At 61.8% G+C, this 55,116-nt stretch carries 57 protein-coding genes and 1 tRNA gene (2 of these 58 running past the window's edge); 36 read left to right on the top strand and 22 right to left on the bottom strand.

All coding sequences use genetic code 11. The annotated features are described in order from the left end of the window. A protein-coding gene (locus ACR3FE_RS12575; protein ID WP_458207481.1) for a proline dehydrogenase family protein crosses the window boundary here: on the bottom strand, window positions 1-435 show its 5' portion. 396 nt of this gene lie to the left of the window's left edge; only the first 435 of its 831 coding nucleotides appear in the window; its start codon is at window positions 433-435; its stop codon lies off the left edge, out of view. A gap of 89 nt (window positions 436-524) precedes the next feature. On the opposite strand from ACR3FE_RS12575, the gene ACR3FE_RS12570 reads away from it, so the two are divergent. From ACR3FE_RS12570 to ACR3FE_RS12520, 11 genes are all read left to right on the top strand, one after another. Continuing rightward, complete coding sequence (locus ACR3FE_RS12570; RefSeq protein WP_458207480.1) at window positions 525-1,085, top strand: CDP-2,3-bis-(O-geranylgeranyl)-sn-glycerol synthase; 561 nt, start codon at window positions 525-527, stop codon at window positions 1,083-1,085. A 75-nt stretch (window positions 1,086-1,160) separates the two neighbouring features. After that, on the top strand, window positions 1,161-1,688 hold the full coding sequence (gene pyrE / locus ACR3FE_RS12565) for an orotate phosphoribosyltransferase (RefSeq protein WP_458207479.1): 528 nt from the start codon (window positions 1,161-1,163) through the stop codon (window positions 1,686-1,688). A gap of 394 nt (window positions 1,689-2,082) precedes the next feature. Beyond that, complete coding sequence (locus tag ACR3FE_RS12560; RefSeq protein ID WP_458207477.1) at window positions 2,083-2,880, top strand: alpha/beta fold hydrolase; 798 nt, start codon at window positions 2,083-2,085, stop codon at window positions 2,878-2,880. A 465-nt stretch (window positions 2,881-3,345) separates the two neighbouring features. After that, window positions 3,346-4,743 carry a class I adenylate-forming enzyme family protein gene (locus ACR3FE_RS12555; RefSeq protein ID WP_458207475.1) on the top strand — a complete coding sequence of 466 codons (1,398 nt, stop codon included), beginning with the start codon at window positions 3,346-3,348 and terminating at the stop codon, window positions 4,741-4,743. A 221-nt stretch (window positions 4,744-4,964) separates the two neighbouring features. Further along, a complete protein-coding gene (locus tag ACR3FE_RS12550) occupies window positions 4,965-5,657 on the top strand; it encodes a type 1 glutamine amidotransferase (RefSeq protein ID WP_458207474.1) in 693 nt (230 codons plus the stop codon). An 81-nt stretch (window positions 5,658-5,738) separates the two neighbouring features. Then, window positions 5,739-6,161, top strand: coding sequence for a DUF7344 domain-containing protein (locus ACR3FE_RS12545; RefSeq protein WP_458207472.1), 423 nt, complete (start codon window positions 5,739-5,741; stop codon window positions 6,159-6,161). A 65-nt stretch (window positions 6,162-6,226) separates the two neighbouring features. Then, the gene (locus tag ACR3FE_RS12540; RefSeq protein ID WP_458207471.1) at window positions 6,227-7,390 is read left to right on the top strand and encodes an acyl-CoA dehydrogenase family protein; all 1,164 of its coding nucleotides are present in this window, start codon (window positions 6,227-6,229) and stop codon (window positions 7,388-7,390) included. A 133-nt stretch (window positions 7,391-7,523) separates the two neighbouring features. Beyond that, a complete protein-coding gene (locus tag ACR3FE_RS12535; protein WP_458207469.1) occupies window positions 7,524-7,826 on the top strand; it encodes a phosphotransferase family protein in 303 nt (100 codons plus the stop codon). Beyond that, window positions 7,823-8,500 carry a phosphotransferase gene (locus tag ACR3FE_RS12530; protein WP_458207468.1) on the top strand — a complete coding sequence of 226 codons (678 nt, stop codon included), beginning with the start codon at window positions 7,823-7,825 and terminating at the stop codon, window positions 8,498-8,500. Before ACR3FE_RS12535 ends, ACR3FE_RS12530 begins: the two co-directional genes overlap by 4 nt. Continuing rightward, entirely contained in the window at window positions 8,501-9,442 is a 942-nt protein-coding gene (locus ACR3FE_RS12525; protein ID WP_458207467.1) for a phosphotransferase family protein, read from the top strand. It abuts the gene before it with no gap. A 106-nt stretch (window positions 9,443-9,548) separates the two neighbouring features. Then, window positions 9,549-9,998, top strand: a complete 450-nt coding sequence (locus ACR3FE_RS12520; RefSeq protein WP_458207466.1) for an MOSC domain-containing protein — start codon at window positions 9,549-9,551, stop codon at window positions 9,996-9,998. A 154-nt stretch (window positions 9,999-10,152) separates the two neighbouring features. On the opposite strand, the gene ACR3FE_RS12515 is transcribed toward ACR3FE_RS12520, so the two are convergent. After that, a complete protein-coding gene (locus tag ACR3FE_RS12515; RefSeq protein WP_458207465.1) occupies window positions 10,153-10,635 on the bottom strand; it encodes a hypothetical protein in 483 nt (160 codons plus the stop codon). Window positions 10,636-10,758: 123 nt separating this feature from the next. Here ACR3FE_RS12515 and leuS point away from each other — a divergent pair, with 123 nt between their 5' ends. Continuing rightward, the gene (leuS, locus tag ACR3FE_RS12510) at window positions 10,759-13,599 is read left to right on the top strand and encodes a leucine--tRNA ligase (RefSeq protein WP_458207464.1); all 2,841 of its coding nucleotides are present in this window, start codon (window positions 10,759-10,761) and stop codon (window positions 13,597-13,599) included. A 424-nt stretch (window positions 13,600-14,023) separates the two neighbouring features. Here the strand turns inward: leuS and ACR3FE_RS12505 are convergent, their stop codons facing one another. Next, window positions 14,024-15,505: a molybdopterin-dependent oxidoreductase gene (locus tag ACR3FE_RS12505; RefSeq protein WP_458207463.1), complete on the bottom strand. Its 1,482-nt coding sequence runs from the start codon at window positions 15,503-15,505 to the stop codon at window positions 14,024-14,026. Window positions 15,506-15,584: 79 nt separating this feature from the next. On the opposite strand from ACR3FE_RS12505, the gene ACR3FE_RS12500 reads away from it, so the two are divergent. Next, on the top strand, window positions 15,585-15,812 hold the full coding sequence (locus ACR3FE_RS12500; RefSeq protein ID WP_458207462.1) for a DUF7535 family protein: 228 nt from the start codon (window positions 15,585-15,587) through the stop codon (window positions 15,810-15,812). Here ACR3FE_RS12500 and ACR3FE_RS12495 read toward each other — a convergent pair. Then, window positions 15,809-16,795, bottom strand: a complete 987-nt coding sequence (locus ACR3FE_RS12495) for an ornithine cyclodeaminase family protein (RefSeq protein ID WP_458207460.1) — start codon at window positions 16,793-16,795, stop codon at window positions 15,809-15,811. The two genes, ACR3FE_RS12500 and ACR3FE_RS12495, sit on opposite strands and share 4 nt — an antisense overlap. A gap of 537 nt (window positions 16,796-17,332) precedes the next feature. After that, window positions 17,333-18,988 (bottom strand): thermosome subunit beta, encoded by a 1,656-nt coding sequence (gene thsB / locus ACR3FE_RS12490; protein ID WP_458207459.1) that lies wholly within the window; start codon window positions 18,986-18,988, stop codon window positions 17,333-17,335. 236 nt (window positions 18,989-19,224) lie between these two features. Between thsB and rtcA the strand changes: the two genes are divergently transcribed. After that, window positions 19,225-20,232, top strand: a complete 1,008-nt coding sequence (rtcA, locus tag ACR3FE_RS12485) for an RNA 3'-terminal phosphate cyclase (RefSeq protein WP_458207457.1) — start codon at window positions 19,225-19,227, stop codon at window positions 20,230-20,232. A gap of 37 nt (window positions 20,233-20,269) precedes the next feature. Here the strand turns inward: rtcA and ACR3FE_RS12480 are convergent, their stop codons facing one another. Beyond that, window positions 20,270-20,836, bottom strand: coding sequence for a DUF7344 domain-containing protein (locus ACR3FE_RS12480; RefSeq protein ID WP_458207456.1), 567 nt, complete (start codon window positions 20,834-20,836; stop codon window positions 20,270-20,272). 119 nt (window positions 20,837-20,955) lie between these two features. Then, on the bottom strand, window positions 20,956-21,573 hold the full coding sequence (locus tag ACR3FE_RS12475; protein WP_458207455.1) for a CAP domain-containing protein: 618 nt from the start codon (window positions 21,571-21,573) through the stop codon (window positions 20,956-20,958). Window positions 21,574-21,689: 116 nt separating this feature from the next. Between ACR3FE_RS12475 and ACR3FE_RS12470 the strand changes: the two genes are divergently transcribed. Next, the gene (locus tag ACR3FE_RS12470; RefSeq protein WP_458207454.1) at window positions 21,690-21,878 is read left to right on the top strand and encodes a hypothetical protein; all 189 of its coding nucleotides are present in this window, start codon (window positions 21,690-21,692) and stop codon (window positions 21,876-21,878) included. Between the two features lie 75 nt (window positions 21,879-21,953). Continuing rightward, on the top strand, window positions 21,954-22,139 hold the full coding sequence (locus tag ACR3FE_RS12465; RefSeq protein ID WP_458207452.1) for an HVO_2922 family protein: 186 nt from the start codon (window positions 21,954-21,956) through the stop codon (window positions 22,137-22,139). 63 nt (window positions 22,140-22,202) lie between these two features. Here the strand turns inward: ACR3FE_RS12465 and ACR3FE_RS12460 are convergent, their stop codons facing one another. After that, window positions 22,203-23,159: an ABC transporter permease gene (locus ACR3FE_RS12460; protein ID WP_458207451.1), complete on the bottom strand. Its 957-nt coding sequence runs from the start codon at window positions 23,157-23,159 to the stop codon at window positions 22,203-22,205. 298 nt (window positions 23,160-23,457) lie between these two features. Here ACR3FE_RS12460 and ACR3FE_RS12455 point away from each other — a divergent pair, with 298 nt between their 5' ends. The 5 genes from ACR3FE_RS12455 to ACR3FE_RS12435 all read left to right on the top strand — a co-directional run bounded on the left by ACR3FE_RS12455 (window position 23,458) and on the right by ACR3FE_RS12435 (window position 27,878). Further along, complete coding sequence (locus ACR3FE_RS12455) at window positions 23,458-24,663, top strand: ABC transporter permease (RefSeq protein ID WP_458207450.1); 1,206 nt, start codon at window positions 23,458-23,460, stop codon at window positions 24,661-24,663. Continuing rightward, window positions 24,660-25,736, top strand: a complete 1,077-nt coding sequence (locus ACR3FE_RS12450; RefSeq protein WP_458207449.1) for an ABC transporter ATP-binding protein — start codon at window positions 24,660-24,662, stop codon at window positions 25,734-25,736. The genes ACR3FE_RS12455 and ACR3FE_RS12450 overlap by 4 nt, the downstream gene beginning before the upstream one ends. Next, window positions 25,733-27,046 carry an ABC transporter ATP-binding protein gene (locus ACR3FE_RS12445; RefSeq protein WP_458207448.1) on the top strand — a complete coding sequence of 438 codons (1,314 nt, stop codon included), beginning with the start codon at window positions 25,733-25,735 and terminating at the stop codon, window positions 27,044-27,046. The genes ACR3FE_RS12450 and ACR3FE_RS12445 overlap by 4 nt, the downstream gene beginning before the upstream one ends. A 268-nt stretch (window positions 27,047-27,314) precedes the next feature. Beyond that, window positions 27,315-27,458, top strand: coding sequence for a hypothetical protein (locus ACR3FE_RS12440; RefSeq protein ID WP_458207447.1), 144 nt, complete (start codon window positions 27,315-27,317; stop codon window positions 27,456-27,458). A 150-nt stretch (window positions 27,459-27,608) separates the two neighbouring features. Then, a complete protein-coding gene (locus ACR3FE_RS12435; RefSeq protein ID WP_458207446.1) occupies window positions 27,609-27,878 on the top strand; it encodes a hypothetical protein in 270 nt (89 codons plus the stop codon). A 300-nt stretch (window positions 27,879-28,178) separates the two neighbouring features. On the opposite strand, the gene ACR3FE_RS12430 is transcribed toward ACR3FE_RS12435, so the two are convergent. From ACR3FE_RS12430 to ilvA, 4 genes are all read right to left on the bottom strand, one after another. Next, window positions 28,179-28,260: transfer RNA gene (locus ACR3FE_RS12430), tRNA-Ser, on the bottom strand. 42 nt (window positions 28,261-28,302) lie between these two features. Beyond that, complete coding sequence (locus tag ACR3FE_RS12425) at window positions 28,303-28,491, bottom strand: DUF7981 family protein (RefSeq protein WP_458207445.1); 189 nt, start codon at window positions 28,489-28,491, stop codon at window positions 28,303-28,305. A 2-nt stretch (window positions 28,492-28,493) separates the two neighbouring features. After that, window positions 28,494-28,874 carry a Rid family detoxifying hydrolase gene (locus tag ACR3FE_RS12420; protein ID WP_458207444.1) on the bottom strand — a complete coding sequence of 127 codons (381 nt, stop codon included), beginning with the start codon at window positions 28,872-28,874 and terminating at the stop codon, window positions 28,494-28,496. Between the two features lie 74 nt (window positions 28,875-28,948). Further along, window positions 28,949-30,160 (bottom strand): threonine ammonia-lyase, encoded by a 1,212-nt coding sequence (gene ilvA / locus ACR3FE_RS12415; RefSeq protein ID WP_458207443.1) that lies wholly within the window; start codon window positions 30,158-30,160, stop codon window positions 28,949-28,951. Window positions 30,161-30,433: 273 nt separating this feature from the next. On the opposite strand from ilvA, the gene ACR3FE_RS12410 reads away from it, so the two are divergent. Then, on the top strand, window positions 30,434-32,776 hold the full coding sequence (locus ACR3FE_RS12410; RefSeq protein WP_458207442.1) for a DEAD/DEAH box helicase: 2,343 nt from the start codon (window positions 30,434-30,436) through the stop codon (window positions 32,774-32,776). Here the strand turns inward: ACR3FE_RS12410 and ACR3FE_RS12405 are convergent. Beyond that, window positions 32,745-33,404, bottom strand: a complete 660-nt coding sequence (locus ACR3FE_RS12405) for an HAD family hydrolase (protein ID WP_458207441.1) — start codon at window positions 33,402-33,404, stop codon at window positions 32,745-32,747. The two genes, ACR3FE_RS12410 and ACR3FE_RS12405, sit on opposite strands and share 32 nt — an antisense overlap. Before the next feature lie 55 nt (window positions 33,405-33,459). Continuing rightward, window positions 33,460-34,689 (bottom strand): RNA-guided endonuclease InsQ/TnpB family protein, encoded by a 1,230-nt coding sequence (locus ACR3FE_RS12400; RefSeq protein ID WP_458207440.1) that lies wholly within the window; start codon window positions 34,687-34,689, stop codon window positions 33,460-33,462. Window positions 34,690-35,022: 333 nt separating this feature from the next. Here ACR3FE_RS12400 and ACR3FE_RS12395 point away from each other — a divergent pair, with 333 nt between their 5' ends. After that, complete coding sequence (locus tag ACR3FE_RS12395) at window positions 35,023-35,763, top strand: PDDEXK family nuclease (protein WP_458207439.1); 741 nt, start codon at window positions 35,023-35,025, stop codon at window positions 35,761-35,763. A gap of 65 nt (window positions 35,764-35,828) precedes the next feature. Here the strand turns inward: ACR3FE_RS12395 and ACR3FE_RS12390 are convergent, their stop codons facing one another. After that, on the bottom strand, window positions 35,829-36,053 hold the full coding sequence (locus ACR3FE_RS12390; protein WP_458207438.1) for a hypothetical protein: 225 nt from the start codon (window positions 36,051-36,053) through the stop codon (window positions 35,829-35,831). A 171-nt stretch (window positions 36,054-36,224) separates the two neighbouring features. On the opposite strand from ACR3FE_RS12390, the gene endA reads away from it, so the two are divergent. The 6 genes from endA to ACR3FE_RS12360 all read left to right on the top strand — a co-directional run bounded on the left by endA (window position 36,225) and on the right by ACR3FE_RS12360 (window position 42,188). Further along, on the top strand, window positions 36,225-37,256 hold the full coding sequence (gene endA, locus ACR3FE_RS12385) for a tRNA-intron lyase (RefSeq protein ID WP_458207437.1): 1,032 nt from the start codon (window positions 36,225-36,227) through the stop codon (window positions 37,254-37,256). Next, complete coding sequence (locus tag ACR3FE_RS12380; protein WP_458207436.1) at window positions 37,253-38,818, top strand: tryptophan--tRNA ligase; 1,566 nt, start codon at window positions 37,253-37,255, stop codon at window positions 38,816-38,818. The genes endA and ACR3FE_RS12380 overlap by 4 nt, the downstream gene beginning before the upstream one ends. 278 nt (window positions 38,819-39,096) lie before the next feature. After that, window positions 39,097-39,810: a phosphoribosyltransferase family protein gene (locus tag ACR3FE_RS12375; RefSeq protein WP_458207435.1), complete on the top strand. Its 714-nt coding sequence runs from the start codon at window positions 39,097-39,099 to the stop codon at window positions 39,808-39,810. A gap of 93 nt (window positions 39,811-39,903) precedes the next feature. Continuing rightward, window positions 39,904-41,337 carry an NCS2 family permease gene (locus ACR3FE_RS12370; RefSeq protein WP_458207434.1) on the top strand — a complete coding sequence of 478 codons (1,434 nt, stop codon included), beginning with the start codon at window positions 39,904-39,906 and terminating at the stop codon, window positions 41,335-41,337. Between the two features lie 80 nt (window positions 41,338-41,417). Then, on the top strand, window positions 41,418-41,666 hold the full coding sequence (locus ACR3FE_RS12365) for a glutathione S-transferase N-terminal domain-containing protein (RefSeq protein ID WP_458207433.1): 249 nt from the start codon (window positions 41,418-41,420) through the stop codon (window positions 41,664-41,666). Window positions 41,667-42,008: 342 nt separating this feature from the next. Continuing rightward, window positions 42,009-42,188 carry a hypothetical protein gene (locus tag ACR3FE_RS12360; RefSeq protein WP_458207432.1) on the top strand — a complete coding sequence of 60 codons (180 nt, stop codon included), beginning with the start codon at window positions 42,009-42,011 and terminating at the stop codon, window positions 42,186-42,188. Between the two features lie 105 nt (window positions 42,189-42,293). Here the strand turns inward: ACR3FE_RS12360 and ACR3FE_RS12355 are convergent, their stop codons facing one another. After that, window positions 42,294-43,241, bottom strand: coding sequence for a transcriptional regulator (locus ACR3FE_RS12355; protein ID WP_458207431.1), 948 nt, complete (start codon window positions 43,239-43,241; stop codon window positions 42,294-42,296). Window positions 43,242-43,387: 146 nt separating this feature from the next. Here ACR3FE_RS12355 and ACR3FE_RS12350 point away from each other — a divergent pair, with 146 nt between their 5' ends. Continuing rightward, window positions 43,388-44,656 carry a TiaS agmantine-binding domain-containing protein gene (locus tag ACR3FE_RS12350; RefSeq protein WP_458207430.1) on the top strand — a complete coding sequence of 423 codons (1,269 nt, stop codon included), beginning with the start codon at window positions 43,388-43,390 and terminating at the stop codon, window positions 44,654-44,656. 18 nt (window positions 44,657-44,674) lie between these two features. Here ACR3FE_RS12350 and ACR3FE_RS12345 read toward each other — a convergent pair whose 3' ends face one another. Both ACR3FE_RS12345 and ACR3FE_RS12340 read right to left on the bottom strand, forming a co-directional pair. After that, a complete protein-coding gene (locus ACR3FE_RS12345) occupies window positions 44,675-45,808 on the bottom strand; it encodes a threonine synthase (RefSeq protein ID WP_458207429.1) in 1,134 nt (377 codons plus the stop codon). Beyond that, entirely contained in the window at window positions 45,808-46,764 is a 957-nt protein-coding gene (locus ACR3FE_RS12340; protein ID WP_458207428.1) for a succinylglutamate desuccinylase/aspartoacylase family protein, read from the bottom strand. Before ACR3FE_RS12340 ends, ACR3FE_RS12345 begins: the two co-directional genes overlap by 1 nt. 91 nt (window positions 46,765-46,855) lie before the next feature. On the opposite strand from ACR3FE_RS12340, the gene ACR3FE_RS12335 reads away from it, so the two are divergent. From ACR3FE_RS12335 to ACR3FE_RS12325, 3 genes are read left to right on the top strand one after another with little or no spacing between them, the layout of a single operon-like run. Next, window positions 46,856-48,136 (top strand): MFS transporter, encoded by a 1,281-nt coding sequence (locus ACR3FE_RS12335; protein WP_458207427.1) that lies wholly within the window; start codon window positions 46,856-46,858, stop codon window positions 48,134-48,136. Window positions 48,137-48,172: 36 nt separating this feature from the next. Next, window positions 48,173-48,562 (top strand): RidA family protein, encoded by a 390-nt coding sequence (locus ACR3FE_RS12330; protein ID WP_458207426.1) that lies wholly within the window; start codon window positions 48,173-48,175, stop codon window positions 48,560-48,562. A gap of 38 nt (window positions 48,563-48,600) precedes the next feature. Beyond that, window positions 48,601-48,876, top strand: a complete 276-nt coding sequence (locus tag ACR3FE_RS12325; RefSeq protein WP_458207425.1) for a DUF7536 family protein — start codon at window positions 48,601-48,603, stop codon at window positions 48,874-48,876. Between the two features lie 47 nt (window positions 48,877-48,923). Here ACR3FE_RS12325 and ACR3FE_RS12320 read toward each other — a convergent pair whose 3' ends face one another. Beyond that, a complete protein-coding gene (locus ACR3FE_RS12320; RefSeq protein WP_458207424.1) occupies window positions 48,924-50,129 on the bottom strand; it encodes a potassium channel family protein in 1,206 nt (401 codons plus the stop codon). Window positions 50,130-50,327: 198 nt separating this feature from the next. Between ACR3FE_RS12320 and citZ the strand changes: the two genes are divergently transcribed. Then, the gene (gene citZ, locus ACR3FE_RS12315) at window positions 50,328-51,467 is read left to right on the top strand and encodes a citrate synthase (protein WP_458207423.1); all 1,140 of its coding nucleotides are present in this window, start codon (window positions 50,328-50,330) and stop codon (window positions 51,465-51,467) included. A gap of 36 nt (window positions 51,468-51,503) precedes the next feature. On the opposite strand, the gene ACR3FE_RS12310 is transcribed toward citZ, so the two are convergent. Further along, complete coding sequence (locus ACR3FE_RS12310) at window positions 51,504-52,175, bottom strand: alpha/beta hydrolase (protein WP_458207422.1); 672 nt, start codon at window positions 52,173-52,175, stop codon at window positions 51,504-51,506. A gap of 72 nt (window positions 52,176-52,247) precedes the next feature. After that, window positions 52,248-53,558 (bottom strand): MATE family efflux transporter, encoded by a 1,311-nt coding sequence (locus tag ACR3FE_RS12305; protein ID WP_458207560.1) that lies wholly within the window; start codon window positions 53,556-53,558, stop codon window positions 52,248-52,250. A 245-nt stretch (window positions 53,559-53,803) separates the two neighbouring features. Between ACR3FE_RS12305 and ACR3FE_RS12300 the strand changes: the two genes are divergently transcribed. Then, window positions 53,804-54,193 carry a CopG family ribbon-helix-helix protein gene (locus ACR3FE_RS12300; RefSeq protein ID WP_458207559.1) on the top strand — a complete coding sequence of 130 codons (390 nt, stop codon included), beginning with the start codon at window positions 53,804-53,806 and terminating at the stop codon, window positions 54,191-54,193. Window positions 54,194-54,196: 3 nt separating this feature from the next. Continuing rightward, window positions 54,197-54,586, top strand: a complete 390-nt coding sequence (locus ACR3FE_RS12295) for a gamma-glutamylcyclotransferase family protein (RefSeq protein WP_458207421.1) — start codon at window positions 54,197-54,199, stop codon at window positions 54,584-54,586. 189 nt (window positions 54,587-54,775) lie between these two features. On the opposite strand, the gene ACR3FE_RS12290 is transcribed toward ACR3FE_RS12295, so the two are convergent. Further along, window positions 54,776-55,116, bottom strand: the 3' end of a protein-coding gene (locus ACR3FE_RS12290; protein WP_458207420.1) for an MATE family efflux transporter. It continues 1,063 nt past the right edge of the window; the window shows 341 of its 1,404 coding nt (coding positions 1,064-1,404); the start codon falls outside the window, past its right edge — the gene reads right to left on this strand; its stop codon occupies window positions 54,776-54,778.

Here is a 55,116-nt window from a genome sequence, read left to right as displayed (position 1 = left end):
GAGGTCGTCTTTCGTCCGTTTGAGATTCGCCTGCATGCAGACGCCGACCTGGCCTTCGTGCTCGCGGGCCAGTCGTTCGTACACGTCGAGTGTCGCGTCGGTGGTCGTGTGGTCTTCCATATCGATCCAGACGAACGTGTCGTCCGCGGCGTCGGTGATGCGTTCCATGTTCTCGCGGAAGACGTGGGTTCCCACGTCCAGGCCGACTTGCGAGGGTTTGACCGAGACGCAGGCCGAGATGTCGGAGCGGTCGATGTCTTCGATCAGTCGGACGTACGTTTCGGCGTCCTCGTCGGCTGGCGGGCGCTCGTCGTAGTGCTCGCCGAGGAGATTGATGATGGCGTTGACGTTGCCCTGGTTCAGCTCCTTCGCGTGTTCCAACGCCTCTGCCGGCGTTTCGCCCGCGACGAAATTGCTGGCGATCGGAGGTATCATACTTCGGGCTTTGTACCCCCGTGCCTTATGGTTATATGTAGCCGCGTCAGACCGGCGGGTCTTAAGACCCCGAGGGTTTCTTCTCGAATATGGAGTTGTTCGACGTGGACGTTTTCGAGGTCGTGGTCGTCGCCGTCTGGGCGATGTTGCCCGCCTACGTGCCGAACAACGTCGCGGTTCTCACGGGGGGCGGTACACCCATCGATGGCGGTCGGACGTGGAACGGAAAGCGACTGCTCGGCGACGGGAAGACGTGGCGCGGAACCATCGGCGGAATCGCCGCCGGGGCGGTGCTCGCGCTGGCATTGAACGCCATCCACACACCGGTCGCGGAGGCGGGCATCACGCTCCCCGACGCCTTCCCGTTCGTGGTCGTTCTCGCCATGCCCACCGGAGCTATGCTCGGCGATATGGCGGCGTCCTTCCTCAAGCGACGAACTGGCCGGAGACGCGGTGCGTCGTTTCCGGGCGTTGACCAGCTTGATTTCGTCGTGATGGCGCTCCTGTTCACCTCGCTCTCCGCGCCGGAGTGGACGCTCGACACCTTCAGCCTCCCGGTTCTCACCGTCGTCGTCCTGGTGACGCCGCTTCTCCACCTGACGACGAACGTCGTCGCGTACGTACTGGGGCTGAAGAACGAGCCATGGTGACGGTGAATCGATAGAATGCACCGCGGTGACATCAGATGAACTACTTTTAAACCCGCTCCCCTCTCGGGTTCGCACATGGCGAATCAGGAACTCATCGACGCGCTACGCGACGCGGACGCCGTCCAGTACGGCGAGTTCGAACTGTCCCACGGCGGGACGAGCAACTACTACGTGGACAAATATCTCTTCGAGACCGATCCGCACTGTCTCGAACTCATCGCCGAGGCGTTCGCGGAGCGACTCGGTGAAACGAAACTGGCGGGCGTCGCGCTCGGCGCGGTACCCCTCGTCGCCGTCACCAGTGTCGAAACAGGCCTTCCCTACGTCATCGCGCGCAAACAGCAGAAGGAGTACGGCACCGCGAACCTCATCGAAGGCCGACTGGAGGAGAGCGAGGAGGTCGTCGTGCTCGAAGACATCGTCACCACGGGCCAGAGCGCGGTCGATGCGGTGGAAGCACTGCGTGACGCCGGAGCAGAGGTGAACCGGATTCTCGTCGTCGTGGACAGAGAAGAGGGTGGCCGCGAGAATCTGGCCGAGGCCGGTGTGGAGATGGAGGCGCTCCTCTCCGCGTCCGACCTGCTCGACGAACGGGACGAGTAACGGGCTGTCGTTGCAGTCGTTTTCGGAATTCGCTCGCGAACTGAGCGGTACTACTGATGGATCTGTGGCGTCGTGACCGGTATATACTTGTATATATGATTTTTAGCTGATACCATGGGGAAGATAGCAGCGATTCTGGCTGGCATCATCTGGTTCGGTATCGGCTACGTCTACCTTCGCTCCTACTGGGCTGGCTGCGATGGACTCAACGGCGAATTGTTCGATTGAGACTCTCTACTGTCCGATACGTGAATTTCCGTCGCTTTGTTGTTCCACGCGGCGGTCGATCAGCACGTTTCGAGGTATGCCAGTACATTTCAGTACATTTCAGTACACACCCTGTGCCGTCGAAAACGAACGATTTGAAACGGTTCCCCCGCGTACCTTCGGACGAATGCCATTCGCGGAACACGACGGCGTCTCGCTCTACTACGAAGTGGACGGCCCGAAAAGTCACGACACGGTCGCTTTCATCGAAGACGCGGGCTACGGCGCGTGGCAGTGGGGCTGGCAACACGCCGCCATCGCAGGCCCGTTCGAATCGCTGGTGTGGGACAACCGAGGAACCGGGCGGTCGGACGCTCCAGCGGGGCCGTACACGATCGCCGAATTGGCCGGTGATCTCGACGCGGTGTTGGCCGACCACGGCGCTCGAAAGGCTCACCTCGTCGGCGCTGGACTGGGCGGGATGGTCGCACTCCAGTACGCCAGAGAGTACACGCGCGCGAAGACGCTGACCCTCATCGGCACGTCACCCGGCGGCGAGCAGTTCGGAATCGACTCGGACGTGCGCGAGCAGTTGCTCACCGAGAAGACGCCCGAGGCGCTCCACGAGTCGCTTCGGCCGGTCGTGAGCAGCGAGGCGTTCGAGGCTGGACTGGAAGATGTCGTGGAGTGGCAACTCGCCGACGACGCCTCGCCCGACGCCCAGCATGCCCAGTTCGCCGCGATGGACGCCTTCGACCTGCGCGACCACCTGTTCGAGATCACGACGCCGACGCTGGTGCTCCACGGCACCGCAGACCGCGTATTTTCGGTGGATGGCGGGCGGGCGCTGGCGGAGGGCCTCCCGCGTGGCGACCTCCGGGAGTTCGAGGATGCTCCGCATCTCGTCCACGTCGAACGCTCGAAGGACGTAAACGACGAACTGCTCGGGTTTCTCGAAGCGCACGCGGACGGGACGGTCAGCTAACGACCAGCTAACGGGTAGCTAGATTCGGCGACGGCGCTACTCAGCCGGGAGCGTCAACGAGTAGTCTGCGGGTCACATCGACGAGGAAAGAATCCTTCTTCGGTGCGGTGCCGACGGGTGGAGGAGGGGGAGAGATGACCTGTTGTGATACGCTTCACAACAGCGTCACTCGCTACTCTCCCCGACACTCTGGACAGATGTTATCCTCAAGGTAGGCCCCCATAACCTCGTTTCCACACCGTTTGCACTCCTCTAACACCTGTTCAGGATCATCTTTGGTGGCCATACTGCGTCCATTTTCAACACGCGCCTTGCATAACAATGTATGTTATAAAGAGTGATAGGACGAGCGTTACGTCCGTCTGAACGACGTGAATAACTTCACACTCTTTCCCCACTCCCCTCTGCACTCTCGTTTCGGCATGTCGCACGAACTGCTAACCCGTTGCACGTCGCAGAACGGGTATGTCACTCTCACTGGCGCGATACGCCGACCTCTGGGATGACCGACCTGCGGTCGTAGACGAGGGCGAGACGCTTTCGTACGCCGGACTCGCTCGTCGCGTCGAGGCCACAGCAGGGAGACTCACTGCGCTTGGCGTCGAAACGAACGACTCCGTGGTCGTCGTCTCTCGAAACCGCGTCGAAGTGCTCGTCTTGCTGTTCGCCGTCTGGCGAATCGGTGGCGTGTTCGCACCGGTCTCACACCGCCTGACGCCCGCGACCATCTCGCGTCCGGTGAACCGGATCGACCCCGACCTCGTGGTGTTCGAATCGGCCCAGCGAGATCTCGTTCGCCAGTTCGATTCGACCCACTCGTTCGAGGAGTTCGAGCACGTCACGCCCGCGGACCACGAACCGGTCGAGCGCGCGCGAACCGACACCTGTCTCCTCGTTCACACCGACGGCGGCGAGCAGGTCGTTCGCCTCTCCATTCGCGCTATCGAGTGGAACTGTATCGCCGCCGTCTCGGGGTGGGGACTCGGCAGGAGCGACGCGACGGTCACACTCCTGCCACTGGCGCTTTCCGACAGCCTCCTTCGGTTCGTCCTTCCCTTGGTCACCGTCGGCGGGCGTGTCGTGCTCCAGCGTGCGTTCGACCCGGAGAGCGCACTGGCCGCCATCGAGCGCCACGGGGTGACCTGTGTCGCTGCGGGGCCGACCGAGTTCCGCGAGTTGGCCGACGTAGCCGGGACGAACGCCAAGTCGTTCGAGTCGCTAGAGTCGCTGGACTCGCTCGACTGGGTGGCCACGCACGCCCGCGTACCACCGGACGTGCGCGAAGCGTTTCCGGTTCCATTCATCCGCGCATATGGGCGGCCCGAAACCGGCCCGAACGTGCTCCGCGGAACGCCGGACGACGAGCGAACCGGGCGACCGCTTCCCCACTGTGACGTTCGAATCGAAATGGAGACGAGCGAGATGGACGACATCGGCGAACTCGCCGTCCGAGGCCCACACACCGCGAGTGGCTACCTCGGCGGCGAAGAGTTCGACGAGTGGGTCCCGACGGGCGACCTGTTCTGCCGGAATTCGGGTGGCTACGTCTTCGTCGGGCGGGTGGACGAACCGTTCGAGAGCGAGGGCGAACGAGTCCACCCGGAGACCGTCGAGACCGTGCTCGAATCGCACCCCGACGTTCGGGCCGCGGGCGTCATCGAGACCGTCGCAGAAACCGGTGGGACTGCGCCGAAGGCGGTGGTCGTCGGTGACGTTTCGCCCGGAAAACTCCGAGAGTTCGCGGAAGAGCGACTCGCCGCCCACGAGGTGCCGCGGGTAGTCGAAGTGGCCGGCTCGCTTCCCAGACGAGCGACAGGGGAACTCGACCGAGGAACCCTCCGCAAGCGATTCGGCGGAGGGTAGGTCACCCTCGTCGGAAAGGAAGACCCACGAACGGTGAGTGAGTGCTGGAGTATCCCTTGCTCGGTGGTGGCATTTTCGCTGGGTTCTTCCTCCTTCCCGGGGACAGCGACTTCGACTTGAAATGTAGCTGCCACGACGGAACCGAGTACTGGCGCAAAAGCAGTGGGCGAAATCCCCGGTAGCGAAACCCACTTGTCGGTTCCGGTTATTAGGGTCGTGTAATGAGTCGGCTCCGAATCGCATTTTTGAACGCCGCGCACGGGGACGAGAATACGCGGCGGAACTTCCGACGGGAACTCGACGCAGACCTCACCGAGTTCGACGTGAACGAAGGTCACCTGCCGGATAGTTTCGACTTCGATGCGGCCGTCGTCTCCGGGTCGCGGTCGTCTGTCTACTGGGACGAAGCGTGGATACCGCCACTCAAAGAGTGGCTCGAAGTAGCAGTCGAAAAAGAGATGCCGATGCTCGGGATCTGTTACGGTCATCAGCTGTTGGCGGACGTGCTCGGCGGCGACGTCCGCGATATGGGCGAATACGAGATCGGCTACCGCAAGGTCGAACACTCCGGCGACTCCGTGCTATTCGACGGTATCGACCGGCGATTTCTCGCGTTCACGACCCACTCCGACGAGGTGGCCGAACTCCCGCCGGATGCGACATCGCTCGCCGAGAACGACTACTCGAACCACGGCTTCCGGAAGGGAGACGTGTTCGGCGTACAGTTCCACCCCGAATACGATATCGCCACTGCCGAAGAGGTCACTCGCGGGAAAGACCTCTCCGAAGAGCGTCTCCAGCAGGTGCTCGATGGCATCAACGACGAGAACTACGCGGCGGCTTTGCAGGCGAAACTCGTCTTCGAGAACTTCACCGAGTACGTTCGCGACGTGCGAAAAGTGGCAGTAGAGTGATCAATTAGTACCGTAATCGGCATAAATAACCTGAATAGTTAACCACCAGAGTCACCCTCGTTGCAGGCGTGGTGGTAGTCCATGGCAGATCCGACTGCGGACGATGAGAACTCATCTCAAACGACCACCTCACCTGCGGGTCCCAACCCGAATATACCCCCGCTTTCACAGGATGCGCTGTTCGACGCACTCGCGTCCCGCCGGAGTCGATACATCCTCCATCATCTGCGGCGTGAAGAGACGCCGGTGACGCTGGACGATCTCGTGGACACGGTCGCCGCGTGGGAGACGGACAAATCGATCGACCTCGTCTCCAACGAACACCGGCACAACGTCTCGATGTCGCTCCAGCACACCCAACTCCCGAAACTCGCGATGGCCGGTCTCGTCCAGTACGACGCCGACCGCGAACTCGTAAGTCAGGGCGTGTACGCGGAGCAGGCCGATGCCTACCTCGATATCGCGGTGGAGCGAGACGACGCGGTTCCGACGATGGACGACTGACTGATTTTTGCGGATTGTTCCACCGAGTAGGAGGGCTTTTTAGCTTCCTCTCCGGAGAGTTTCCCATGCTCGATTACGTGGAACTTGAGGCCGACCTCGGTCAGGAAGAGCGGATGGTTCGGGACACCGCCCGTGAGTTCGTCGAGGAACACGTCAAACCCGACATCGCCGACCACTACGAGGCCGGAACGTTCCCGGAGGAGATCATCCCGGAAATGGGGGAACTGGGCTTCTACGCACCGAATCTCGACGGCTACGGCCTACCGAATCTGAGCGAGACGGCCTATGGCCTGCTGATGCAGGAGTTGGAAGCGTGTGACTCCGGCCTGCGCTCGATGGCGAGCGTACAGGGCGCGCTCGTGATGTACCCGATCCACGCCTATGGCTCCGAAGAACAGAAAGAACGCTGGCTACCTGACCTCGGGGAAGGGAAGGCAGTCGGCTGCTTCGGTCTCACCGAACCAGAACACGGTTCGAACCCATCGGGGATGGAGACCTCCGCGGAGAAGGAGGGCGACGAATACGTCCTCAACGGCTCAAAGACGTGGATCACCAACTCACCCATCGCAGACGTAGCGGTCGTCTGGGCGCGCGACCGTTCCGCCGAGGACGACCCGGTTCGCGGGTTCCTCGTCGAGACCGACCGTGACGGCGTGACGACGAACAAGATCGACGAGAAGCTCTCGCTCCGCGCGTCCATCACGGGCGAGATCGGCCTCCAGAACGTGACGATTCCGGAGGAGAACGTCCTGCCGGGCGTCGAAGGGATGAAAGGTCCTCTCTCGTGTCTCACGCAGGCCCGGTACGGTATCGCGTGGGGTGCGGTCGGCGCGGCCCGCGACTGCTTCGAGACGGCCCGCGAGTACACCACCGAGCGCGACCAGTTCGGCGGCCCCATCGCCCGATTCCAGCTCCAGCAGGGCAAGCTGGCGGAGATGGCGACCCAGATCACCACGTCGCAACTGCTCGCCTACCGCCTCGCGGAACTAAAAGAGCGCGGCGACCTGCGCCCCCAGCACGTCTCGATGGCGAAGCGCAACAACGTCCGGATGGCCCGCGACCAGGCCCGCGTCGCCCGCGAGATGCTCGGTGGCAACGGCATCACGACGGATTACCCGCCGATGCGCCACATGGCGAACATGGAGACGGTGTACACCTACGAGGGAACGCACGATATCCACACGCTGGTTCTCGGGCAGGATCTGACTGGCATCGCCGCCTTCGAATAGACGGTACTGTCGGAGAATTTAAATATAAGTTCATCGAATCGTCTCTCGTCCATTCTTTCGGTCGGAGCGACAGCGCCCGCGCTCGAATCGGACTGTCACCCGACCGGTCGTCGCCCGTCACGCGACGAAGACCATGCAAGAAAACGAACGAGACGTACACGACGGACACAAGAGACTCGCACCGCACGCAGAACAGTACGAAGTCGTCCGGAAGCTACACGACGTGCCGCCGCACGTTACGCACGAAGTTCGAATTGATGGGAAGCGAGCGGTCTGCAAACGGGCGACGAGCGACGAAGGTGACCCGGCGATGGAAGCACGGACGATGCAGTTCCTCGAAACGAACACGTCGGTTCCGGTGCCACACGTCCTCGCGGTCGGAGACGACTACTTCGTCGCGGAGTGGACGAAGGCGTACCAGAGGACGGTCGTGTGAACGAGAAGAGTGCTCGCGTCATCGGTGCTGGACTGGCGACGTTACACGACGAGACGCACGCCGCATTCCAGTCGTCGGAGAGGCGATTCGAGTCGTCCGGATTCCTCGAAGCAGGCGACGGGGAACTCACACTCGACGCCCGCGAGTCGTGGCACGAGACGGTCTGTGACTTTCTCGCCGTCCAACGCGACTTCCTGCGCGACGGTGGATACGACGCGGATGCCGATGCAGCGACCGATGCGCTAGCGTTCGTCCGCGAGCGTCCGGAACTGCTCCGTGGCGCAGGCGAACCGGTTCTCTGTCACGGCAACTACGTCCCGGATCACGTCGGACGTGACGGTGATGCGGTGACCGCCGTCATCGACTTCGAACACGCGCTCGTCGGCCCGGGCGAGTACGACTACTGGCGAACCGCGATACCGATGCTCACGGGACCGGACGGCGTGGACGAGACGCTGGCCGAGGCGTTCCGAACGGGCTACGAGTCGGTTCGGTCGCTTCCACCCGGATTCGACCGACGAGAGACGGTTTATGGTCTGATAACCGTGGTCTCGTTCTTCCGGTCGCTCCGCCTCCAGCGCCAGCAGACCGGACGGGAGGCGGCCCGAACTGCGGCGCGGTTCCGAGAGTACGTCTCTGAGATTATCGATTCGCTTCAGGAAGAATCGGTGTAGATGGCCGATACGAAGAAGCAGATACATAAGGCACTCGCGACGCACGCCGATGAATACAGGATCAAACGCGAACTTCCATCGCGTGCACCGAACGCGGTGTACGAGGTCACGCTCGACGGTCGCCGAGCTGTCTGCAAAGTCGTCAGCGGTGACGACGCACAGATACGGAAAGATGCGCTCGCTACTCGTTACGTCTACGAACAGACCCCAATACCGATTTCTCGCGTCCTCGCTATCGAAGACGACTGCGCGATTTTCGAGTGGGCCGAGGGCATCACGTACGATGCCGACACGAATCGGGCGTTGCGCGAACACCGTCTTCGAAACGCAGGTGCGACATTGGCAACCCTGCACGAATCGACCAGCTTCGTGGCGTGTGGCTACCTGAACTGCCGAGACGGGGAACTTACCCTCGATGCTCGCGAGACGTGGGCCGCTTTGCTTGCCACGATCCTGGACGGTTGGTGTGACGACCTCGTCGGCACCAGATTCGAGGAGGCTGGCGAATCCGTGCAATCGTTCGTTCGCGAGCACGGAGATGGGTTCACCGCGGTCTCCGGGCCAGAATTCGTCCACGGTGACTACCAACCGGCGAACCTCCTGTTCGAAGATGAGTCCGTCGCCGCAGTGCTGGACTGGGAATTTTGCTTCGCTGGTGCTGGTGAGTTCGACCTCTGTCGTGCCGAGCGTGAGTTCTTCGACTGGCACACTGCACCCGAGGACGACGACCTTCGAGGGTCGATCCGAGAAGGGTACGAATCGGTTCGTACTCTCCCACCCGGATTCGAATGGCGGCGGCACGTCTACCGCGCTGTGCTCAAACTCGACCCGATGCGCTTTTTCGAGGCGTGGAACGGACAGGTCGAGAACGCCGACGAGATGGCCGAGTCGATGTGTTCGTTCGTTCACGACGAGTTGGAACTGGCCCGCAAGAAATTATAAACCGCCTCGGCCTGCTCCGCCTGTCGAACCGTCCGAACTACCGCCAACCACGATTTTATACCGTCTCCGAGTAACTGGCGGATATGAACGGGACGGGCGAGCGAGCATGAACGGAACTGGCGAAGTCGAGGCGATTCACGTTGCGTCCGAGTCGGCGGCGGAAACGGAAGCGGTCGAGACGGTCGAAGCGGTGGCGGGGGCGGGCCTGCGCGGTGACCGCCACTTCGACCACGACTCGTCGGGCGACGACATAACCCTCATCGAGGCGGAGGCGCTCGTTGCCATCGAGCAGGAGGCAGGCATCTCGCTCAAACCGGGCGCCCATCGCCGGAACGTGACGACGCGCGATGTCGCACTGAACCATCTCGTCGGCGAACGATTTCGCGTGGGTGAGGTGGTGTGTGAGGGCGTGGAACTCTGTGAACCGTGTTCGCATCTGGAGTCGCTGACGCAGGACGGGACGCTTTCGGCGCTGGTTCACAGGGGCGGGCTTCGGGCTGTCGTCGTGGAAGACGGGGAGATACAGGTAGGAGATTCGGTCGAATCGATGTCGTGATCGTGGAACGGTTTCTGTGGATTTTCCTTTGATTTCTGATGCGTTGAGCGATCGGAGAGTGCTGATGACGTCTTCGGGTGGTCGAGAAAGGGGGGATTTTCGAGGACACCCTACTGCGGGAATTCGTTCGTTTTCCGAAGCTGTCACCACAGCATCATATTCTGCCGGGTCGAAACTCGCGCGCGATCTCATCGACGGTTCTCTCCGCGACCGACACCCACTCTTCAGGCCACTCACCGCCGCGTTTCGGCGGTTCGAGTCCGAACGTTACGGGATAGAACGAAACGTGTTCGAACGAATCGGCGGCGACGTGGCCGACGAACTCCGCGACCTCGCGCTTCGACAAGATGCCATCCGATTCGAGGTCGTAGTACGCCGTGAACACCTGAAAGACCGTGGCCTGGTCGTACTCCGCCAGTTCGCCCTCGTCCACGTAGTAGAACAGTTTCGCCGTGTTGTTGACGGGGTCGGCCCTGCGCCACTCCAGTTCGACGGCGACGAAGTGGTCGTCGGTGAACCCCACGACATCGACCGGGGTGCGCCTGATTCGATGTTCCGTCTTCCAGTCGAAGTGGGGCAGTCGCTCGGCGAGGGTATCGCGGATGTGGTCGCGTGCGGTCTCGGCGAACTCGCCCACGAGCTGGCCACACTCGGGTCGGTCGTATCATTCTTTCTACCCGTATGCAATAATTGCCGCAACCTGACAGACTGAACAGTCAGGTATGGTCGTTCTTTTACTCGTCAGAACAGAAGTGGGTGTATGGACTACGACCCACGGGAGATCGAATCGAAGTGGCAGTCTCGATGGGCGGAAGACGGCCAGTACGAGGTCGACCCGTCCGACGAGGAGGCCACCTTCGTCACGGTACCGTACCCCTATCCGAGCGGCGGGATGCACATCGGGCACGCCCGAACCTATACCGTTCCGGACGTGTGGGCGCGCTACCGCCGCCTGCAGGGCGACAACGTTCTGTTCCCTATCGCGTGGCACGTCACGGGAACGCCCATCGTCGGTGCCGTCGAGCGCCTGAAAAAGCGCGAGGAGAACCAGATGCGGGTGTTGCAGGATGTCTACAACGTCTCCGACGAGGATCTGAAAGGGATGGAGACGCCGATGGGATTCGCCCGCCACTTCATCGAGAACAGCTACAAGGCGAACATGCAGTCGCTGGGACTGTCGATCGACTGGCGACGCGAGTTCACGACGAACGACGAGCGCTACTCGAAGTTCATCACGTGGCAGTACGAGACGCTGAAAGACCGCGGCCTGCTGGAGAAGGGATTGCACCCCGTCAAATACTGCACGAACGAGAAGAACCCCGTCACGACCCACGACCTGCTGGAGGGCGAGGAGGCCGAGTTCCAGGAGTACACACTGGTCAAGTTCGACGCCGACGGACTCACGGTTCCGATGGCGACCCTGCGCCCCGAGACGGTTCACGGCGTCACGAACGCCTACATCGACCCGGATGCCGATTACGTCGAGGCCGACGTCGATGGAGAGCGGTGGCTGGTCTCCGAGAGCGCGGCGGAGAAGTTGGAACTGCAAGCCCACGACGTGACCGTCCACGACCACGTCACCGGAGAGCGACTGGTCGGCGAGCATGTCACGAACCCTATCACGGACGACGACGTGCTCGTCCTGCCCGCGAGTTTCGTGGACGCCGACAACGCGACCGGCGTCGTGATGTCCGTTCCGGCCCACAGCCCCGACGACTGGGTGGCCCTGCAGGAAGCCAAAGCGGACGACGCCCGGATGGAGGCGTATGGTCTCGACCGCGCCGAGGTCGAGACCATCGAACCGAAGGCCATCATCGACGTGGAGGGCTATGGCGAGTTCCCCGCGAAGGACGCGGTCGAAGAACACGGCGTCGTAGACTCCGAAGACCCCGCGCTGAAGGAAGCCACGCAGGAGGTCTACAACCGCGAGTTCCACAGCGGGACGCTGCGCGAGATGTACGGCGACTACGCTGGCGAGGTCGTCGAGGATGTGCGCGACGACCTGAAAGCCGAGTTCCAGAAAGAGGGGTCGTTCGGATCGATGCACGAGTTCACCGAAGAGGTCGTCTGTCGCTGCGGCGGTGCGGTCGAGGTCGCCGAACAGGAGACGTGGTTCCTGCGCTACAACGACCCCGAGTGGAAGGAGAACGCACACGAAGCGGTCGCCGGACTGGACGCCATCCCGGAGAACACCCGCGAGCAGTACGACCACACCATCGACTGGCTGAACGAGTGGCCCTGCATTCGCAATTATGGGTTGGGCACGCGCCTGCCGTGGGACGACGAGTTCGTCATCGAACCCCTGTCGGATTCGACCATCTACATGGCGTACTACACCATCGCCCACCGACTGGCGGACGTGCCGCCAGAGGAGATGGACAGGGAGTTCTTCGATACGCTATTTTTTGGGAGCGAAGCAGTGGACGAGCCGAACGATACCGCTCTCTCGCTGCGCGAGGAGTGGGACTACTGGTATCCCGTCGATTATCGCTGCTCGGGCAACGACCTCGTCAGCAACCACCTGACGTTCTTCCTGTTCCACCACGCGGAACTGTTCGAGCAGCCGAACTGGCCGCAGGGCATCACGGTGATGGGAATGGGACTGCTGGAGGGCCAGAAGATGTCCTCCTCGAAGGGGCACGTCGTCCTGCCGGAGGAGGCCATCGAGAAGTACGGCGCGGACACGGTGCGCTTCTTCCTGATGAACAGCGCCGAACCGTGGCAGGACTACGACTGGCGCTCCGAGCAGGTCCAGAGCACGCAGAATCAACTGCGGCGGTTCTGGAACCGCGCGACGGAAATAATCGACGCTCCCGAAGGCGAGCGTGACCTGCAACGGATCGACCGCTGGTTGCTGTCGAAACTGCAGGCGACGGTGCGCGAAGCCACGGACGCGATGGATCGGTTCGAGACGCGCGCTGCGAGCCAGACCGCCTTCTACGGCTTCGAAGAGCACCTGAAGTGGTATCGCAAGCGCACCGACACCGACAGACCGGGTGCACGCTGGACGCTCCGCGAAGTCCTGCGCACTCGCCTGCGCCTGCTGGCACCGTTCGTTCCGTTCATGGCGACCGAACTGCACGAGCGCCTGACGGGCGACCCCATCGCCGACGCCGAATGGCCGGAACCGCACCCCGAGTTCGAGAGCACGGCGACCGAACTCGAAGAGGAACTGGTCGAGGGGCTGACCGACGACGTGCGCGACATCGTGGACGTGACCGAGACCGACCCCGACATCGTCAGGGTGTACGTCGCCGCCGACTGGAAGGGGAAAGTGCTCTCGGAAGTCGTCGAGAGCGGCCCCAACGTCGGCGCGGTGATGGGCGAGGTCATGCAGGACGAGGAACTGCGCGAGAAAGGTGACGAGGTGAACCAACTGGTGCAGAAACTCGCCGAGGACGTGCGCGAGCGCCCGAGCGAGCAGGTCGCGGCACTGTCCGACGTGGACGAACTGGCGGTGTACGGGGACGCCTGCGACTTCTTCGAGCGCGAGTTCGACGCCGAGGTGGAGATCTACCGCGAGGGCGAAGACGCATTCGACCCCACGGACAAAGCCCGGCACGCCACCCCACTGCGGCCCGCCGTCCATCTGGAAGGCTAGCGACTGCGCAGGCGTCGATTTTCTATCGTGAAAGCGTGAGAAGAGGTTTACGATGGGCTCTATCGGATTGTACTGACCACGATGGGTGTCTGTGGCGGGCCATCGAGAACGACGAGACCAATGTGACGCTAGCTGACGCTCAAGGCTGGTCACGCCTACGGAAAAGCGGCGCTCTTCCGTGGCCGAGGAAATCGAAGATTTCCCCCGGCCCTCGCTCAGTCACTCGTGGTTTCTCCACTCGTTCTTTCCTTCGCTCGCCCGTTGTCACGGGAAGGGGCAACCTCTTCCCGTGACAACGGGCGAACGCGGGGGCGAGAGAGCAGACGCTTTGCATCTGCGATGGAGCGACCGAGTGAGGGCGCGACTTTGCTCAGGCAGCAACTAGCATCGTATCTTCCTCACTCTCGTCTCTCACTCGACGCCGTCATACTTCGATCGTCCGCGACACCCACCCCGATGGCCCGTTCGGAAACGGCCCGGAGAACTCCTCTGGCTGCACTCGTCCGTCGCCATCGGTGGCGTGGACGACGACCTCGTGGGTTCCATCCCCCGGTTTCCACTCGAACCGCCACTGTCGCCATACGTCCGTGCCGGGCAGTTTCGGCCCGAGGGTGGCGTCCTGCCACGACTGCCCGCCGTCGACCGACACCTCTACTCTCCTGATGCCGCGGGTTCCGGCGTAGGCGTGTCCAGCGAGTTGTACCGTCCCGTCGTCTGCGCGGTTCTCGGCGTGGAGTTTCGCCACCGTCTCGACCGGGCCGGTGCCGTGCCAGCCTTTCTTCTCCCAGAATCCCTTCGCGGGCTTTTCCAGCACCTCGATCTCGGTGAGCCACTTGACGTTGATCTCGCCCCAGTGGCCCGGCACCAGCGCCCGGACGGGGTAGCCGTGTTTCCGGGGCAAGAGCCGACCGTTCATCCCGAAGGCGAGGAAGCCGTCGCTGAGGGCGGCGAGGGGAAACTCCTCGTAGTAGCCATCGTCGGCGCGAAGCATGACACAGCACTCGTCCGGCGTGCCCGCCTGTTCGAGCACCCGACGAACCGGAATCCCCGTCCAGAGGGCCGTATCCATCTTGTTCCCGTTCAGCGATTCGCCGACACAGCGCAGGGTCACGAACCGGTGTTCGACCGCCATCGACGTGAGGTCGGCGTAGGAGAGTTCGAGTTCCGTATCGACCGCGCCCGCAACCCGGAGATTCCAGAGATTCGCGCTGACGTTGGGATCCACCGAGTTGATATCGACCTGGTAGAACGACTCGATCGGGGTGACGAGACCGCCGAGTCCCGGTGCGTCGAACGATTGTTCGTTCGCCCGCGCAACCCCCTGCTCGACTTCCGATTGCACTTCGTCGTCGGTCACGAGCGAGATCGGCCCTTCCCTGACGCCGGTGATCTCCCTGCCGCGAAGATACGCGAATCCCGAGAAGCCAGCGATAGCGAACAGGGTCGCCAGCACGCTTCGCCGGGAGGTCGACACTGATCGGTCGCCGCCGACGTGCCACTCGTGCTCGGTGAATGCGAGGAACACGCCCAGCGCACCGCCGACGACGAGGGCTTTGCCGAACGCGCCCGTCAGCACCGTCGCCGCCAGCCAGCCACCGACTGCCGCCACGAAGACGCCCGTGTAGGGAACGTCCGAGCGTTTCCCCGCGACCATCGCGGCGACGGTCACACCGGAGAAGAGCGCGAGGGCGACGACCAGTGCGAAGCCGAATGTGAGCAGTTGGGCGAAACCACCGAGATACTCGATGGCGAGACCCATCACGACGCCCGGAACGAGCGCGGTGATGGCGCTTTCGACTCCGGCACCGACGAACGCCGGGGTCTGGCCTGCGATAGCGAAGGAGGAGACGACGCCGAGTACCCCACCGAGGACGCCGACCAGTCGTTCGACCTGCTGTTCGTTCATCGTGTCGAATCAGGAACCGGACGCGCAAAGCGTTTGTGCCACGGGAACGCTTAACATTCGAGCCGACGTCCTCTTTGCCATGAGTCAGGGGGACGCCGAGGGACTCACGGGCGCACTGCGAACCGTCACGCCACCCTATCGAGGACGTCCGGACAGCGAGATGAACGCCATCGGCATCGCGCTACTTCTTGGAATGGTCGTCATACTGCTTCCACTCTTGCCGTTTCTGGTCATCGTGTGGCTCATCTCAAAACTGACGGAAGCAGCCGCACAGAAAGCGCCGGTCGGCGAGGAAGAGAGTAGTTAGAATCCGATGAGGTCGAACGGGTAGCCGTTGTCGTTCTCGTTCGCGTGCTCGTAGACGACGTGAGCCGCAGCAACGTCCTGAATCGCCAGTCCGGTGCTGTCGAAGACGGTGACGCCGTCCTTGTCCGTTCGGCCCTCCAGGTCACCGACGACGATGTCGCCGATGTCGCCGTGGATGTCGTCGTCCGAGAGGACGCCCGCGTTGTACGGGACGTTGATCTCGCCGGAGTGGGTGGTCTGGGCGTGGTCGTCGATGACGAGTTTCGCGTCCAGCAGGAGTTCGTCGGCGAGTTCGTGCTTGCCCTCCGCGTCCGCACCCATCGCGTTGACGTGGGTGTGCTCGCCCACGGCTTCGCGGGAGACGATCGGTTCTTCGACGGGGGTCACGGTCGAGAGCACGTCACAGGCCGCTGCGTCCGAAATCGAGCCGGCGCGAACGTCGAACTCGTCACTGAAGTAGTCGATGAACCGCTCGACCGCCTCGTCGTCCAGGTCGCTGATGACGACGTCTTCGATGGGGCGGACCTCCGAGATGGCTTCCAACTGCGTGTAGGACTGGACACCAGCACCGATGAGACCCATGCTCGTCGCGTCCTCGACGGCGAGGTAATCGGTCGCTACCGCCGCCGCCGCGCCCGTGCGCTTCATCGTCAGTTCCGTCCCGTCCATGATGGCGAGCGGGAAGGCCGTCTCGGGGTCGCTGTAGATCATCGTCCCCATGACGGTCGGCAGGTCGAACTTGTCGGGGTTGTCGGGGTGGACGTTCACCCACTTGATGCCCGCTGCGTCCCAGTCGTCGGCTTCCAGGTAGGCGGGCATGGAACGGAAGTCGCCGTTGTACTGCGGCAGATCGATGTAGGACTTCGCGGGCATCTGTGCGTCCCCGCGTGCGTACGCCGCGAAGGCGTCTTCGACGGCCCGGATGAGTTCGTCCATCTGGGTGTTCTCGTCTACGGCGTCCTGATTGAGCAGCAGTGTTTCCATAGTCTGAGGGATACGTGGTTCCCACTTAGTTCCATCTTTTGCCGATTTCGGATGGGTTTCGTGGTAACTCGTGGCGTTTCGAGTATTTTTTAGGAAGTGATCGATGAATGGTCGCGCTGCGTACATCACAGGTTCCATGCCAGGTGGAATCGTTCAGATATCGAGAAAAGCCGTAATATTATCTTACAAGCCCAGATATTTTGAACTATAAATGGAAAATATCCACACCTCGGTTCTGGTGTCTATCGACTCGGGATCACTTTTCTCCTGTTCAGCGGGATCTACCTCATGATCACATACGCTGGTTCGATGACTCCGTAGTGGGCAAGCGACTCACCACTTCTTCTCAGACTCGGAATCGTTCTCGCAGTAGTTGGCGCGCTCGTCGAAATCGTCCAAACGATGCGATAACTCCGGGGGAGATAGTCCGTATGCACTGAAAACACATCGCTATCCACGAGGGTTCGAAAAAATCTACGAGAGGTAGTTGGACACTGATTCGTCGAACTGGGCGTGGAAATCAGTTTATCCCTGATTTCACATTGCGCCGCCCATACCGCCCATGCCGCCCATGCCACCCATGCCGCCGGGTGGGCCACCAGCGCCTTCGTCGCCACCCTTGTCGGTGGACAGGTCGCCGGCGGAGATGATATCGTCGATTTTGAGCACGAGGTTCGCGGCCTCGGTAGCACTGGAGAGTGCCTGCTCTTTGGCGTGGGCCGGTTCGACGACACCGCTCTCGAAGGTGTCCTCGACGTCGCCGCTGAAGACGTTCAGGCCAGCGCGTTTGTCGCCATCTTCGTGGGCCGCACGGAGGTCGACCAGCGTGTCGATGGAGTCGAGTCCGGCGTTCTCGGCGAGCACGCGGGGGACGAGTTCGAGCGAGTCGGCGAACGCCTCGACTGCGAGCTGTTCGCGGCCTTCGACGCTGTCGGAGTAGTCGCGGAGTCGGGAGGCGAGTTCGACTTCGATGGCACCGCCACCGGAGACGACGCGACCGTCGCTGACGGTCTGGGCCACCACGTCGAGTGCGTCCATGATACCGCGCTCCAGTTCGTCGACGACGTGGTCGGTGGAACCACGCAGGAGGAGCGTCACGCCGTGGGCGTCGTCGCCACCGGAGACGTAGAACAGTTCGTCGGCGTCGTCGCGGGTGACGCTACCCGTACCGAGTTCGACGTCGGAGGCACTGTCGAGGTCCGAGACGATGTCCGTGTTGAGGACCTCACGGAGGAACTTGATGTCGCTCTTTTTGACGCGTCGGACGGCGAGGATGCCTTCCTTGGCGAGGTAGTGCTGTGCGAGGTCGTCGATACCTTTCTGGCAGAAGACGACGTCCGCGCCAGTGTCTTTGATCTGCTCCACCTTCTCTTTCAGCTGGGCTTCCTCGCGGTCGAGGAAGCTTTTGAGCTGGTCGGGGTCGGTGATGGAGACTTCGGTGTCCACGTCGGTCTCCTCGACCTCGACGGCTTCGTTGAGCAGGAGAACCTTCGCGTCCTCGGCGGACGTCGGCATGTTGTCGTGGACGGGGTCTTTGTCGATGACCGCGCCTTCGAGCAGTTCGGACTCGCCTGCGGAGCGACCCGTCTGCGTCTCGACGTTGACGTATTCGAGGTCGACCGTGCCCTCGACGGTGACCGCGCGGACCGCGTCTACGATGATCTGACTGAGGGTCTCCTTGTTGAGTTCGGCACCCTTGCCGGTCATGCTGGTCTCGGCGACCTTGCGGAGGAGGTCTTCGTCGTCGGTGTCGATCTCCTCGGCGATGTTGTCGATCTCCTCACGCGCCTTCTCGCTGGCGAGGTGGAAACCTTTGATGACTGCCGTGGGGTGGATGTCCTGTTCGAGAAGATCCTGGGCGTTCTTCAGGAGTTCGCCCGTCACCGCGACAGCCGTCGTGGTGCCGTCTCCTGCTTCGTCTTCCTGGGTTTCGGCGACCTCGATAATCATCTCGGCCGTCGGGTTGTCGATGTCCATCTCTTTGAGGATGGTGACACCGTCGTTCGTGATGGTCACGTCGCCCATCGAATCGACGAGCATCTTGTCCATCCCTTTCGGTCCGAGTGTGGAGCGTACAGCGTCCGCGACGGCTCGGGCCGCGGTGATGTTGTGCTCCTGCGCGTCTTTGTCTTTAACGCGCTGGGAATCCTCGGACATTACGATCATTGGTTGACCTTGCATCCGCTGGCTCATAGTACAGAAGCAACTATGATTGTGATTCTATATAAATGTTCGGGAATGGCGATTCGCGGCCATCTCGGCACCGCGACCCAGCCGCCGGAAAATCGCACGAAGGCGACGCCTACTTCGAACACCCATGGGGCAAGTTAGCATGGGTCTCTGGTGTAGACTGACAGTACGAAACGGCCATTTATATACTAACCTGGTGATGGCGCCGTTTTTCACGTCACGCCCCGTTATCTCGGTCGATGCTCTCGCTCGACGGTTCGACTGGTGGCGGGCAACTGCTTCGCTCTGCACTCTCGCTCGCGGCGCTTTCCGGGGAGTCTTTCAGGATGACCGGGATTCGAGCGAACCGGTCGAATCCCGGTCTGCGACCGCAACACCTCGCTGCCGTCCGTGCCGTCGCCCGTGCGTGCGATGCCGACATCCACGGTGACGCAGTCGGTTCCGAGGCGCTGACGTTCCATCCCGATGCGACCGACGGCGGCCGATTCGCTATCGACGTGGGAACTGCTGGAAGCGTCACGCTCGTCTTCGACGCCCTCTTGCCACTGGCGATGGTGCTCGACCAGCCACTCGCGGTCACGGTCACCGGCGGAACCGACGTTCGGTGGGCACCGCCAGTGGCGTATCATCGGCAGGTGAAACTCCCCCTCTGTCGTCGGTTCGGCGTCCAGGCCGCGATCGATGTCGCCCGAACCGGCTACTATCCGGCAGGCGGTGGCGAGGCGACGGTGTGGCTCGCCCCATCGTCGCTTTCGCAGATCGAACTCGCAGACCGGGGGTCACTCGCTGGCGTCCGGATCTACTCGAAGGCGTCTACGTCACTCGCGGCACAGAACGTCGCAGAACGCCAGTCAGACGCGGCGCGAGAACGACTTTCGACGGCAGGCTATTCCGTCACCGAACGTCGAGTGACGTACGCGAAATCGAACTCACCCGGCACCTCCCTGCTCGTCCGAGCGGACTACGACGACGCTATCGCCGGATTCGACGCACTGGGTGAGAGAGGTATCCCCGCAGAATCGGTGGCGCAGGGCGTCGTGGACTCGTTTCTCGCGTTCGACGACGCTCGCGGTGCGGTCGACGAGCAGATGGCCGACCAGTTGCTCGTCTTCCTCGCGCTCGCGGGCGGGCGCGTCTCCATTCCACGAGTTACCGACCACGTAGAGACGAGTCTCGAACTGGTGTCCGCGTTCGGCTACGAGGTGTCGCTGATTCGTGATCCCCATCCGGTTCTCGTCGCCGACTGAGTTCGATACCTGTTTCCCAGAAGATTACCGTCACCGATCAGGTTCGCTCCGGCACTTCCGAATATCCGCGGTAGATGTTTCGTTGGTAGTAGATGTGGGCCGCACCGGAGACCATGACCACCGCGCCGAGACCGACTGCCCACCAGATCTCCGGAACGAGGCCGAGTGGCCCGGCGTTCAACCACGAACCGGTGACGAGTGCGAGGCTGATACTGCCCAACACAAAGTAGTACTCCGACCACGGGAAGTCGTTGTCGGGTGCGAGTTCCAGGTACACGTCTAGCATCTCGGCTTTCTCGGTCAGCGTGAGCTCGCCGTGGGCCGGGTCGTACTCGATGAAACCAGTCTCGGAGAGCTTCGGGAGATGGGCTTGCTGGAGGGTGTTGTACACGCGTTTTCGTTGTTTCGACGTCACTTCCTCCACGCTTACTCCGTTCTCCCACGCCGCGATCTTCGTCGCCAGTTCGCCGATCTCGACCGAATTCTCGTGTCGCCGAAGGTGGTGGAGCGCGTACCGTCGTCGCTGATTGCTCAGCACCTGGAACACAACGTCTCTCGACAGGGGTGTTTCCGTCCCGTCCACGTCGTCAGTTCGTCCCCTCATCTGTCTCCGTCTGGTCGTTTCCTCATCTCTTGTTGCCTCGTTTATATTTCTCGAACAGGTTCCTTACCAGAGACGTGTTCAGACAGGTGTCTTCGAGGACACTTAATTTTTTGTACGGGTCAACAGAAGTTCTGCGTAGCGAAGAGACGTCCACTTTCTGTGTAGTAGACCCCGATTCCCTCGCGTTCCCAGTTCTCGGAGAGGAGGTTTTCTCGATGACCGGTCGAGTTCATCCACTGCGAGACGACGCCGCGAGCGAGTTCTTCCGCGGTTCGATAGCGCACCACCGCTCCGGTTTCAGTTCTGACCTGGCGGTCGAAGTAGGTGTACGCGATGTTCTCGCCCGCACCGCGGAGACAGTAGTAATCTGCGTCCCGGTAGCGGTCGCCGGGGTCGTCGCCCGAGGGCGAAACGTGCGCGAAGTAGTTCTTTCGAGCCATCTCGGTACTGTGACCGCGTGCGACCTCCCGTAATCCCACGTCGAATTCGAGGGGAGCGAGCCCGCGCTCGGAACGCTCTTCGTTCACGTAGACGTGGATGTAGAACTCGACCCACCGACGGAACTGGGGGTCAGTTGGGTCGGCCAGTCGTTCCGGTCGGTCGTCCGGAACCTCGATGACTTCCGCGCCTTGCCACGAGTCGAGCGTTTCCGCGCCGGGGACGGGATAGCCGACGAAGTACGCACCGAAAAACAGCATCGCGGCGAGGACGAGGACAGGTGGGGCGAGCGAACGCATTCATCTCTCCTTCGACCTCCTGAAAGATGAATCTCTGCCCTCTGTTTCACTTTCACTCTGAATACGGCTCGCTTTCTTCATGGTCACCGTCGTCTCCATTCGTAGGGAGATCAAAAATGTCGAAATCGAGCACGTCGAGCGACGCATCGCCGGACGTAGACGAGTGGCGCAAACGCTGTCCGAAGGGGCACGCCGACTGGACGCGAACTGGTCGCCACTACTTCTGTCACACCTGCAACCGCGAGTTCGACCGACTCGTCGCCTTACATCGACCGATCTCGCTCGCGTCGTATCACGAGGTGTAGCTGTCGGGTCGATAGTTCGAAAAACTAGCAGAAAATGGGGTATTACGTCGGTCGCGCCCGTATCTACACGCGCAGATGAGCAAAGCAACCTTCGAACTCTATCGAGATGCCAACGAGGAATGGCGCTGGCGACTGGTTCACGACAATGGAAACATCATCGCGGATAGTGGCGAAGGATACGAACGCCAGTCGACGGCGAGAAACGGTATCGAAAGCGTCCAGGAGAACGCAGCCGGTTCGCAGGTCGAAGTCGTAGCGTAGCTGTTCGTCGTTCTTTTTTCGCCGAAATATTAGTGGCGTTCCGATAGCCGGTGTCAGTGATTCTCACTCGTATTCGACGCGCGGATCGATGATGGCGTACGCGATATCCTGGATGAGATTACCGGCCAGTCCGATGAAGATGGGAATCATCGTCGTCGCCAGGATGAGTCCTGGGTCTCGCGCTTTGATGGCCTGGAACGCCAGCGAACCGAAGCCTGGGAGACCGAACACCATCTCGACGACGAGGATGGTGATGAACAGGATGGTGAGTGTCTCCGCGAAGAACAGCGATACGAGCGGGAGGGCGGCGTTACGAAGGACGTGCCGAGCGACGTCACGTGCTCCGGCACCGTTGGCGCGAAGCGTCTTCACGAACTCTGCTGGCACGTACTCCAACGAGATCGAGCGCGTGTACCGTATCTGTACGGTAAGGAGGTTGGTCATGACGACGATCATCGGGAACGCCATGAACGGAAGGTTCTGGGGCGTCCAGAGACCGTATCGTGGATCCCAGATGGCCTGCAACCAGCCCAGTCGTTCGAGTGCGAGAAGCGCCAGCCACTCCGCCAGCCAGAAGCCGGGCATACCCAGTCCCGTGTACGTGACCGCAGTGACGATACGGTCGACGTAGCTGTGCTGGTGAACTGCCGAGTACAGCCCGATAGCGGTGCCAAGAATGGTGGACAGCAGTATCGCAGGGATGAGATAGATGAGCGTGATCGGGAAGGCATGTTCGAGCCGTTCTATGACCGGGGTGCCACTGATATCCGTACCCCAGTCGAACGTCGTGTACGCGACGATCCATTTGACGTATCGGTCGAGCACCGGTTCGTCGTAGTTTCTGGCGTTGGCATAGGCCTGTTCGGCCTTCTCGACGGATCCGCCAGACAGTCCCGCCAGTAGTCCAGCCGTCTTCTTGTTCGGGTCTGGCGCGTACGCGTAGACGAGGAAGATGGACGAGAGGAGGAGATACGCAGCGAACACTGTCCAGAGCACTCGTCGGGCGACGTATCGGCGCACGATTAGCGTCCCTCCAGATGTGGGAGTTCGTTGCTCACCGAGTGTCCCAGTGCGATCGTCCGCGATGTCACCAGTTCCATGCTACTGTTGCTCATAATTCATTCCTTTCTGATAAATATTTCTCCCGTACGACCGTTCACTTCAGTCGGCATCGGTAGAATCACCATCCACCTCGTTGATATAATACTGACATTTTTATACTATTGTTACATTAGTTTCGCCAGATAGTCTCTGATACGTCTCTCAGAGTGGACGACTGCTCCACCGACCGAGACGTGACAGGAGGGTTCGACCGCTTATGGCGACACGACACGACACGTTCGACGCGATCGACTGGGACGAGTATCAGACCACCGGGACGACCGTAGCACGACGAACGAAGGTGTTCGCGCTCGTCGCGCTCGGGTTAGCACTCGGATTTCTGTACGACCTTCAGGCGCTCCCGGACGACAAACCGCTCGTTTGGGAGTGGAACGTGACCACGCTGGACTGGCTGTTCATGCTCTCGCTGGCGGTGTTCACCTTCTACGTGCTCGTTCCGTTGTATCAGAATCGAGAGCTGACACGCCGTCGCTGGCGCCAACTTCGGACGAACCGAGTAGCGGTCGCCAGCCTCTGCTATCTCGTGTTCTTCTTCATCTGCGGCCTCGTCGCGCCGATACTCGTACCTCCGCTCCAGGACGCCATCGCATCTGCAGATAAGTTCGCGTACGGTAACGCGCCGTATCAGCCGCCGTTCGGGCTTACCGTCCCGTACTACGGTATCGGAATCACCCATTGCGTCGGCGAACTATCGAACAACGTGTGTCACGGCAGTCTCGTACATCCCCTCGGGACGACGAGCAGTGGCGAGGACGTGATGATCGAGATCTTCCAGGGGATGCGGATCGCACTGCAAGTTACGCTCATCACCGCGACACTCATCGCACCACTCGCGACTGCTGTGGGCACCATCGCGGCGTACTTCGGTGGTCGCGTGGACGAAGCGTTGATGCGCTACGTCGACCTACAGCAGGCCATCCCGCCGCTGTTTGTCTTCCTCCTCCTCGAAGCACTGTACGGCGGCAGTATCCTGTTGATGGTCACCGTCTTCGGCCTGTTGAGCTGGGGCAGCACCGCGAGGCTCGTGCGGAGCGAAGCACTCCAGAAACGCGAACTCGGCTTCATCCGTGCGGCACGGAACGCTGGGAGCAGTCGTCGGTGGATCATCCGCCGACACCTGCTCCCGAACGTATCGAGCACCGTCCTCGTCGCCATCACGCTACAGATTCCGATGCTCCTCCTCATCGAGGCGATGCTCGGCTACTTCCAACTCCACGGGGCAGGACAGAACTCGTGGGGGTATCTGGTGTACGCCGCCTTCCTCAGCGACTTCCATCCGACGTTCCTCTGGTGGGCAGAAGTGATTCCGGTCGTGTTCCTGATACTCACCGTCGCCTCGTTCAACTTCCTCGGCGACGCACTGCGAGAGATACTCGACCCTCGGATTCGGGAGGAACTATGACAAACCCACTACTTTCCGTCTCGAACCTTCGAACGACGTTCGACATACCGCGAGGTATCGTCAAAGCAGTCGACGACGTTAGCTTCGACGTTCGCCGTGGCGAGACCGTCTGTCTCGTCGGTGAGAGCGGCTCCGGAAAGACCGTCGCGTGTGAGTCCATCACGAGGCTCGTCCCCGAACCGCCCGGAAACATCGAAGACGGTCAGATCGACTTCGATGGTCGAGACCTCCTCGAATGCTCACCCGCCGAACTCCGGGAGATTCGTGGTAATCGCATCGCGTACGTCTTCCAGAATCCGCAGAACGCCCTCGACCCAGTGTACACCGTCGGGAGTCAGGTCGTAGAATCCATCCAGTACCATCAGGACGTTACCGACAAAGTAGCCCGGCGTCGCGCCGTCGAACTGCTGGAACGCGTCGGCATCCCGAAAGCCGAATTGCGGGCCGACGACTACCCCCACGAATTCTCCGGCGGGATGCGCCAGCGCGTCGTCATCGCGATGGCGCTGGCAGGCGAACCCGACCTGCTCATCGCGGACGAACCGACGACGGCGCTCGACGTGACCATCGAAGCCCAGATCCTCGACCTGCTGGCCGACCTGCAGGACGAACGCGACATGGCGATCCTGTTCGTCACCCACGACCTCGGCGTCGTCGCAGAGATCGCCGACCGCGTCGTCGTGATGTACGCCGGAAAGGTGATGGAACGGAGTGACGTCAGCGACCTGTTCGCCCAACCGGCCCACCCCTACACGCAAGCCTTGCTCGACTGTCTCCCTGGCCGTGGGGGTATGTTACAGCCTATCGGCGGGTCGATGGCCGATCCGGTCTCCCCACCGGCAGGCTGTCGATTCCATCCCCGTTGTCCGCACGCCATCGACGCCTGTGCTGAAAACGGGCAACCACCTCTGAAGGGCGTCAGCGGCAACCAGCAGGCGTCCTGCGTCTTCCATCGGCAAGACCACGATTCGTCCGTCGTCCTCGATGGGGAAGGTAGACGGGATGGACAGGAGGGACGGGATGGACGGAACGCGAGAACGGACGACCTGGTCGATACGGAGGAGCGACGATGAGTGACGAACCGATCCTCTCCGTTCGTGGATTGAAACAGCACTATCCCGTCACGAAAGGGGCGCTCCGACGACAGGTCGGCAGCGTCCGTGCTGTGGATGGCATCGATTTCGATCTCTATCCCGGCGAGACGCTGGGTCTCATCGGAGAATCCGGAAGCGGGAAATCGACCGCTGCCACGTCGTTGCTCTACCTCGAAGACCCGACCGACGGAACCGTCCGCTTCGATGGCGACGATATCGGTGCGTACGACCGAACAGAACGGAAGGCGTTCCGGCGGCGTGCCCAGATGGTGTTCCAGGATCCGACGACGAGTTTCGATCCCCGGATGACCATCGGCGAGTCGGTGGCTGAACCGCTGACGATACACGGCATGACCGACGAAGACCGACGACGACGGATCACCGAAGACCTCCTCTCGCGTGTCGGTCTCTCGGAAGACGACTTCGACCAGTATCCCCACGAACTCTCCGGCGGCCAGAAACAGCGGGTGGCGCTAGCGCGGGCGCTGATTCTGAACCCCGACCTGCTCGTTCTAGATGAACCCGTCTCGGCGCTGGACGTGAGCGTGCAGGCCGAGATCCTCGCCCTGCTCTCGGATCTCCAGTCGGAGTTCGACCTCTCGCTGTTGCTCATCACCCACGACATGGGTGTCGTCCGGGAGATCTGCGACCGCGTGGCGGTGATGTATCTCGGCGAGATCGTCGAGCGAGGGCCGACCGAAGACCTGTTCGAAGATCCACAGCACCCCTACACACAGGCGCTCGTCTCCGCGATTCCGACGACGGATCCGGACGCTCCCGACCACCGGATGACACTTCGCGGCGACGTGCCAGACGCTTCCTCGCCACCCTCCGGGTGTTCGTTCCATCCACGCTGTCCGGCGGTCATCCCACCGGAAGGTTACGACTTCGAGCAAGACCACTGGCGTTCGGTGATGGATCTTCGGGTGGCGGTTGCAGACGACGACGTGAACCTCGATTCACTCCGCCAACTCGCGGTCGCGCAGGGTGCGGCGGAATCCGAGGACGCGGTGAGCGACGACCAGCTTCGGTCTGCGATCCGCGCCGAGTACGACATCCCCGACGAACTGCGTGACGAGAATGCTGAGGCAGTGCTGTCGTCCGCGCTCTCGGACATCGTTTCCGGTGACGTGGCGGGTGCGGACGAGCGACTGCGCAGCCAGTTCTCGACGGTCTGTGAGGGGGAGACTCCGATAGAGCAGGAGACAGGTGCCGGACATCCGGCGGCGTGTCATCTGCACGATGCGGAGGCGACGGTCGAGGAGTGGGAGTGGGCGTCTGTGGACTGACGTTTCATCGTTGGTGGATTCGTTCTAAAACGGATATCTACTGAGCGAGACATTTATTATATATTTTAATAATTCTGATATAGTGATTCGAACTCGAACCGCGGTTGTAGTCGCGTTGGTCGCACTCGTAGCTATCTGTGGTGTTCGAATTGCTGATCCTGTAATCGGCCAGCAACAACCACCCGAGGTAGATACATCTGCCTCTCCTTCAACTATCGCTGCTACGTCGATCGAGCACCTCCAGTGCGATGACTACACGATGGATCGCATGAGTAAAAGCGAGAACAAGCCGGTGTATGCCAGAGTCTACGTTCAAAACAGCGAGCACCGCTATGCGGCAACGTCGTTACTCAGCGAGCCAGCGACGAACGCGACACCGATTCGATTTTTCGGCGAAGAGACGATGGGCTAGGGAAACACCGACTTCTACGTCGGAACGTGGGAAAAGGAGTGAGTCGAGGAGCCATCGGTTAGCTATCACCACGTCGAAAATCCATTTAACTCGACTGTCGTTGCAAACGCCGACGTTCGAATCGTCCGCAGGAACGAAACGATTCTCGTGGTGCGAATCGACGACGATGTGACGGCGAATGCGGCCGCCGAGAATACGGTCGCGCACAGTATGGCGACCGCACCACGCGGGTATTTCGAACTCACCATCGACACGACGACCGGCCATCTCAAACGAGCAGTCAAGACGATTACGACAGAATCCGGAACTACGGTGACCTATGAGTATCGGTTCAGTCGATACGGGCAGACGACGGTCGAGCGACCACAGGGCGTTCCTCGCTTCAGCCTGAAAGCCATCTTCTACGACGTGGTGTACTGAGTCTCGTCTGACTGAACAGTTCTCCCTTCATCTCTTTCACGAGTTCTGCTCCCAACTGACGGCCGTTTGAACTCCCGAGTGTGGCTCCTGCTACGCGGTGCTCACCGTGTAGTTCACTCGAAAACGCCGGGACTGGGATTTGAACTCGCCCAGACATTCCTGCTCGTTCGCTCGCGGTTTCACCGCTCGCACTCACTGCGCGGGCTGTGACTGGTCTGCTCGAATCCCGGTGTCGATTATCTGCTCACGTTAGCGTAAGCACACGCTACACGGTGCTTACGGACTTGTTCGCAGAAAATACGCCGGGACTGGGATTTGAACCCAGAATCCCATACGGGAACACGCTTTCCAGGCGTGCGCTTTGCCATTCGGCCATCCCGGCCTATTGGTTCGTAACCGGGTACGCGGTTTAAAGGCTTCTGTTCTAATCGAGATACCCGTCCGCGACGTAGGTGAGGATCGGCGCTCCGATCGCCACGACGAGGGCCGCACCGAGCTTCACGCCGAGCGAGTACCGATAGTCGGTGTAGAGTTCGTATCCTTGCAAGAGGACGAGAAAGACGAGGACACCGATGACACCCCACAGGAGACTCGCCTTGACGCGGGGGTTCACGCTTACTCGCCGCTGGCGATGGCTTCGATCTCGACGCCGACGCCTTTCGGGAGGTTGGCGACCTCGACGGCGCTCCGGGCCGGTGGGTTGTCCTGGAAGTACTCCCTGTAAGACTCGTTCATCTTGTCGAAGTCCTCGATATCGCCCAGGAAGACGGTCACCTTCAGCACGTCTTGCATGGTCAGCCCTTCCTCTTCGAGGATTCCTTTGACGTTCTCCAGGCTCTGGCGCGTCTGGACGGCGATATCTTCGTCGTCCAGCAGGTCGCCACTGGGTGTCATCGGTATCTGTCCGGCAGTGAATACGAGATCGCCGTTCGTCGTTGCCTGACTGTACGCCCCGACCGCCTCAGGGGCGTCCTGGGTGCTAATGGTGCGCTTCATATCGGTGTGTTCACCCGGCAGAACTTAAACCTACGTCAAAAGGAGACGAATCTCAGACGAACCCTCCGCGAAACTCAGACGAGAACTTCTACGTCGAAGCCGCTCTCTCGCAACGATTCGAGCAGGTTCTCGACGTGTTGTTGGCCGCGAGTCTCGAGATCGAGTTCGACCTCGGTCGCGTTCATAGCGATGTCGCGGGAGGTCCGGTCGTGCTGGATGGCGTAGATGTTCGCCTGCGCGTCGGCGATGACGTCGAGGAGTTCGCGGAGCGAACCGGGTCGGTCTTTGAGTACGGTTTTGATCTTCAGGTAGCGTCCCGTCTCGACCAGTCCCCGCATGATGACCGTCGTGAGAACGTTCATGTCGATGTTGCCGCCGCTCAACACCGGGACGACGACCTCGTCGTCGTCGTAGTCGAACTTCTCTTCGAGGATGGCCGCGAGCGAGACCGCTCCTGCACCTTCCACCAGCGTCTTACCGCGTTCGAGGAGGTACGCGAGCGCCACCGCCGTCTCCGAGTCCGAGACGGTGACGACCTCGTCCACGCGGTCGTCGATGACCTCGAACGTCTGTTGGCCGACGCTCCGAGTGGCGATTCCGTCGGCGATGGTATCCACGCTGTCGATCTCCTGCACCGACCCTTTCCGGAGCGAGTCGGCGATGCTCGACGCGCCTTCGGCCTGCACACCCACGATTCGTACGTCGGGGTTGTGTCCTTTGATCGCGGTTGCGATGCCGCTGATGAGTCCGCCGCCACCGATAGGAACGACGACGGTTTCCACGTCGGGCAGGTCGTCCAAGATCTCCAGTCCGATGGTGCCCTGTCCGGCCATCACCATATCGTCGTCGAAGGCGTGGACGTAGGTTCGCCCCTCCTCGCGTTCGATCTGGTGGGCCCGCTCGGCCGCCTTATCGTAGTCTTCGCCGTAGAGGACGGTCTCGGCACCGTAGTTCTCGGTCGCCCGAACCTTCGAGATGGGTGCGTGCTCGGGCATGACGATCTTCGAGTCCACGCCTACGCGCGTCGCCGCGAGCGCGACCCCCTGCGCGTGGTTGCCCGCGCTCGCAGTGACGACGCCAGCCGCTTTCTCCTCGTCGGAGAGCGTCTTGATGCGGTTGGTCGCCCCCCGAATCTTGAACGCTCCCGTGCGCTGGAACGTCTCCAATTTCAAGTGTACCTCTGCCCCTGTCATCCGAGTGAAGGTGTGCGAATAATCGAGCGGTGTGTGCCGGGCGGTCTCGGCGACTCGCTCTCGCGCCGCCAGCACGTCCTCCAGTTCTATCATGCCCGTCGGTAGTTTTCGTGGTCGCTTTATCGTTTGGGAAGCCACACAGGGACACTGGCGAAAACATACGGAAACCGAGCTCGTGTACTGAAATACGCTGGATTGGTGTACTGAAATGTACTGTTATGTACTGGCCTTCTGTATCGCTCACGTACCAGCAATCGTCCCTCTTCCGCGTCTTCTATCGCACTCGAAACGCGATTTCGGTCATCTCTCGAACGCATCAATCCGGTAAGGAAACGCCTTTCTGCTCCCCCCACTCCCTACGAAACGATGCAGGTCTCCGAGGCGGTTCCAGAATTCGCGGAGGCGTTCGCCTTCGACGAGTTCAACCGGATGCAAAGAGAGATGCTTCCCGCATTGCTCGACAGCGACGCCAACGTCGTCGCCAGTGCGCCCACGGCGAGCGGCAAGACCGCGCTGGCGGAACTCGCCATCTGTAAGGCGCTCCGCGACGGCGGCACGGCACTCTTCATCGCCCCCATGCGCGCGCTGACGAACGAGAAGGAAACCGAGTGGGAGCGGTTCGAAGAACTCGGCTACTCGGTCTACGTCGTCACGGGCGAGCGCGACCTGAACCCACGCCGGGCAGAGCGCGCGGATATCCTCGTGATGACGCCGGAGAAGACCGACTCGGCGACCCGAAAGCACGATTCGGCGCGCTACTCGTTTATCACGAACGTCGATTGCTGCGTCATCGACGAGGTTCACCTCCTCGACTCGGACAAGCGCGGGAGCGTCCTCGAAGTGACCATCTCCCGTCTGCGTCGGCTCTGTGACCCCCGCATCGTCGCGCTCTCCGCGACGATGCCGAACATAGACGACGTGGCCGAGTGGCTGGACGCCCCGCCGAAGACCACCTTCGAGTTCGGCGACGACTACCGCCCCGTCGATCTCCACGCCGACGTGAAGACGTACACCCACGGCGACAACTCCTTCGCCGACAAGTATCGCCGACTCTACCGGGCGCTCGACCTAGCGGAACCCCACGTTCGCGAGGACGGTCAGGCGCTCGTCTTCGTCGCCTCCCGACAGGACACCGTGCAGGCCGCGAAGAAGACCCGCGACGAGATCGCCGAACGCGACCTGCCCATCGGTGCGCGTGGCGACTACGACTTCCACACCGAGACCCAGGAGTTGCGGAACGAGACCCTGCGTAACTCCGTCCTCGATGGCGTGGCGTTCCACCACGCGGGACTGGCGAAGAACGACCGCGACCTCGTCGAGGAGTGGTTCCGCGCCGGGAAGATCCAGTTCCTCTTTTCGACCTCGACGCTCGCGTGGGGTGTCAACCTCCCAGCGAGGTGCGTCGTCTTGCGGGATACAAAGCTCCACGACCCCCTCGAAGGTGAAGTGGACATGAGTCCACTCGACGTGCTCCAGATGCTCGGACGCGCGGGCAGACCCGGCTACGACGACGTGGGCTACGGCTGGGTCGTCTGCGATTACGCGGACGCCGACAAGTACCGGAAACTGCTTCGTGAGGGCAAGGAGATCGAATCGAGACTCGCGGAAGACCTGGATTCCCACCTGAACGCCGAGATAGCGATGGGCACCATCTCGGACCTAGACGACGTGATGTCGTGGCTCGAAACCACGTTCTACTACGTCCGGGCGAAGAGCAAGCCCGACCAGTACGACTTCGAGAACCACCGCGAGCGTGTCAGAGCCACCCTCGAACGCCTCGTCGACCGCGGATTCGTGGAGACGGGTGACGACCTCGGCATCGAGGGAACCCCACTCGCCATGCTCGCCTCGAAGTTCTACCTCGACCTCGATACAGCCGAGCGATTTCGCACGCTCGCCGAGCAGGAGAATATCGGTGTGCCCGCCATCCTCGAAGCGGTCGCCGGGGCAGCCGAGTTCGACAGCGTGAGCGCCCGCCAGTCGGAGCGCGACGCTATCAACTCCGTGCTCGTCGGGCAGGATTCGGGCGACCTCGAAGCGGGCGGGCGGAAGGTGCTCGCCATCCTTCGCTCCAGCATGGCTGGCTCGACGCCTGCCGACTTGCGAAGCGATGCGTGGGTCATCCAGCAGAACGCGGTTCGCCTGCTCGCCGCGCTCCGCGCCTTCCTGAAGCGACTCGACCGTCCTGGTGCCGCGAACCTCGTCACGCGCGTCGAAGCCCGCGTCGAAAACGGAGTCGGGACGGACGCGGTCGGCCTCACTGCCATCGACGGTGTCGGTGCTGGCCGGGCGAGCAAACTGGCGACGGAAGGGCTGGAAACGCCCGCCGACGTGCGCGAGGCTGGCGTCGATGGACTCGTCGATTCCGGACTCTCGGAGGGTGTCGCAGAGCAGGTCGAAGCGGGCGCTCGTGATCTTCCCGACGTCGACATCGAGTGGGGTGACTTCCCAACGCGGATCGCTCGCGGCGAAAACGAGATGCGCGAGGTCGTCCTGCGAAATTGTGGACAGGGTGAACAGGCAGCGGTCGAAGTCACCGTCAACGGCATAGAGATGACCACGAAGGGCACCTATCTCGATGGAGAGACGGCGGTTCCGGTCGGCGTCTTCGGCGGCACCGACGACGAGATGGAGTTCGTCGTTCGCGTCGCGTTCCCCGACCTGCCACTCCTGCCGGTCAGTGACTCTCGGACGGTGCGGGTAGACTGAGCAGTTCGTCGCGCAGTTCGGCGGGTGACGAGACGACCACGTCCGCCGCCGAGAGGTCGAGTTCTTTCACCCCGTTCGGAAAGCCGACGCAGTAGGCACCTGCACGAACCGCCGACTCGACACCGTGTTTCGAATCCTCGACTGCGGCACATTCGTCTGCTCGCTTGCCGAGCTGTGCTGCTGCGTGCTCGTAGATGGCCGGTTCCGGCTTTCCGGGTGCGTCGATGTCTTCTGCACTCACGACAGCAGAGAATTCGAGGTCGAAGCGGTCGAGGACGATCTCGATCCAGTGAGGAGGTGATGACGAGACGAGGGCGACTTCCGTGCCTCGGTCGCACAGGCCGGCGAGGAGGTCGTGAAATCCATCCATCAGCGAGACGTGGTCGCCGTAGAGCTGCTGAGCGGCCTCATCATAGATGGCGACGAACTCGTCTTTCGTCGCCGTGGTCTCGTACTCGGAATCGAGGTAATCGTATATCTCGCGGTAGTTCATCCCGGTTATCTCGTCGGTAGAGACGTCGTCGGCCACCACCTCCGGGAAGATGGTCTCCTCTTCCAACTCCACCCAGAAATCCTCCGAGTTCACGATGACGCCGTCCATGTCGAACAGCACTGCCTTCATTTTCATCCACTTCTCCCGTCCGACTGAAAGTCCTTCCCCCGAACCTGTGAACTACCCCACCCTACTCGCTCATCGCTGATGCGGTTCGCTCCTTGAGGGTGGGGCTTCCTGCTTCCACGACGCGCTTTGCAGACACAGGTGTATCCGCAGGGAGCGCAGTCTCCACAGGCGTTGATTCGGAGTGTCCCACTCCTACTTTTTCGAGACCGCGAGAAAGGATGTTCCATGACGCATTCGCGTCTCTGTCTGCCTCGAACCCACACGCCGGGCAGGAATGCTCGCGTACCCACAACGGCTTGTCCGTCTCCGTTCCGCACGACGCGCATTCTTTGGTCGTGCCTCGGGGGTTTACGGCAACGAAGTGCGTTCCTTCGCGCTTGCACTTGTATTCGAGCATCCGCAGGAATGTCCCCCACGAGGCTCCGGCTCGATTCCGCGAGTTGCCCAGGAGTTCGACCAGCCCCTTCGCGTCCAAGTCCTCGACCGCTACAAGGTCGTACTCGCGGGCGTAGTAGTTCGATAACTTGTGGAGGAAGTCTCGGCGCTTCCGCTTCAGGTCGGCGTAGCGCTGAGCAACTGTCTTGCGTTGTTCCTCCCAATTGTTCGAGCCGTGTTCCTTCCGAGAGAGTTCGCGTTGGGCGCGTTCCAACCGGTCGCGCTCGTCGGAGAAGTCTGGTGACTTGACAGCAGTTCCGTCCGTATCATGTGCGTACTTCAGGATACCAACGTCAATCCCGACGACTCTATCTGGATTCTCCGGCTTCTCAGAAGTGCTTTCTTCCACGTCGATACCGAACGTGGCGAACCACTCGCCCGTGGGTTCTTGCTTGACTGTGACCTGTTTGATGGTCGCGTTCTCGGGGATGTCTCGGTGGAGGAGAATCGGGATTTCACCGATTTTGCTCAGCCACAGGATAGGCCGACCACTCGTATTCTTGAGTTTGAAGCCGGACTGGTTGTAGGTAAGCGACCGATACTCCCGAGGAGGCTTCCACTTGAGCATCCCCACAGCACGCCCATTCTCCTTCTGCGCTTTGAGCGTGGAGAGATTGTCGTAGACGCGCTTGACGACCATCTGCAACACTTTCGAGTGAACGTCAGTCAGGTCGTCCCACCACGATTTGAGGTCGGGGAGTGTCCCCTGTACCTTGTAGCGTGCTGGATTCTCGTCTTCCTCGTTGAGTTTGTAGAGGACGTGGTTGTAGAGTTGCCTGCAAGTATCGACGTGATGCAGAAGCGTCTCGGTGAGGGGTTCCGGTGGGTTGAGTCGATACTTGTAGTTGTAGTGCATCTATGACTCTCGTTCCTCGATAAGTTCGTCCAATTTTTCTTGGACGAACGAGGAAATGTTCAGGTGATTGTCCTGAATCCATTCCTCTTGGTCGTCACGGATGGAAATGTTCTTTCGCGTTGCCACAACACACTTTACACAACTTGTGTAAATAAGGTTTGTGGTTGACGTGGGCCTGTGGCCCGGTCGTTGCGGAGTGTCTGTGAGACGATGACGGCGCTGTATCCCCTCCCTACTGCGCTACTCGGTCGCTTCGCTCCATGCGTTGCTCCTTGAGGAAGGGGACTTAGCACCTGAATACAGTTAAATCGGAAACCGCGACCAACCCGGCCCATGACCGACACGATTCGCGTGTTCGCAGGCGACTGCACGATTACGACGGATGGCGACACCAAACAGCGACGGCGGGGCGAGATGGTCGCCGTACTCAAACCCGACGACACCCTCCTCGTTCACGACGTGGACGGTTACCAGCCAGTCGAGTGGCTCACGCGGGCCGAGACCGCCCACGCCTCTCTCGATGGTGATAGCTTCACCCTTGTTGCGGCGACGAGCGACCGCCGTCTTCGGGTGGACTGTCACACCTGCTACGGGATATCCCGGTACCTCGGTTCGAAGGCTGGCATCCCGGTCGGCACCTGTTCCCACTGCGACGACACGCTCACACGAGCGAACGACACCGTCTCCTGTCTCGATTGTCGGCGGGAGTACACCATCCCTCGTCGGGCCAGCGTCGGCAGTGATACCTGTGACTGCGGACTCCCTACGATGCGCGTCGAGCGCGGCGAGCAGTTCGAACTCTGTCTCGACCGCGACTGCGGAACCATCCTCGATGCAGTCCGGGAGCGATTCGATTGCGAATGGGACTGCCCGGACTGCGGAGCAGACCTTCGGATCTTGCGCCGTGGCGGAATCATCGCTGGCTGTGACCGTTATCCCGACTGCGAAACTGCATTCAGTGTCCCCGAGGGGCAGATCGTGACGACCTGCGACTGTGGTCTCCCGACGTTCCAGACGCGAACCGGACGGCGCTGTCTCGACAGCGATTGCGACGAATCGCTCTCAGCAGGCTAAGCTCTCCACGACGAGCGTCCAACGGCCTACTCCGAACGCGGATTCTCCGCGTTCGGAGTTCGGATTCACTCCCCCGTCACGTATCTCGAAACCCCGACCACGAGCGCGACGAGTCCGATGAACCCCACGAGTGAGACAGACATGGCGTAAAATAACCCGCCGAAGTCGTTCCCGAGAAGGGTGAGGCTGAGATACGCGATCACGAGGAACAATGCTTCGATACCGACGAATCGCAACAACCACGGATGTGTCGCAAACCACCGGCGAAGTTGGGCTTGTTCGGTACTCACGGTTGTGTGATCTCGTAACATAGTAAGACACTTCAAAACTGTGCCATGAATATCATGGCAGTTTAAAGGGACCCCGTCGTTCGGGAAAGCGAGTTCCTTTGTGAGAGATACGAGCCGTGTTTCCCGTCGAAGAGTCGCAGTGCCTTTGACGCCACACACGACAGAGATGGTATGGAAGGACGCCTACGCGACGACGAAGTATACGTTGGTGGTGACGCCCGCCAGCGCTACTACGATTCGCGGGGATACGGTCGCCCGCTCGATGGGAACGAGATCGCGCTCTCGCGCGTCGAGGCTGCCCATCTCCTGCTCCGTGACGACCTCGACTCGGTCGAGGGAAAGGGATTCCACGAGTTCCTGCAGGACTCGACTGGCGATGGCTTCGTCGCCCGATTTCTCGTCTACACCGACTTGCGCGAACGCGGGTTCTACCTCTCGCCCGACCGCTCGGGATGGGTGTACGACCCCCTCCCCAACTCGGATTTCGTCGTCTATCCCCGAGGGAGTGGGCCGTGGGACGACGACGTACTCTACCGCCTTCGCGTCGTCAGCGAACGCGAGACGATCCCCGCCTCGCAGTTGGGCGACGTGGCGCTGGCGGTCGTCGACGAAGAAAGCGAGATAACCTACTTCGAAACCGACCGCGTCGACGTTCACGGCACGACCGACCACGACGTGCCGGGCGACCTCTCGGGGACACTCATCGCCGACCAGGTGTTGCTGTGGAACCCGCCGGACGTACTCCACCAGCGGTCGTTCTACGGTCAGTCGATGGGCGGGCGCGATTCCGCAGGCGCGCTCCAGCTATCGCTCGTCGAAGCGGCCCACCTCGTCGCGGACGGAAAACTGGCGGTCGACGGCGGCTACGAGGAGATCGTCGCCCGCGGTCGGGACGTGGAAGGCGAGCGATTCGACCGCCGTCTGCGGGTCTATCGCGCACTTCGGGAGCGAAACGTCGTCCCGAAGACTGGGTTCAAGTTCGGTGCCGACTTCCGAACCTACGCCGACGTGGCGTCGGTCGACGACCTCGGCCACTCGGAATTCCTCGTTCGCGTGCTCGGCGAGGATCACGAGTTCGTTCCGCGCGACCTCGCGCTCGACGTTCGACTGGCCCACGGGGTGCGGAAGCGAATGATTTTTGCGCTCGTCACGGATACCAAACAGATAGCGACCTGGCTTTCGGTCACGCGACTCACACCATGACACGAGACGATAGATTCGAATCGGAGGGGGCAGAGCTAGCACCCGATGGCGGTACCGCCGCGGGTGAAGACGAAGTTGCACTCGACCCGTGGGGGTCGGCGACCATCTCCGACTACCGAAAGCTGTTCGAGGAGTTCGGTATCGAGGAGTTCGACGACGTCCTCCCCGACGTTCCGAATCCACACTATCTGATGCGCCGTGGGGTCATCTTCGGCCATCGTAACTACCGTCGCGTGGCGCGCGCCATGCGCGATGGCGAGCCGTTCGCCGCGCTCTCGGGATTCATGCCGACGGGCGACCCCCACATCGGGCACAAACTGGTGTTCGACGAACTCATCTGGCACCAACAGCAAGGTGGCGACACCTACGGTCTCATCGCCGACCTCGAAGCTCACAGCGCCCGCGGCCTCTCGTGGGAAGAGATCGACGACCACGCCCGCGACTATCTGCTTTCACTACTCGCGCTCGGATTCGACGCCGAAGAGGGAACGCTCTATCGGCAGTCGGAGAACCGCGAACTCCAGAACCTCTCGTTCGAACTCGGGTCGAAGGCGAACTACTCGGAGTTCCAGTCCATCTACGGCTTCGACGGCGAGACCAACGTCTCGCACGTCCAGAGCGTCGTCACGCAGATGGCGGACATCCTCTACCCGCAACTGGACGAGCCGAAGCCGACGGTCATCCCCGTCGGCCCCGACCAGGACCCCCACGTCCGACTGGCCCGCGATCTTGCGGTTCGGATGCGCTATTTCGGCGTGACGAAAGCCTACGCGAGTTTCGAGGCGGACGAGGAAGAACTGTCTCACGTCGCGGCGACCTACGAAGCGCGCGAGGAGTACGCCGAAGACCCCGAGATGCCCCGGTGTGAAGAAGCCGCGGAATGGCTGGCCGAACACAGCGATACCGACATCCCTGCCGTCGAGACGACCATCCACAAGCTTGAAAACGCGGGGATGGAACCCCTCCGCCCTCGCGTCCGGTTCCTCGACCGCAACGCTACCGAGGAGGCGTTCGAAGCTCTCATCGAAGCTATCGACGGCGAGAAGCGCGTCTTCGACGAACATATCGACGTCTTCGATCTCTCGCGGGAGGACGCCGAAGAACTCGCCCGCGAGGTGGAGATGGAAAACGGCGGCTACGGCTTCGTGATGCCCTCCTCGATCTATCATCGGTTCATGACCGGGCTGACGGGGGGCAAGATGTCCTCGTCGGTTCCGGCGAGCCACATCAGCCTACTCGACGACCCCGAGGAGGGGTACGACAAGGTCAAATCCGCGACGACAGGTGGGCGCGAGACGGCGGAACTCCAGCGGGAGTTGGGCGGGAAAGCCGACGAGTGCCCGGTGTACGAACTCTACGCCTACCTCCTCTCGGGTGACGACGACGAGTTCGCCAAAGAAGTGTACGAAGAGTGTGTCGGCGGTGAGCGGCTGTGCGGTGACTGCAAGGAGCAGGCGGCGCAGTTGATGCGAGAATTCCTGGAAGAGCATCAGGAGAAACGAGCGGAGGCCGAGGAGATTCTGGACGGACTGGATATCGAACTGGAATCGTCTCGAAGGTAGCGGGTTCGGGAGAGGCGGAAGACGGAACGGTGTTCTCGAACGACCTTCGAAGACGATCAGAATCATTCTCGCTGCATGAGCATCGAACCGGTTCACGGAGGATTCCGTGGAGATACACTCCGCGGTGATGTACTGGTTTGTACTGATATGTACTGGGCGAAACCTCGGGATAGAGGGCTGGCGACGGCTCGTTCATCACGAGTGATACACGCTTTTGTCTAGTCTCCGCTCGTCTGCCATCGAAGTGTTCAAGGTTGCACGATGGTGAGGGTTGGGGTATGAACCGAGCAGAGAAGGCCAATCTGCAATTACAGGCCGTCTCCGTCCTCCGGATGTTGAAGGAGACGCGCACCTACGACGAACTCGCCGAAGTGACCGGCCTCCCCGCAGGGGATCTGAACCGCTACGTGAACGGCCACGTCCTGCCCAGTACCGACCGTGCGGAGGCAGTCGTGGAGGGCGTCGGTCGCGACGAACTCGCGACGGAACTCCAGGCACGCACCCGCCTCGACCCCGAGGGGTACGTGGACAACTCCGGCGTCGTCTTCGACCAGGCGTTTCTCGACCTCGTCGCCCCCGTCGCCGCAGAGACGTTCGGCTTCGACCACCCCGACGTGGTGTTGACCGCCGCGACCGACGGCATCACCCTCGCCGCCGCGATGGCGTCCTACTTCGGCGCTCGCTGTGCCTACGCCAAGAAGTCGAAAGAGACCGCCGTCGAGGAGTTCATCGAAGCCCGCCAGCGACTCGCCTCCGGCATCGAACTCACCTACTACCTCCCCGCCTCGGCTATCGCACCCAGCGAGACGGTGCTGGTCGTCGACGACCTCATCCGCTCCGGCGAGACACAGGAACTCCTCCTCGATATCGTGGATGACGCAGACGCCGACGTGGCCGGTGTCTTCGCCCTTATCGCGGCAGGAACCGAAGGCATCGAGCGCGCACAAGGGCGGACGGACGCCCCTGTGGGTGCGCTGGCGTCGTTCGAGTGACGAACCCGACCGATATGCAAACTCGTGCATAATCTTGCCACATTAGACGAAAATCTTTAAATAGATACCAACAAGCATGCTCAACCGTGCAACATGGGCGCGCTAGGTGAGTTCTTCGATTTCGACGAGCACGAGACAGACCTCAGAACAGAGGTCATCGCGGGAATCACGACGTTCCTGACGATGTCCTATATCGTGGTGGTCAACCCGGCCATTATGACGATGTTCCCCGGCGATAACGGCAAACCGGGGATCGCCATCGAGGGCTACACGCCGGGCGAGGTACAGCAGATGCTCGCCGTCGTCACCATCCTGTCGGCGGCGGTCGCCATCTTCGTGATGGCCTTCTACGCGAAACGACCGTTTGCCCAAGCGCCGGGGCTCGGCCTGAACGCCTTCTTCGCGTTCACGGTCATCGGAACGCTCGGCATCCCGTGGCAGACCGCCCTCGCGGCGGTCGTCACGGAGGGTATCATCTTCATCATCCTCACGGCCATCGGGGCGCGAAAGTACATCATCTACCTGTTCCCTGAACCCGTCAAGTTCGCCGTCGGGACGGGGATCGGCCTGTTCCTCGCCATCATCGGTCTGGAGGAGATGCGGATCATCGTCGACGACCCGGCGACCCTCGTCACGCTCGGAAACGTCGCCCAAGACCCCATCGCTATCCTCTCCGTCGTCGGCCTGTTCGTCACGCTCGCGCTCTACGCTCGCGGCATGACCGGTTCCATCATCGTTGGTGTCCTGCTGACGACGGTTCTCGGCGGCGTCGTCACCTTCGCGGGAATGGTCGACCCCGGCGTCGTCGCACCCGCGTTCGTCGAGAACGGCGGGTTCGACTTCACGAAGATGACGCAGGCCCAGTACGACATCACGCCGCTCGTCGGCGCGTTCGTGTCCGGGTTCAGCAACGTGGACGCCTTCGCGTTCTCGCTCATCGTCTTCACGTTCTTCTTCGTGGACTTCTTCGACACCGCAGGAACGTTGACCGGTGTCGGCCAGGTCGCCGGATTCCTCGATGACGACGGCAACCTTCCAGACGTTGACAAACCGCTGATGGCCGACGCAGTCGGCACGACGGTCGGCGGTATCCTGGGCACCTCGACGGTGACGACCTACATCGAATCCGCGACCGGCGTCGAAGAAGGTGGCCGAACCGGCATGACCGCGCTCGTGGTCGGTCTCCTCTTCCTGGCATCGCTGGCGCTCGTCCCCCTCGCGGCGGCGATCCCCCTCTACGCCTCGCATATCGCGCTGGTCGTCGTCGCCATCATCATGCTCGGGAACGTCACCGACATCCAGTGGGACGACATCACCCACACGATTCCGGCAGGCATGACCATCATCATCATGCCACTGACGTTCTCCATCGCCTACGGTATCGCGGCGGGCATCGTCAGCTACCCCATCGTGAAGGCGGCGACGGGCGAGTGGCGTGACGTTCGCCTCGGCCAGTGGGTGCTCGCGTTCGCGTTCGTCGTCTACTTCATCGTCCGAACCGGCGGCTTCCTCGCGGCGAACGTCTAAACCGCGTTTTCTCCCCCGCAAATCCGGAAGATTTGCTCGTTAACATCACACTCTTATTTCGGACATCCCTATGCAGGGGTATGCCAAACCTCGAACTGTACGAACTCGAAGGCTGCCCGTTCTGTGCGAAAGTGAGGCGGAAGTTGGACGAACTCGGACTCGACTACGAATCCCACCTCGTCCCACGCGCACACGCAGAGCGAACCGAGGTGAAAGAACTGAGCGGGCAGACCGGTGTTCCCGTGCTGGTCGATCCCGAACACGGTGTCGAAGGGATGCCGGAGAGCGACGACATCGTGAATTATCTCGAAGAAACCTATGGGGTTTAAAAATACTTCAAATATTAACGGAGAGAGTTAACTCATAACACACCCTCCTCGAAAGTACGACGATACGTTGGTACCCGCGACGAAGTGAGCACAACACGCAAAACAGAAGCCGAGTACAGCTTGCAAACGAGTATCGCCCGCAAAGAGTACCGCCTGCGAACAAAGTATCGCCTGCAAAAGAGTACCACCTGCATACGAGTACAGCCTTCAAACGAGTATCGAGCGACAAAACGACGCAAGCCACGCCGTCTATACCTTGGTGCTACCGGTCCCCGCAAGGGGGCATCACCATTTTCGCATCGGGCCATCCGATTTACGTATTCTCCGAGTGTCGTGACAGCTATGACGACACGACGCAAGTTACTCGGTGCAACTGGACTGTTCCTCGGTGGACTCGCTGGCTGTGCACGATTCGGCGGCGGCGAAGGTGGCGAGGGTGGCGAAGGCGGAGAAGGCGGTGAAGGTGGCGAGGACGGCGAGGACGGAGAAGGCGGTGAAGGTGGCGAGGACGGCGAAGGCTGAGCCGGGAATGGCGGAGACTGAGCCGAGAGTGAGGAAGGGTGTGAGAATGAAGAAGATGGCGAAGGCAGTAAGGGTGAAGAGGAAAGAGAGGACTGAGTCGAAACCTTACGCTTCAGCTCGCTCCCGGATCAGCTTCCGGAGTTCGTCGGGATCGTCGATGCCCTCGACTTCGTCACGCTCGACCAGCGCGGTGCCTTCGACGGTCTCTCGTCGCGTCGAATCCACGAAATAGACCGACCGGGTGCGGGCGACGCGGCTGATCGAGCTCATGATCCGAGCGCGCTTCTCGGCGGTACGGTTGAACGTCGAATGACTCGTCAAGACGCGGTCTTCCTGGTCGTCCTCGCTCACCGTCTTGAACGGCGCACGGGTGGTCGGGTGAACCGTGAAGCCGACACGGGTAAGCACGGAGAACATGTGCTGGTCGTCCGGTTCGGCATCCGGTTCCTCCAGGTCGGGTTCCTCGGAGACTTCCTCGGCGCTGTCGAACACCTCCACCGGACTCGTCAGTTCGCGGTCGAACATGTCTTCGAGTTCGATGGCCACGTCCACGCTCGCGTTCATTCCGTCTTCGTACTTCGAGACCGTTCGACGCGAGACGCCGAGCTCGTTGGCGAGTTGGCCGAGACTCCAGCCACGTTCCTTGCGCTCGTCCTGTAAGATGTCGCCGTCGATGTTGACGTACAACCCGCCGGGGGCAGCGTACACCAGCGGTGGCACCCCTTCGAGGAAGAGGTCGAGCGCCGTGTCGGGATTGAAAACCGGCACGCCGTGGCGGAAGTACACCACACCGGGTTCGAGATCTTGATTTCTCGAGCGCAGACCGATGACCATCGGCGTCGCATCGAGGTAGGTTCCGAGTCGACGCATCTCCACGCCGGTCGTGGCGTCGAATGCGTCAATATTTCCGAGGATCTTCAGCAACAACAGGTCTGGTCCGCGCCGTGCTGCTACGTCGAAACTCTTTGGTCGGATAGCACACCGGTCGCTAACCACGAATCCCGCATCGTCGAGCATCGAGGTCACGTTGCCGACCAGTGCAGACCGGGACATGGTGAAAGGTAAGTGATTCCAGTATAAATACGTTTTGCCAAACCACCTCGCCGCAGTCTTGCGATTGCAAGCATCGGCGACGATAGATACATATACTGCAACGCTGCTCCGAAAGTCGTTAATCCGCCACGCGACAATCCTCGGACGTGACGGTCATCGGTCTCGACGACACCGACTCCCGTGAACGCGGGATGTGTACGACCTACCTCGCGACGCGCGTCGCAGACCGCGTACGAGCGTCGGGAGGTGCTGTAGAGCGACTGCTCCTCGTTCGGCTCAATCCCGCCGTGAAACACAAGACGCGAGGGAACGCCGCACTCGCGGTACACACCGACCTCGACCCGAAGCAGGCGTTCGAACTCGCGCAGGACGAACTTGAAGCCGCCGCCGAGACCGACGACCCCAGGACGAATCCCGGCCTCGTCGTCGCACCGCACGCCCCCGAAGACGCCCCGGACGAAGTCGCCGAATTCGCTCACGATGCAGTCCGAGAACTGCTCTCCCGCGAGGACGCCGAGCGACTGATCGAATCGGCGGGCTATCGCCACGCAGGCTGGAAGAACGCTCGCGGAAAGATCGGCGCACTCGCGGCGGTCGGCAGTTGGGCGGCCTTCTCGGAGTGGACCTACGAACACATCTCCTACCGCGAATCAAAGCGTTGGGGAACACCGCGCGAAATCGACTTCGACTCGCTGTTCGAAGCCGCAGACGACGCCTATCCCCTCGCGTGGGACACGATCGACCGCGGAACCGACGAGGCGGTCTGTGTCCCTCACACACCCTGTCCCATCCTCCACGGAATCCGCGGCGACGACCCGGACGCAGTCCGGCGAGTCGCCGAGCGAATCGACGGCGAACCGGTCGCTAAAAGCGCGCTGTTCGTGACGAATCAGGGAACCGACGCCCACCTCCGGAACGCCGACCTCAGCGATGTGCAGGATGGTCGCGCCTACCAAATGACAGGAACCGTCGCTTCGGAACCGGAAACGCGCCGAGGAGGACACGTCTTCTTCACCCTCACAGACGAGGAGACCGACCTGCGCTGTGCCGCCTTCGAACCGACGAAGCGATTTCGAAATCTCGTCAGAAATCTCCGCCCGGGCGACCGAATCACGGCCTGTGGTGAGGTCGCACAGGGAACCCTGAAACTGGAGAAGTTCGCGGTGCGCGAACTCGATACGACCGAACTCGTCACCCCGAACTGCCCGGACTGCGGACGCTCGATGAAGAGTGCGGGGGTGGGACAGGGCTATCGCTGTCGAGATTGCGGAACGCGAGCAGAGGGAAAGGTCGAGCGAGAAGTCGAGCGTGATCTAGAACTCGGATGGTACGAGGTGCCGCCGGAAGCCCGTCGTCACATCGCCAAACCGCTCGTTCGCGGTGGATTCGACGCGCCGACACACCCCGAGCGGTGAGGGGTATCTTTCCAGCGACTACGATTTCAGCCCGTGACCGGTGAGTGGAACGACCACGTCAGCATCCTCGGCGAGGACGCCGCGCTCACGGTACGCCGACAGACCTGCGACTGCCACGGCGCTCGTCGGCTCGACGTAGAATCCCGTCCGGTGGAGTCGGTCGAGCGCCTCTTGGGTCGCCTCTGCATCCAGCGCGATCGCGTCCCCCCCAGTCGCTTCGATGGCGTCTACGATCTGCTCTCTACGGGCGGGGTGGGTGATCTGGATGCCGTCGGCCACGTCGTTTCGGCCTTCGTCCGTGTTGCCCCCATCGGTTTCGTTCTCATCGGTGTCACCCTCACCGAAGTCGTGCAATTCGTCGGCGATGGGTGCGACACCCTCGGCCTGCACGCCGAGGAGTCTGGGCATCTCGTCGATCCACCCCGCGTCGGACAGGGCACGGAAACCACGGTACGCACCCAAAAAGAGCGTGCCGTGACCGAGCGGGCTGACGACGGCATCGGGTACCGACCAGTCGCGCTGGGCGGCCAGTTCCAGTGCGAAGGTCATCGTTCCGGCGAAGAAGGCCGGATTCCACGCGTGGCTGGCGTACCAGCCCTCACCTGCTTCGACCGCCTCGATACAGGCGTCGGTCACGTCCTGTCTGGTTCCTTCGATCCGAACCGGGGTCGCGCCAGCGCGCTCGATGGCCTGGAGTTTCGACGCCTTCGCGTCCGCCGGGACGTAGATCTCGGCGTCGATTCCGGCCCGTGCCGCATACTGGGCGATGGCCGCCCCCGCGTTGCCCGAGGAATCTTCGAGCACCGTTTCGACGCCGAGTTCGGCAGCGCGTGAGAGGGTCGCGGTCGCACCGCGGTCTTTGAAACTTCCCGAGGGGAAGACGCAGTCGAGTTTGAACTGGGCGTTCCAGTCGTCCGCGTCCACCAGCGGGGTGAATCCTTCACCGAGGGTGACGACCTGCCGGACGGGAAGGAACTCCGAGAAAGCCCAGAGGCCCTCTCGCGTATCGATCTCGGTGAAGTCCGGGGCAGGGCGGTCGGGGAGCGGTCGCCCGGCGAAGTCGAGCGGATGGCCACACTCGCACCGCCACGGTTCGTCCGGCCCGGCGGGGTAATCGCGCCCGCAGGCCGAACAAGAGAGGTAGTTCACCATCAGTACTGGTCGATATCGGTGCCGACCGAGCAGACGTACTCACCAGTGGCGACCTGTGGGAGGCGGCGGGAGCGCCAGAAGATGCCAGCCTTGTCGGCAGTGACTTCGGCTTTGAGTTTGCCGAACACGTCGGTCACTTCGAAGAGGACGTCTCCCGGTGCCACCTCGTCGCCGAGGTACTTCTGATAGGTGACGATACCGCCGCTCGGTGCGCCGTAGCGGTCGAATCCCGTCGCTCGCGTCTGCGGTTCGAGGTCGACGCTTCCGTCGAGGAAACCGTAGTAATGCAGGACGTTGAACACGCCATCGACGCCGTACTGGATGCTCTCTTCGTCCCAGCCGACACAGCCGCCGAGTTCCGGGTCGATGGTCGGGATTCCCTCGTCGGGGGCGGCACGAGCGAGTTGTCCGTCCGGTCCCTTCTGGTCGAGCACGTAGCCACAGCCGAACACCTTGGCGAGTTCGAGACTCTGCTCGTGTAGACGGTGACGTGGGCCACAGCGCACGCGAGCCTCGTTTATCATCCGACTCGTCGAACCCTGATGGAGGTCGATCACGAGGTCGGCGCGCGACGCGATCTCGAAGGTTGCCGCCGCGATTCGCTCACTCGACGTTCCCGACTCGTTGCCGGGGTACGCGCGATTCATCTTCGTGTCGTCGATGGGGTTGCGGTGTTCTGCGACCTGAAATGCGTGGTAGTTGACGATGCCGACGACGAGGATCGTTCCCGAGATCTCCTCGGGTGCGAGCTGTGGCACGACGCGCTTGACGACGCCGAGGCCGTTGAGTTCGTCGCCGTCGCTCACAGCCTGGATGTACAGCGTTTTCCCCTCTTTCGCACCGTTTATGACGGCGACGGGGAGGCCGAACTGGCTCCCGTCGCGGGTCTCTCCCACCGGGAGGCGACCCGTATCGACTTCTCCGGGGGCCGCGCTCGCCGTTCCGAGCGTTGTCATTACCGTTACACCGTTGCCGAACACCCTTAGCAGTTCGGTATTGCGGTTCACGTCCGGTGGAACTATGCAGAATCGGTGTAATCACTCGGTCGTGGCAACCGAAGACGAGTCAGTAGACGGACTTGCTCCTTTCCGACAGTTCCTCGCCCTCGAACGCGACGTTCTCGTCCTCTCCCTCGCCATGTTCGCGTTCAGTCTCGGCTTCCAGATGACGAGTCGGTATATGGGTCGGTACCTCTCCGTACTCGGTGCAACCAGCATCCTCATCGGTCTGTACGGCAGTTTCGGTAATCTCATCGGTGCGATATATCCGTACCCCGGCGGCGCACTCTCGGATAGGATCGGGTCGCGCACCGCGCTCACCCTGTTCGGCCTCTGTTCGACGGTTGGCTTTCTCTTCTGGGTTGGCGCACCTGCACTCCCCGCACTCCCGGCGTGGGGGTGGATCTTCGTCGGCCTCCTGTTGGGGCAGGCGTGGAAATCGTTCGGGTTGGGGGCAACGTTCGCCATCGTCAAACAGAGCGTTCCACCGTCGAAACTCGCCGCAGGCTTCGCCAGCACCGAGACGTTCCGCCGAACCGCGTTTCTTATCGGTCCGCTCGTCGCCGCGAGTCTCATCGCGGCCTACGAGTTCGAACTCGGCTTCCGGTACGTGCTCGTCGTGGCCGCCGCGTTCGCCCTGCTCGCGACCCTCGCACAACACGTCCTCTACGATGCGGAAGGCGATTCTTTCGGCAAATCGTTCGAAGGCGTCTCACAGGTGCTAGGCGACCTCCGTGGAATGCCGACGACGCTCCGACCACTGCTCGTCGGCGACACGATGGTTCGGTTCGCTAACGGGATGGTTCACGTCTTCGTCGTCCTCGCGGTCACGGAATATCTCGAAGTCGATGCGACACTCCCGGTCGTCGGCTATCTCGGGCCGGACGCCTTCTTCGGTGTCCTGCTCGCCATCGAGATGGCGATCGCCCTGCTCACGATGCTCCCCGTCTCGAAACTGGCCGAGCGAATCGGACTGAAACCCGTAGTCGCGACCGGCTTCGTCGTCTACGCGACGTTTCCCGCCCTGCTCGTCAACGCCCCCGACGACGCCCTCGTCGTCGCCGGACTCTTCGCTATCTCCGGTCTCCGATTCGCCGGTCTTCCCGCCCACAAGGCGCTCATCGTCGGCCCTGCCGAGGAGAACGCGGGTGGCCGCGTCGTCGGTTCGTACTACCTCGTGCGGAACGCCATCACCATCCCGAGCGCGGCACTCGGTGGCTGGCTCTACGGGGTCACGCCGACGCTGGCGTTCGGGCTGGCGACCGTGGTCGGACTGCTGGGAACCGGATATTTCGTCGTCTTCGGGCAGGAGCTAGAGGCTTACGCCTGACGGTAGCCTTTTCGTCGTCTTCGTCGTGTCTCGACCATGACCCGAGAGACAGTCTCCAGTGGAACCGAATGGGAATCACGCGTCGGCTACTCACGGGCGGTGCGCGTCGGCAACGAAGTGCGAGTATCCGGAACGACCGCGACCGACGAAGACGGGGACGTCGTCGGTGAGGGAGATTCGTACGCGCAGGCGAAACAGACGCTCGAAAATATCGAATCCGCACTGCAAGAGGCGGGTGCAGGTCTCGAAGACGTGATTCGAACGCGGATGTACGTGACCGAGATCGAAAACTGGGAACCGATCGGTAAAGCCCACGCAGAGTTCTTCGGCGACGTACGGCCCGTGACCAGTATGGTCGAGGTGAGCAGGCTCATCGCATCCGAGATGCTGGTCGAGATCGAAGCCGACGCCATCGTCACCGACTGACCGACGCATCTTTTATCGGAGCGTGCCAACCGTCGCCCGTGCAAAAGGACATTCCCGAGCGCCCGGCGACCGCGAACCTCATCAGGGCGCTGAAGGTCCGCCGAAACGCGATCATCGGCTTCACCGTGAGCCTCCTGTTCACCGCGCTCGTGTACGTCTATCGCGTCGTGATGATCGGCGAAGTCACTGGACAGGCCGGGACGCCGGTGACCTACCTCGCGCTCGGATTCGTGCTGGCGCTCACGCTCGGGGCGCTCTTGACCACGGTGTTGACGCTCTTTTCGGCACGCCGCCTCGCACGCGATATCGACTAAGTCCGGTTTTCTATCGGTCGGAGCTTCCCACCAGTCCGGTTCGCCTATCAGTCTGGTTGTTCCATCCCGGCCAGTTCCTCGAGACGTTCTGCTCCAGACCGCGTTCCCTTCGCCAACAGTACGTCACCAGCGTGGATATCGGTCGCTGGGCCGGGCGAGATGACCCAGTCGTCCGGCGGCCTGCGAACCGCGATCACCCGCATTCCGGTCTCGGTTTCGACCTGTTCTTCGCCGAGCGTCGTGCCGTCGAAGTCGCTTCCCTGTACGATGTTGACGCGAACGATGACCTCGTCGCTCTCCTGTACCGCTTGCTCGACGACCGGATGCGTGCCGAGACCGTGGAGGACGCCTTCGCTGATCTCCATCGCGGCGTCGCTGATGACCTCCGTGCTGTTGGCGAGGTGGACGAGTCCGCGCAGGGAGACGGGGTCTTCTGCGTGACTCGCGGCCTGGAGCACCCACGCCTCGAAGCGCGACTGGAGGGCGTCCACTTCGGCTTCGAGTTCCACCACTTCCTCCGCCACGTCCGCGCTATCGAAGAGGACGCTCCCGTACGCGAGGTCGACCGCGAGTTCGCTCATGTTCTTCATCAACACGATGGAGTCGACCGCACGTTCGAGGTCGGTGTCGCCCGCCTCGGGTGGGTCCGGTGGCTCGTACTGCTCGCCAGTCGCTCGTTCGTAGACGTCTGCGATTCCCTCGTCGGGGCCGCGCAGAAGGAGCCGGTCGTCCACCTGAAGGTCGGTGTCCTTGTCGGGATTCATGATCCAGTCACCGCCGCGGTGGATGGCGATGACGCGGACACCGGTCTCGGTTTCGAGGTTCAAGGCACCGAGCGTCTGCGTGGCAAGTGGCGAGACGTCGGAAACCGACGCGCGAACGAGGGTTTCGAGTGCTTCGGGGAGCGTCGCCCGCATCGTCTGTGGCAGGCCGATGTCCTCCAGAACGACCTTGGCGATGTCGCCTGCGGCGTCGCTGATCTTCTCTGCCGCGCCGACGACGCCGAGGACGGGGGCGAGTTCTTCAGCATCCTCCGGACTTCTGGCGGCCATGAGCAGGCTCATCCTGGCCTGTAGTTCGAGAACGTCCATCTTCCCTTCGAGTGCGAGCACTTCGGTAGCGATGTCGTCGCTTCCGTGGAGGACGGCGGAAAAGGAGAGGTCGATGAGCAACTCGGCGGTGTCTTTCATCTCCGCCAAGACCTCTTTCACACTCCGTGGTTCGTACTCCACCTCGCCACTCGCGGGTTCCATACGCCGAGATTGGTCGTTCTCCCGTAAAAACGTTCGCAGAAGTGGGAATGTTCACTGCAGAGAAGCCGTCCCCGCCTCCCGATTTCGCTCCCGAATCAGGACGACAACGCGACGACGAGGCAGGACATCTCGAACCAGTCCCGGCAGAACGAATACGAAAGATAATCCTTTTCGGGGTAGCCCGTGAACCCTCGTGGTATGTCAGACGAGGTCAAACGAGGTTTAGAGGGCGTGGTAGTCGCTGAGTCCGAACTGAGTCACATCGACGGTGACGCGGGCAAACTCGTCTACCGAGGATACACCATCGAGGACCTCGCGCGCGGGGCGAGTTACGAAGAGGTGCTCTATCTACTCTGGCACGGTGAGCTTCCGAATCGTGACGAACTCAGCTCCTTCAGCGAGGCGATGGCCGACGAGCGCGATGTAGACGACGGCGTCATGGACACCGTGCGAGAACTCGCCGAATCGGACTCGAATCCGATGGGGGCGCTCCGCACTGCCGTCTCGATGCTGGCGACCTACGACCCGGACGACTCCGAGACCGACCCCGACGACCGGGAAGCGAACCTCCGAAAGGGTCGGCGCATCACCGCGAAGATTCCGACCATCCTCGCAGCGTTCGCGCGCATCCGAGATGGAAACGAGCCGGTCGAACCCCGGACCGACCTCGGGCACGCAGCGAACTTCCTCTACATGCTCAACGACGAGGAACCGGACGACGTGCTCGCGGAGGTGTTCGACCAGGCGCTCGTCTTGCACGCAGATCACGGCCTGAACGCCTCGACGTTCTCCGCGATGGTCACGGCGAGTACGCTCTCCGATCTCCACAGCGCCATCACGAGCGCGATCGGCACGCTGGCTGGCCCCCTTCACGGCGGCGCGAACGCGAACGTCATGAAGATGCTCAAGGAGATCGACGACAGCGACCAGGAACCCAAAGCGTGGGTCGACGACGCCCTCGACCGCGGCGACCGTATCATGGGCTTCGGTCACCGCGTCTACAACGTGAAAGACCCGCGAGCGAAGATCCTCGGCGAGCAGAGCGAAGACCTCGGTGAAGCCGCAGGCGACACCAAATGGTATGAGATGAGTTTCGCCATCGAAGAGTACATGGCCGAGCAGAAGGGGCTTGCACCCAACGTGGACTTCTACTCCGCCTCGACCTACTACCAGATGGGTATCCCCATCGACATCTACACGCCCATCTTCGCGCTCTCGCGCGTCGGTGGCTGGGTCGCCCACGTGCTGGAGCAGTACGACGACAACCGCCTCATCCGACCGCGTGCGAAGTACGTCGGGAACGAGGACATGGAGTTCGTGCCTCTCGACGAGCGATAATCCGTAGCTTCGATTTTTCGACCTGTTCTCGAACCGTTATCCTTCGAGAAGCTCGGCCAGCATCTCCCTGACGTGGGTTATCTCTTCCTGAACCACGCCGTGACCCATCCCTTCGAAAATCTGCTCGGTCACGTCGCCGTCGAGGTCGCGGAGCACGTCCCTCGTCTCGTGGACGCGCGCGACCGGGATGTGTGGGTCGCTGTCGCTACAGCCGAGATAGACCGGCGTTCCGTCGAGCGATCCATCGTACTCGCGGGGGGTTCCCTCCGGGCCGATGAGACCGCCGCTGAATCCGGCGACACCGCCGTACCGTCGGGCGTTCCGCGCGACGAACTCCGTCGTCAGGCACGCTCCCTGCGAGAAACCGAGCAGGAAGACTCGCTCGGGAGCGATTCCCGCCGCTTCGAGGTCGTCCACGACCGCCCCGAGCAGCGCTAGGGCCGACGAGAGATACGGTTCGTTCGATTCCATCGGCGCGAGAAACGACTGCGGATACCACGTGTTTCTGGTCGCCTGCGGCGCGACGTACGCAACGCTCGGGCGCTGGAACTCGTTCGCCAGTTCCAGGATGCTCTCCGCCGTCGCACCGCGCCCGTGCGTGAGCACCATCGCGGTGTCGGCGTCGTCGGTCGATGCGCCCGCAGTTGCGACGGGTTGTCCAGCGTGTGGCCCGTCGATCTCGTCCGTGGTGAAGCTAGAGTCGGGCATCTGCCACGAAGTAGGTTCTCGTTACACCTACCGTTTTCCACCGTCACCTCACTGCCGTGCTTCTTTCCGCCGTCACGCCTCTCCCGTACTGCCGCGTTCTTCCATCATCGCCGCCGCCCGCGACGCCCACCCACCCCAGTAGAATCCCGCGCCGACCACCGACATCGACCAGACGTAGTGGAGCAAGATTCCCGCGTAGACGCCTACCACGCCGTAGCCCAACCGAACACCGACCAACCACGAGAAGCCGACCATGAAGAGGAACATCCCGGAGACTCTGGCGTAGAAGGGCGTCTTCGTGTCGCTGCCACCCTGTAGCGACCCGGCGAGGACGACGAACGAGACGAGGAAGGGTGCGGCCAGGCCGTACACCCGAGCGAAGTTCCCGGCGTACTGCAAGGTCTCTGCGTCGGAGGTAAACAGCCGAACCAGCGGCTCCGCGGTGAAAAAGAGTAGCCCACCGATTCCGCCGACCGTCAGGAGTCCGAGGGCTGCGGTCGCCCATCCCTCGAAGCGCGCCCGTTCGGGGTCGCCGTCGCCGAGTGCCTGTCCCACCACGACGCTGGAGGCGACGCTGTAGCCCCGCGACAACGGACCAGTCACCTGCTGGTACACCCGGCGACCGATCTGATAGGCTGCGTTGACCTCCGTGCCGAACGCGAGCAGGATGGCGTTGAACGGGAATTCGGCGACCGTCGCCGCGAATCCCTCGCCGATCCGCGGTGCGCTGACCACGAGTAACTGTTTCGTGATGACGCGATTGCGGGGCCACGCGAACGAGGCCTGCGTCCAGCCGCCGCGAATCGCCAGCAAGAGTGCCGTCGCGGTGAAAACGTTCCCGACCGCGGTGGCGACACCGACGCCAACGATCTCCAAATCTGGAAACGGGCCGACACCGAGGCCGAGCGCCACGGTACCGCCGATGTTGAGGAGGTTGGAGACGACGTTGACGTACATCGGCGTCCGGGTGTCGCCAGTGCCCTGCAAGGAACGTGCGGCGACCAGCGCGACGTGCCGGGCTGGGGCGGTGAGGAAGATGATGGTGAGGTAGGTGCCGCCCATCTCCGCGACGGTGTCGGATGCGCCGAGAATCGAAATCGCGGATTCGGCGAACAACACTCCGAAGAGGACGAACGGGAGGCCCGCGAGCGCACCGACGAGGATTGCTTGCGTGATCGCTTCGTCCCGGTTGGCGGTCGCACCACTCCCGGTATCCTGGCTGGAGAGCGCGATCGCACCGCCGCCGAGTCCGAGCCCGATACGAAGGGGAAGTCGGGCATAGAGGTCTGCGAGACCGATGGCGGCGACTGCACCGGGCGAGAACAGCCCGGTGACGATGATGTCGGTCGTCCGCATCAGCGTTCTGAGCACCTGCTCTGCCATCACGGGCCACGAGAGACTGACCACTCGCCGCCAGACTGCGACCATCCGCGCCGGAAGTGTCACGCGACGCCGTTCTTTCCGGTGGGATTTGGCTGTACCGGAACGGGCAATCGAGACGACGGGGCCAGAGGGCAAGCTCAGATAGCGAGGTCGGACGACGATGGAGGACGAGGAATCGGGACGACGAGGGGTAAACGATGGGTGGTATCGAACCGCTGAAGGCGTGTCCACTCGAACGACGAATCATGCGAACGAGTCTCAGCGTTCCCGACGACGTGCTCTCCGCGTTCGACGAGACGTGGCAAGCACAGGGGTTGGAATCGCGCTCTCGGGCCGTCCGCGAAGCGATGTCCGAGTACACCGAAGCGCACTCCCAGTTCGAAGACGTCTCGGGCGATATCGCCGCCGTCCTCGCGTTCGATTACGAACACGGCTCGGTCGTCGGCGACCTCCACACCATCCAACACGAGTTCCACGAGGTCATCAACACGACCAGTCACGTCCACCACGACGACTGGTGTCTCGAAACCGTGTTCTGCCACGGGTCGGCGGAACGAGTCCGTGAACTCGCCTACCGACTCAGGGATTTCGACGCGGTCGGGCGCGTGAAAGTGCTCTCTATCCGAGCGAGATGACGGATGCTGGTGTTCGTCTACGGAACCCTCACCGACCCTGACCGTGTCGCATCAGTGGTCGAATCGTTCGCCTTCGTCGGCGATGCAGTACTCTCGGGACTCCATCGGGCCGATGGCCGGTACCCGACGCTCGCACCGGGTGGAGAGACCGAAGGCCGAGTCCTCGAAACCTTCGACGTGGACGCCCTCGACGCCTACGAGGGAGTCGAACGTGGTCTGTACGTCCGAGTCGCGGTTCCGACGAAGGACGAGGACGAAGTGTGGGTGTACGTGGGGAATCCAGACCACCTCGATGTCCCGGAGTCCATTTCCTGGCCCGGAGAGGGAACGTTCGAACGGCGTGTCCACCAGTTCGTCGACGACCGTGATATCCACGTTCGACTGGCCGAATGATTTATGTGTGACGTGCGTCAGACTTCGGTGTCTGCCCACCGTCTGACGCGGGGATTTTCCCGGAGCTTGCTTGCGGTTTCACTTTCACTCTGCCCCCCGTGGGTTTAAGTACCCTGGGGCACACTCTCCGGATGCGGTCACACGCTCCGCGCTCCCATTCTTTCCCCTTTCGCTCCGACGAGTGAAAACTCAGTCTGCCGGACTCGTCGCGGCTTCGACGGCACGCTCTAACATCCCGTTGTTCGAGGTATGATAGTAGTACGCACCAGCACCGACTGCTGCAACGCAGTTCGAGATCGTGACCGCCCAGAAGACGGCGTGGACATCGTAGCCGAGCCACATCACGCCGAGGGCGGCGATGGGAAGTCTGATCACCCAGTATTTCAGCATGTCCGCGATCATAGTCGTCTTGGTGCGGCGAGCGCCGTTGAATCCGGCGTTGAAGATGTACATCGCACCGATGCCCCAGTAGCCGTACGTGAGTATCTTGAGATAGTCGATGGTGAGTGCGAGACCGTCCTCACTGATGC

Source organism: Haladaptatus rarus, assembly GCF_054177585.1.
This window is presented reverse-complemented; position numbering and strand designations above follow the sequence as displayed.

What these genes read in the sequence shown, in the direction of transcription:
- ACR3FE_RS12345 (WP_458207429.1), bottom strand. Translation starts at nt 45,808, where the DNA reads ATGGTGAACTACCTCTCTTGTTCGGCCTGCGGGCGCGATTACCCCGCC.
- ACR3FE_RS12400 (WP_458207440.1), bottom strand. Translation starts at nt 34,689, where the DNA reads ATGCACTACAACTACAAGTATCGACTCAACCCACCGGAACCCCTCACC.
- ilvA (WP_458207443.1), bottom strand. Translation starts at nt 30,160, where the DNA reads ATGATAGAACTGGAGGACGTGCTGGCGGCGCGAGAGCGAGTCGCCGAG.
- ACR3FE_RS12535 (WP_458207469.1), top strand. Translation starts at nt 7,524, where the DNA reads ATGCAAGAAAACGAACGAGACGTACACGACGGACACAAGAGACTCGCA.
- ACR3FE_RS12360 (WP_458207432.1), top strand. Translation starts at nt 42,009, where the DNA reads ATGACGACACGACGCAAGTTACTCGGTGCAACTGGACTGTTCCTCGGT.
- leuS (WP_458207464.1), top strand. Translation starts at nt 10,759, where the DNA reads ATGGACTACGACCCACGGGAGATCGAATCGAAGTGGCAGTCTCGATGG.
- ACR3FE_RS12445 (WP_458207448.1), top strand. Translation starts at nt 25,733, where the DNA reads ATGAGTGACGAACCGATCCTCTCCGTTCGTGGATTGAAACAGCACTAT.
- endA (WP_458207437.1), top strand. Translation starts at nt 36,225, where the DNA reads ATGGAAGGACGCCTACGCGACGACGAAGTATACGTTGGTGGTGACGCC.
- ACR3FE_RS12470 (WP_458207454.1), top strand. Translation starts at nt 21,690, where the DNA reads ATGTCGAAATCGAGCACGTCGAGCGACGCATCGCCGGACGTAGACGAG.
- ACR3FE_RS12375 (WP_458207435.1), top strand. Translation starts at nt 39,097, where the DNA reads ATGAACCGAGCAGAGAAGGCCAATCTGCAATTACAGGCCGTCTCCGTC.
- ACR3FE_RS12480 (WP_458207456.1), bottom strand. Translation starts at nt 20,836, where the DNA reads ATGAGGGGACGAACTGACGACGTGGACGGGACGGAAACACCCCTGTCG.
- ACR3FE_RS12495 (WP_458207460.1), bottom strand. Translation starts at nt 16,795, where the DNA reads ATGGAAACACTGCTGCTCAATCAGGACGCCGTAGACGAGAACACCCAG.
- ACR3FE_RS12365 (WP_458207433.1), top strand. Translation starts at nt 41,418, where the DNA reads ATGCCAAACCTCGAACTGTACGAACTCGAAGGCTGCCCGTTCTGTGCG.
- rtcA (WP_458207457.1), top strand. Translation starts at nt 19,225, where the DNA reads ATGCTCTCGCTCGACGGTTCGACTGGTGGCGGGCAACTGCTTCGCTCT.
- ACR3FE_RS12440 (WP_458207447.1), top strand. Translation starts at nt 27,315, where the DNA reads ATGAGTAAAAGCGAGAACAAGCCGGTGTATGCCAGAGTCTACGTTCAA.
- ACR3FE_RS12420 (WP_458207444.1), bottom strand. Translation starts at nt 28,874, where the DNA reads ATGAAGCGCACCATTAGCACCCAGGACGCCCCTGAGGCGGTCGGGGCG.
- ACR3FE_RS12295 (WP_458207421.1), top strand. Translation starts at nt 54,197, where the DNA reads ATGCTGGTGTTCGTCTACGGAACCCTCACCGACCCTGACCGTGTCGCA.
- pyrE (WP_458207479.1), top strand. Translation starts at nt 1,161, where the DNA reads ATGGCGAATCAGGAACTCATCGACGCGCTACGCGACGCGGACGCCGTC.
- thsB (WP_458207459.1), bottom strand. Translation starts at nt 18,988, where the DNA reads ATGAGCCAGCGGATGCAAGGTCAACCAATGATCGTAATGTCCGAGGAT.
- ACR3FE_RS12525 (WP_458207467.1), top strand. Translation starts at nt 8,501, where the DNA reads ATGGCCGATACGAAGAAGCAGATACATAAGGCACTCGCGACGCACGCC.
- ACR3FE_RS12310 (WP_458207422.1), bottom strand. Translation starts at nt 52,175, where the DNA reads ATGCCCGACTCTAGCTTCACCACGGACGAGATCGACGGGCCACACGCT.
- ACR3FE_RS12500 (WP_458207462.1), top strand. Translation starts at nt 15,585, where the DNA reads ATGAGTCAGGGGGACGCCGAGGGACTCACGGGCGCACTGCGAACCGTC.
- ACR3FE_RS12300 (WP_458207559.1), top strand. Translation starts at nt 53,804, where the DNA reads ATGCGAACGAGTCTCAGCGTTCCCGACGACGTGCTCTCCGCGTTCGAC.
- ACR3FE_RS12465 (WP_458207452.1), top strand. Translation starts at nt 21,954, where the DNA reads ATGAGCAAAGCAACCTTCGAACTCTATCGAGATGCCAACGAGGAATGG.
- citZ (WP_458207423.1), top strand. Translation starts at nt 50,328, where the DNA reads ATGTCAGACGAGGTCAAACGAGGTTTAGAGGGCGTGGTAGTCGCTGAG.
- ACR3FE_RS12380 (WP_458207436.1), top strand. Translation starts at nt 37,253, where the DNA reads ATGACACGAGACGATAGATTCGAATCGGAGGGGGCAGAGCTAGCACCC.
- ACR3FE_RS12475 (WP_458207455.1), bottom strand. Translation starts at nt 21,573, where the DNA reads ATGCGTTCGCTCGCCCCACCTGTCCTCGTCCTCGCCGCGATGCTGTTT.
- ACR3FE_RS12395 (WP_458207439.1), top strand. Translation starts at nt 35,023, where the DNA reads ATGACCGACACGATTCGCGTGTTCGCAGGCGACTGCACGATTACGACG.
- ACR3FE_RS12560 (WP_458207477.1), top strand. Translation starts at nt 2,083, where the DNA reads ATGCCATTCGCGGAACACGACGGCGTCTCGCTCTACTACGAAGTGGAC.
- ACR3FE_RS12540 (WP_458207471.1), top strand. Translation starts at nt 6,227, where the DNA reads ATGCTCGATTACGTGGAACTTGAGGCCGACCTCGGTCAGGAAGAGCGG.
- ACR3FE_RS12320 (WP_458207424.1), bottom strand. Translation starts at nt 50,129, where the DNA reads ATGGAACCCGCGAGTGGCGAGGTGGAGTACGAACCACGGAGTGTGAAA.
- ACR3FE_RS12520 (WP_458207466.1), top strand. Translation starts at nt 9,549, where the DNA reads ATGAACGGAACTGGCGAAGTCGAGGCGATTCACGTTGCGTCCGAGTCG.
- ACR3FE_RS12545 (WP_458207472.1), top strand. Translation starts at nt 5,739, where the DNA reads ATGGCAGATCCGACTGCGGACGATGAGAACTCATCTCAAACGACCACC.
- ACR3FE_RS12355 (WP_458207431.1), bottom strand. Translation starts at nt 43,241, where the DNA reads ATGTCCCGGTCTGCACTGGTCGGCAACGTGACCTCGATGCTCGACGAT.
- ACR3FE_RS12505 (WP_458207463.1), bottom strand. Translation starts at nt 15,505, where the DNA reads ATGAACGAACAGCAGGTCGAACGACTGGTCGGCGTCCTCGGTGGGGTA.
- ACR3FE_RS12555 (WP_458207475.1), top strand. Translation starts at nt 3,346, where the DNA reads ATGTCACTCTCACTGGCGCGATACGCCGACCTCTGGGATGACCGACCT.
- ACR3FE_RS12405 (WP_458207441.1), bottom strand. Translation starts at nt 33,404, where the DNA reads ATGAAAATGAAGGCAGTGCTGTTCGACATGGACGGCGTCATCGTGAAC.
- ACR3FE_RS12340 (WP_458207428.1), bottom strand. Translation starts at nt 46,764, where the DNA reads ATGACAACGCTCGGAACGGCGAGCGCGGCCCCCGGAGAAGTCGATACG.
- ACR3FE_RS12570 (WP_458207480.1), top strand. Translation starts at nt 525, where the DNA reads ATGGAGTTGTTCGACGTGGACGTTTTCGAGGTCGTGGTCGTCGCCGTC.
- ACR3FE_RS12330 (WP_458207426.1), top strand. Translation starts at nt 48,173, where the DNA reads ATGACCCGAGAGACAGTCTCCAGTGGAACCGAATGGGAATCACGCGTC.
- ACR3FE_RS12455 (WP_458207450.1), top strand. Translation starts at nt 23,458, where the DNA reads ATGGCGACACGACACGACACGTTCGACGCGATCGACTGGGACGAGTAT.
- ACR3FE_RS12305 (WP_458207560.1), bottom strand. Translation starts at nt 53,558, where the DNA reads ATGGCAGAGCAGGTGCTCAGAACGCTGATGCGGACGACCGACATCATC.
- ACR3FE_RS12550 (WP_458207474.1), top strand. Translation starts at nt 4,965, where the DNA reads ATGAGTCGGCTCCGAATCGCATTTTTGAACGCCGCGCACGGGGACGAG.
- ACR3FE_RS12410 (WP_458207442.1), top strand. Translation starts at nt 30,434, where the DNA reads ATGCAGGTCTCCGAGGCGGTTCCAGAATTCGCGGAGGCGTTCGCCTTC.
- ACR3FE_RS12450 (WP_458207449.1), top strand. Translation starts at nt 24,660, where the DNA reads ATGACAAACCCACTACTTTCCGTCTCGAACCTTCGAACGACGTTCGAC.
- ACR3FE_RS12370 (WP_458207434.1), top strand. Translation starts at nt 39,904, where the DNA reads ATGGGCGCGCTAGGTGAGTTCTTCGATTTCGACGAGCACGAGACAGAC.